The 57,671-nt window shown below is 41.0% G+C and carries 55 protein-coding genes (2 of these 55 cut by a window edge); 29 read left to right on the top strand and 26 right to left on the bottom strand.

Features of this window, described 5'->3' with window-relative positions:
* A protein-coding gene (locus BM739_RS04320) for an efflux RND transporter permease subunit (protein WP_076537630.1) crosses the window boundary here: on the top strand, positions 1 to 2,327 show its 3' portion. The gene continues 781 nt to the left of window position 1, outside the view; the window shows 2,327 of its 3,108 coding nt (coding positions 782-3,108); the start codon falls outside the window, past its left edge; the stop codon is at positions 2,325 to 2,327.
* A gap of 290 nt (positions 2,328 to 2,617) precedes the next feature.
* Here the strand turns inward: BM739_RS04320 and BM739_RS04315 are convergent, their stop codons facing one another.
* From BM739_RS04315 to ppsA, 4 genes are all read right to left on the bottom strand, one after another.
* Complete coding sequence (locus BM739_RS04315; RefSeq protein WP_076537628.1) at positions 2,618 to 3,034, bottom strand: MarR family winged helix-turn-helix transcriptional regulator; 417 nt, start codon at positions 3,032 to 3,034, stop codon at positions 2,618 to 2,620.
* Positions 3,035 to 3,517: 483 nt separating this feature from the next.
* Positions 3,518 to 3,958 carry a DUF1285 domain-containing protein gene (locus BM739_RS04310; RefSeq protein WP_083698061.1) on the bottom strand — a complete coding sequence of 147 codons (441 nt, stop codon included), beginning with the start codon at positions 3,956 to 3,958 and terminating at the stop codon, positions 3,518 to 3,520.
* Positions 3,951 to 7,028 carry an FAD-binding and (Fe-S)-binding domain-containing protein gene (locus BM739_RS04305; RefSeq protein ID WP_076537928.1) on the bottom strand — a complete coding sequence of 1,026 codons (3,078 nt, stop codon included), beginning with the start codon at positions 7,026 to 7,028 and terminating at the stop codon, positions 3,951 to 3,953. The genes BM739_RS04310 and BM739_RS04305 overlap by 8 nt, the downstream gene beginning before the upstream one ends.
* 115 nt (positions 7,029 to 7,143) lie before the next feature.
* Positions 7,144 to 9,513, bottom strand: coding sequence for a phosphoenolpyruvate synthase (gene ppsA, locus BM739_RS04300; protein WP_076537623.1), 2,370 nt, complete (start codon positions 9,511 to 9,513; stop codon positions 7,144 to 7,146).
* 124 nt (positions 9,514 to 9,637) lie between these two features.
* Here ppsA and BM739_RS04295 point away from each other — a divergent pair, with 124 nt between their 5' ends.
* Both BM739_RS04295 and BM739_RS04290 read left to right on the top strand, forming a co-directional pair.
* On the top strand, positions 9,638 to 10,456 hold the full coding sequence (locus tag BM739_RS04295) for a pyruvate, water dikinase regulatory protein (protein WP_076537621.1): 819 nt from the start codon (positions 9,638 to 9,640) through the stop codon (positions 10,454 to 10,456).
* 192 nt (positions 10,457 to 10,648) lie between these two features.
* On the top strand, positions 10,649 to 11,713 hold the full coding sequence (locus tag BM739_RS04290; RefSeq protein ID WP_076537619.1) for a 3-deoxy-7-phosphoheptulonate synthase: 1,065 nt from the start codon (positions 10,649 to 10,651) through the stop codon (positions 11,711 to 11,713).
* 97 nt (positions 11,714 to 11,810) lie between these two features.
* Here the strand turns inward: BM739_RS04290 and BM739_RS04285 are convergent, their stop codons facing one another.
* Positions 11,811 to 13,091 (bottom strand): HD-GYP domain-containing protein, encoded by a 1,281-nt coding sequence (locus BM739_RS04285; RefSeq protein WP_076537617.1) that lies wholly within the window; start codon positions 13,089 to 13,091, stop codon positions 11,811 to 11,813.
* A 285-nt stretch (positions 13,092 to 13,376) separates the two neighbouring features.
* Between BM739_RS04285 and BM739_RS04280 the strand changes: the two genes are divergently transcribed.
* The 10 genes from BM739_RS04280 (at position 13,377) to BM739_RS04240 (ending at position 22,606) form a co-directional block, all read left to right on the top strand.
* Positions 13,377 to 14,180 carry a hypothetical protein gene (locus BM739_RS04280; RefSeq protein WP_083698060.1) on the top strand — a complete coding sequence of 268 codons (804 nt, stop codon included), beginning with the start codon at positions 13,377 to 13,379 and terminating at the stop codon, positions 14,178 to 14,180.
* Between the two features lie 24 nt (positions 14,181 to 14,204).
* A complete protein-coding gene (locus tag BM739_RS19990) occupies positions 14,205 to 14,456 on the top strand; it encodes an energy transducer TonB (protein ID WP_083698059.1) in 252 nt (83 codons plus the stop codon).
* Positions 14,457 to 14,721: 265 nt separating this feature from the next.
* Positions 14,722 to 15,333 carry a histidine phosphatase family protein gene (locus tag BM739_RS04275; protein WP_217697826.1) on the top strand — a complete coding sequence of 204 codons (612 nt, stop codon included), beginning with the start codon at positions 14,722 to 14,724 and terminating at the stop codon, positions 15,331 to 15,333.
* 200 nt (positions 15,334 to 15,533) lie between these two features.
* Positions 15,534 to 15,968, top strand: a complete 435-nt coding sequence (locus BM739_RS04270; protein ID WP_076537616.1) for an acyl-CoA thioesterase — start codon at positions 15,534 to 15,536, stop codon at positions 15,966 to 15,968.
* A gap of 289 nt (positions 15,969 to 16,257) precedes the next feature.
* Entirely contained in the window at positions 16,258 to 16,920 is a 663-nt protein-coding gene (locus BM739_RS04265; protein ID WP_076537614.1) for a response regulator transcription factor, read from the top strand.
* A complete protein-coding gene (locus BM739_RS04260; RefSeq protein WP_076537612.1) occupies positions 16,890 to 17,531 on the top strand; it encodes a DUF938 domain-containing protein in 642 nt (213 codons plus the stop codon). Before BM739_RS04265 ends, BM739_RS04260 begins: the two co-directional genes overlap by 31 nt.
* A gap of 188 nt (positions 17,532 to 17,719) precedes the next feature.
* A complete protein-coding gene (locus BM739_RS04255) occupies positions 17,720 to 18,565 on the top strand; it encodes a D-hexose-6-phosphate mutarotase (RefSeq protein WP_076537610.1) in 846 nt (281 codons plus the stop codon).
* Between the two features lie 205 nt (positions 18,566 to 18,770).
* Positions 18,771 to 22,046, top strand: coding sequence for a YdbH domain-containing protein (locus BM739_RS04250; RefSeq protein WP_175609484.1), 3,276 nt, complete (start codon positions 18,771 to 18,773; stop codon positions 22,044 to 22,046).
* Between the two features lie 27 nt (positions 22,047 to 22,073).
* Entirely contained in the window at positions 22,074 to 22,256 is a 183-nt protein-coding gene (locus BM739_RS04245) for a YnbE family lipoprotein (protein ID WP_254843467.1), read from the top strand.
* A 17-nt stretch (positions 22,257 to 22,273) separates the two neighbouring features.
* The gene (locus BM739_RS04240) at positions 22,274 to 22,606 is read left to right on the top strand and encodes a YdbL family protein (protein ID WP_076537603.1); all 333 of its coding nucleotides are present in this window, start codon (positions 22,274 to 22,276) and stop codon (positions 22,604 to 22,606) included.
* A 156-nt stretch (positions 22,607 to 22,762) separates the two neighbouring features.
* Here the strand turns inward: BM739_RS04240 and BM739_RS04235 are convergent, their stop codons facing one another.
* The 3 genes from BM739_RS04235 to BM739_RS04225 form a co-directional block, all read right to left on the bottom strand.
* Complete coding sequence (locus tag BM739_RS04235; protein WP_076537602.1) at positions 22,763 to 23,170, bottom strand: hypothetical protein; 408 nt, start codon at positions 23,168 to 23,170, stop codon at positions 22,763 to 22,765.
* 13 nt (positions 23,171 to 23,183) lie between these two features.
* A complete protein-coding gene (locus tag BM739_RS04230; RefSeq protein WP_076537600.1) occupies positions 23,184 to 23,822 on the bottom strand; it encodes a GNAT family N-acetyltransferase in 639 nt (212 codons plus the stop codon).
* Positions 23,823 to 24,042: 220 nt separating this feature from the next.
* Positions 24,043 to 25,920 carry a choice-of-anchor I family protein gene (locus BM739_RS04225; RefSeq protein ID WP_076537597.1) on the bottom strand — a complete coding sequence of 626 codons (1,878 nt, stop codon included), beginning with the start codon at positions 25,918 to 25,920 and terminating at the stop codon, positions 24,043 to 24,045.
* 264 nt (positions 25,921 to 26,184) lie between these two features.
* On the opposite strand from BM739_RS04225, the gene BM739_RS04220 reads away from it, so the two are divergent.
* On the top strand, positions 26,185 to 27,402 hold the full coding sequence (locus BM739_RS04220; protein ID WP_076537595.1) for a multidrug effflux MFS transporter: 1,218 nt from the start codon (positions 26,185 to 26,187) through the stop codon (positions 27,400 to 27,402).
* Between the two features lie 64 nt (positions 27,403 to 27,466).
* On the opposite strand, the gene BM739_RS04215 is transcribed toward BM739_RS04220, so the two are convergent.
* Positions 27,467 to 28,072 carry a LysE family translocator gene (locus BM739_RS04215; protein ID WP_076537592.1) on the bottom strand — a complete coding sequence of 202 codons (606 nt, stop codon included), beginning with the start codon at positions 28,070 to 28,072 and terminating at the stop codon, positions 27,467 to 27,469.
* A gap of 410 nt (positions 28,073 to 28,482) precedes the next feature.
* Between BM739_RS04215 and BM739_RS04210 the strand changes: the two genes are divergently transcribed.
* From BM739_RS04210 to BM739_RS04200, 3 genes are all read left to right on the top strand, one after another.
* Complete coding sequence (locus tag BM739_RS04210; protein ID WP_076537589.1) at positions 28,483 to 30,201, top strand: acetolactate synthase 3 large subunit; 1,719 nt, start codon at positions 28,483 to 28,485, stop codon at positions 30,199 to 30,201.
* Positions 30,201 to 30,695, top strand: a complete 495-nt coding sequence (gene ilvN / locus BM739_RS04205) for an acetolactate synthase small subunit (RefSeq protein WP_076537586.1) — start codon at positions 30,201 to 30,203, stop codon at positions 30,693 to 30,695. Before BM739_RS04210 ends, ilvN begins: the two co-directional genes overlap by 1 nt.
* Positions 30,696 to 30,958: 263 nt before the next feature.
* Positions 30,959 to 32,380: a DEAD/DEAH box helicase gene (locus BM739_RS04200; protein ID WP_076537583.1), complete on the top strand. Its 1,422-nt coding sequence runs from the start codon at positions 30,959 to 30,961 to the stop codon at positions 32,378 to 32,380.
* Positions 32,381 to 32,548: 168 nt separating this feature from the next.
* On the opposite strand, the gene BM739_RS04195 is transcribed toward BM739_RS04200, so the two are convergent.
* From BM739_RS04195 to BM739_RS04185, 3 genes are all read right to left on the bottom strand, one after another.
* Entirely contained in the window at positions 32,549 to 32,941 is a 393-nt protein-coding gene (locus tag BM739_RS04195) for a VOC family protein (RefSeq protein ID WP_076537581.1), read from the bottom strand.
* A gap of 82 nt (positions 32,942 to 33,023) precedes the next feature.
* The gene (locus BM739_RS04190; protein ID WP_076537923.1) at positions 33,024 to 33,443 is read right to left on the bottom strand and encodes a VOC family protein; all 420 of its coding nucleotides are present in this window, start codon (positions 33,441 to 33,443) and stop codon (positions 33,024 to 33,026) included.
* A gap of 27 nt (positions 33,444 to 33,470) precedes the next feature.
* Positions 33,471 to 33,713 (bottom strand): hypothetical protein, encoded by a 243-nt coding sequence (locus BM739_RS04185; protein WP_076537578.1) that lies wholly within the window; start codon positions 33,711 to 33,713, stop codon positions 33,471 to 33,473.
* Positions 33,714 to 33,829: 116 nt separating this feature from the next.
* Between BM739_RS04185 and soxR the strand changes: the two genes are divergently transcribed.
* The gene (gene soxR, locus BM739_RS04180; RefSeq protein WP_076537575.1) at positions 33,830 to 34,279 is read left to right on the top strand and encodes a redox-sensitive transcriptional activator SoxR; all 450 of its coding nucleotides are present in this window, start codon (positions 33,830 to 33,832) and stop codon (positions 34,277 to 34,279) included.
* A 297-nt stretch (positions 34,280 to 34,576) separates the two neighbouring features.
* Here the strand turns inward: soxR and BM739_RS04175 are convergent, their stop codons facing one another.
* The 4 genes from BM739_RS04175 to ushA (BM739_RS04160) form a co-directional block, all read right to left on the bottom strand.
* Positions 34,577 to 35,044 carry an Hsp20 family protein gene (locus BM739_RS04175; RefSeq protein ID WP_076537573.1) on the bottom strand — a complete coding sequence of 156 codons (468 nt, stop codon included), beginning with the start codon at positions 35,042 to 35,044 and terminating at the stop codon, positions 34,577 to 34,579.
* Between the two features lie 305 nt (positions 35,045 to 35,349).
* Positions 35,350 to 37,026, bottom strand: coding sequence for a bifunctional UDP-sugar hydrolase/5'-nucleotidase UshA (ushA, locus tag BM739_RS04170; protein ID WP_076537570.1), 1,677 nt, complete (start codon positions 37,024 to 37,026; stop codon positions 35,350 to 35,352).
* Between the two features lie 336 nt (positions 37,027 to 37,362).
* Entirely contained in the window at positions 37,363 to 38,037 is a 675-nt protein-coding gene (locus BM739_RS04165) for an alpha/beta hydrolase (protein ID WP_076537920.1), read from the bottom strand.
* A gap of 147 nt (positions 38,038 to 38,184) precedes the next feature.
* Positions 38,185 to 39,918, bottom strand: coding sequence for a bifunctional UDP-sugar hydrolase/5'-nucleotidase UshA (ushA, locus tag BM739_RS04160; protein ID WP_076537568.1), 1,734 nt, complete (start codon positions 39,916 to 39,918; stop codon positions 38,185 to 38,187).
* 477 nt (positions 39,919 to 40,395) lie between these two features.
* Here ushA (BM739_RS04160) and BM739_RS04150 point away from each other — a divergent pair, with 477 nt between their 5' ends.
* On the top strand, positions 40,396 to 41,403 hold the full coding sequence (locus BM739_RS04150; RefSeq protein ID WP_076537564.1) for a glutathione S-transferase family protein: 1,008 nt from the start codon (positions 40,396 to 40,398) through the stop codon (positions 41,401 to 41,403).
* A gap of 11 nt (positions 41,404 to 41,414) precedes the next feature.
* Here BM739_RS04150 and BM739_RS04145 read toward each other — a convergent pair whose 3' ends face one another.
* From BM739_RS04145 to BM739_RS04135, 3 genes are all read right to left on the bottom strand, one after another.
* Positions 41,415 to 41,660: a DUF3389 family protein gene (locus BM739_RS04145; protein WP_076537562.1), complete on the bottom strand. Its 246-nt coding sequence runs from the start codon at positions 41,658 to 41,660 to the stop codon at positions 41,415 to 41,417.
* A gap of 83 nt (positions 41,661 to 41,743) precedes the next feature.
* Entirely contained in the window at positions 41,744 to 42,226 is a 483-nt protein-coding gene (locus BM739_RS04140; RefSeq protein WP_076537559.1) for a peptidylprolyl isomerase, read from the bottom strand.
* 208 nt (positions 42,227 to 42,434) lie between these two features.
* Positions 42,435 to 43,649 (bottom strand): lytic murein transglycosylase, encoded by a 1,215-nt coding sequence (locus tag BM739_RS04135; protein ID WP_076537557.1) that lies wholly within the window; start codon positions 43,647 to 43,649, stop codon positions 42,435 to 42,437.
* 196 nt (positions 43,650 to 43,845) lie between these two features.
* On the opposite strand from BM739_RS04135, the gene BM739_RS04130 reads away from it, so the two are divergent.
* Together BM739_RS04130 and BM739_RS04125 are read left to right on the top strand one after the other, a co-directional pair.
* Complete coding sequence (locus BM739_RS04130; protein ID WP_076537554.1) at positions 43,846 to 44,205, top strand: DUF2750 domain-containing protein; 360 nt, start codon at positions 43,846 to 43,848, stop codon at positions 44,203 to 44,205.
* A 101-nt stretch (positions 44,206 to 44,306) separates the two neighbouring features.
* Positions 44,307 to 44,945, top strand: coding sequence for a hypothetical protein (locus BM739_RS04125; RefSeq protein WP_076537552.1), 639 nt, complete (start codon positions 44,307 to 44,309; stop codon positions 44,943 to 44,945).
* A 66-nt stretch (positions 44,946 to 45,011) separates the two neighbouring features.
* On the opposite strand, the gene BM739_RS04120 is transcribed toward BM739_RS04125, so the two are convergent.
* Entirely contained in the window at positions 45,012 to 45,953 is a 942-nt protein-coding gene (locus tag BM739_RS04120; protein WP_076537550.1) for a chemotaxis protein CheV, read from the bottom strand.
* A gap of 217 nt (positions 45,954 to 46,170) precedes the next feature.
* Between BM739_RS04120 and BM739_RS04115 the strand changes: the two genes are divergently transcribed.
* The 5 genes from BM739_RS04115 (at position 46,171) to BM739_RS20090 (ending at position 49,687) form a co-directional block, all read left to right on the top strand.
* Positions 46,171 to 46,719, top strand: coding sequence for a lipocalin family protein (locus tag BM739_RS04115; RefSeq protein ID WP_175609483.1), 549 nt, complete (start codon positions 46,171 to 46,173; stop codon positions 46,717 to 46,719).
* Between the two features lie 85 nt (positions 46,720 to 46,804).
* Complete coding sequence (locus BM739_RS04110) at positions 46,805 to 47,353, top strand: LON peptidase substrate-binding domain-containing protein (RefSeq protein ID WP_076537548.1); 549 nt, start codon at positions 46,805 to 46,807, stop codon at positions 47,351 to 47,353.
* Positions 47,354 to 47,602: 249 nt separating this feature from the next.
* The gene (locus tag BM739_RS04105; protein WP_076537546.1) at positions 47,603 to 48,253 is read left to right on the top strand and encodes a sigma-70 family RNA polymerase sigma factor; all 651 of its coding nucleotides are present in this window, start codon (positions 47,603 to 47,605) and stop codon (positions 48,251 to 48,253) included.
* Positions 48,246 to 48,923 (top strand): ChrR family anti-sigma-E factor, encoded by a 678-nt coding sequence (locus tag BM739_RS04100; protein ID WP_076537544.1) that lies wholly within the window; start codon positions 48,246 to 48,248, stop codon positions 48,921 to 48,923. The genes BM739_RS04105 and BM739_RS04100 overlap by 8 nt, the downstream gene beginning before the upstream one ends.
* Positions 48,924 to 49,513: 590 nt before the next feature.
* Positions 49,514 to 49,687, top strand: a complete 174-nt coding sequence (locus BM739_RS20090) for a hypothetical protein (protein WP_102438235.1) — start codon at positions 49,514 to 49,516, stop codon at positions 49,685 to 49,687.
* Positions 49,688 to 49,916: 229 nt separating this feature from the next.
* On the opposite strand, the gene BM739_RS04090 is transcribed toward BM739_RS20090, so the two are convergent.
* Complete coding sequence (locus BM739_RS04090; protein WP_076537539.1) at positions 49,917 to 50,912, bottom strand: 1-aminocyclopropane-1-carboxylate deaminase; 996 nt, start codon at positions 50,910 to 50,912, stop codon at positions 49,917 to 49,919.
* 221 nt (positions 50,913 to 51,133) lie between these two features.
* Between BM739_RS04090 and BM739_RS04085 the strand changes: the two genes are divergently transcribed.
* The gene (locus tag BM739_RS04085) at positions 51,134 to 51,547 is read left to right on the top strand and encodes a YccF domain-containing protein (protein ID WP_076537536.1); all 414 of its coding nucleotides are present in this window, start codon (positions 51,134 to 51,136) and stop codon (positions 51,545 to 51,547) included.
* A gap of 87 nt (positions 51,548 to 51,634) precedes the next feature.
* On the opposite strand, the gene BM739_RS04080 is transcribed toward BM739_RS04085, so the two are convergent.
* On the bottom strand, positions 51,635 to 52,090 hold the full coding sequence (locus BM739_RS04080) for an EVE domain-containing protein (RefSeq protein ID WP_076537533.1): 456 nt from the start codon (positions 52,088 to 52,090) through the stop codon (positions 51,635 to 51,637).
* 44 nt (positions 52,091 to 52,134) lie between these two features.
* Positions 52,135 to 53,067, bottom strand: coding sequence for a LysR family transcriptional regulator (locus BM739_RS04075; protein WP_076537531.1), 933 nt, complete (start codon positions 53,065 to 53,067; stop codon positions 52,135 to 52,137).
* Between the two features lie 248 nt (positions 53,068 to 53,315).
* Here BM739_RS04075 and BM739_RS04070 point away from each other — a divergent pair, with 248 nt between their 5' ends.
* Both BM739_RS04070 and hppD read left to right on the top strand, forming a co-directional pair.
* A complete protein-coding gene (locus BM739_RS04070; RefSeq protein ID WP_076537528.1) occupies positions 53,316 to 54,476 on the top strand; it encodes a homogentisate 1,2-dioxygenase in 1,161 nt (386 codons plus the stop codon).
* Positions 54,477 to 54,550: 74 nt separating this feature from the next.
* A complete protein-coding gene (hppD, locus tag BM739_RS04065) occupies positions 54,551 to 55,591 on the top strand; it encodes a 4-hydroxyphenylpyruvate dioxygenase (protein WP_076537526.1) in 1,041 nt (346 codons plus the stop codon).
* A 77-nt stretch (positions 55,592 to 55,668) separates the two neighbouring features.
* Here hppD and BM739_RS04060 read toward each other — a convergent pair whose 3' ends face one another.
* The 3 genes from BM739_RS04060 to BM739_RS04050 all read right to left on the bottom strand — a co-directional run.
* A complete protein-coding gene (locus tag BM739_RS04060; RefSeq protein ID WP_083698058.1) occupies positions 55,669 to 56,385 on the bottom strand; it encodes a pseudouridine synthase in 717 nt (238 codons plus the stop codon).
* 161 nt (positions 56,386 to 56,546) lie between these two features.
* The gene (locus BM739_RS04055) at positions 56,547 to 57,425 is read right to left on the bottom strand and encodes a RimK/LysX family protein (protein ID WP_076537521.1); all 879 of its coding nucleotides are present in this window, start codon (positions 57,423 to 57,425) and stop codon (positions 56,547 to 56,549) included.
* 48 nt (positions 57,426 to 57,473) lie between these two features.
* Positions 57,474 to 57,671 carry the 3' portion of a DUF3802 family protein gene (locus tag BM739_RS04050; RefSeq protein WP_076537518.1) on the bottom strand. 153 nt of this gene lie beyond the right edge of the window, so only the last 198 of its 351 coding nucleotides appear in the window; the start codon falls outside the window, past its right edge — the gene reads right to left on this strand; its stop codon occupies positions 57,474 to 57,476.

Here is a 57,671-nt window from a genome sequence, read left to right as displayed (position 1 = left end):
AGCTTGAGGAAGAACATACCATCTTTAATGGCCAAGCAGCGGCCATGCTTAAAGTGCAAAAGAACAAAGCTGATGATGCCTTAAGAATTAAAGCCAGAGTGAGTGAGTTTATTGCCCAAGAGCAACTCATCGCCCCCGATGGCGTGACCCTAACCTTAACCAACGATTTATCTTCATTGCTGCAAGACCGATTGTCTATGCTGCTGCGAAATGGCTGGCAAGGGATCATCTTAGTGTTCTTTTCGATGTGGCTATTTTTCTCGTTACGCTATTCGTTTTGGGTTTCAGCGGGCTTACCTGTAGCCTTTATGGGCGGCTTGTTCTTAATGAGCATGTTTGGCGTATCAATCAACATTATGAGCCTAGTCGGCTTACTCATGGCCATTGGTATTATGATGGATGATGCCATTGTTATTGCCGAGTCCGTTGCTGCCCATGTTGAAAAAGGCTTGCCCACCAATGAGGCGGTGATCCAAGGGGTAAATAAAGTCGCCCCCGGGGTATTCTCATCATTTTTAACCACAGTGTTTATTTTTGGCAGCTTATTGTGGTTAGACGGGCAAATGGGCGCGGTATTGTCGGTGGTGCCACTGGTATTAATCATGGTATTGAGTGTGAGCTTAATTGAAGCCTTCTTGATTTTACCGAATCACTTAAGCCACTCGCTAAAATCTAATAAACAGCAGAAACCACCGCTAAAGTTTAAACGGGTCTTTTTAGAAAAGTTTGAATATTTCAAAAACAACACCTTAGTTAATGCCGTTACCTTTGTGGTGAAATGGCGCTATGCCAGCCTTGGGCTAACCTTAGGTGGATTAATGCTGTCTTTTGCCTTAGTGGCTGGCGGCGCAGTAAAGTTTGTTGGCTTTCCTGAACTTGATGGCGATATTGCTGAAGCAAGAATCATTTTGCCGCCTGGTTCCACTTTAGAGCAAACCAAAACCGTGGTTAGTCACTTGGTTGCCGCCGCCAATACCGTTGGCGATGAATTAACGCAACAAAATGGCGAACAGTCGAACCTCATCCGCTACGTTACCGAGCAATATAATGTCAATGCGGATGCGGGTGAACAAGGCCCCCATGTGGCAACGGTGAGATTAGATTTGTTATCGGCTGAAACTCGCGAAACCCTGATTGATAACTTCATTTCAGCATGGCGCAGCACCAGTGGCGATATTGCTGAGCCCATCTCCTTGGTTTTTAAACAACCGAGTATGGGCCCTGCTGGCCGTGATGTTGAAGTACGTTTGCAACATGATAATTTAGCCACGTTAAAACTGGCCTCCGTTGATTTGCAATCTTACTTAAGTCAGTTTTCTGGGGTTAATGGCATTTTAGATGACATGCGTCCAGGCAAAGAAGAAGTGCTGGTAAAATTAAAAGATGGCGCTGAAAATTATGGCGTTGATGGTGAAATGGTGGCGTCACAACTGCGGGCGGCATACTTTGGCCAAACCGCAGATGATGTGCAATCAGGCCCTGAAAACATCGAAATACAAGTCAGGTTGAATAAGCAGCAAGCAGGTGATCTGCAAGCGTTAGCTAACTTCCCTATCATGTTAAGTAACGGCAATCAGATCCCATTAAGTGCGGTAGCAACATTAGACTTTGAACGCTCTTACGTACGTATTCAGCGCATTGAAAGCCAGCGCACTGTCACCGTTATGGCTGACATAGATAATGCCAAAGCCAATGGCAGCGAAATTGTCGCTAAAGTGCAAAATGAATACGCCAATGAGTTACGCCAAAAATATCCGGGGCTAAAAGTTGATTATGAAGGCGCCGCCAAAGAAACTGCTAAGACTGGCGCTTCGTTCTTACAGGGTTTTATTATCGGTTTATTTGGACTATTTGCGATTTTAAGTTTTCAATTTAGAAGCTACTTAGAGCCTTTTGTGGTGATGTTAGCCATTCCTTTAGCACTCATAGGTGTGTTTTGGGGCCATTTACTTACAGGCCATAATCTATCAATGCCTTCAATACTTGGGTTTATTTCATTAGCAGGTATTGTGGTGAATGATTCCATCTTGCTGGTGCAATACATACGGCATCATGTGGATATCGGAGACAACATTCTACAAGCGGTTGTTAAAGCTAGTCGTGATAGATTTAGAGCGGTATTCTTAACATCATTGACGACTGCTGCAGGTTTATTGCCCTTGTTGCTTGAAACATCACTACAAGCGCAGGTTGTAAAACCCATTGTAATATCAATTGTATTTGGGATATTTACCTCAACCTTGTTAGTGCTGTTTATTATTCCTTGTGCGTATGCGGTGTTAGCAGACTTTAATTTAGTCCATAAACACGAGGATTTAGCGGCCTAAGCTTTTAACGTCATAGTTTTTAGAGAAAAGCTTTTAATGTCATAGCTTTTAAAGAAAAGCTTTTAACGTCATAGCTTTTAGAGAAAAGCTCGTAACGACATAACTTTAAACCTCCAAGCTAACAGGCAAAAGTTAATCACCAATAAATAACCCGCTAGCAGTGTTAACTGCTAGCGGGTTATCTTTGAATGAATGCATTGATTGAATAGTTGAATTAAATAAATTGTTGCGGCGATAGCAACTAAAAGATTATCTTGAAGCCAAACGGCTTCTCTGCAGCCCAAATGCGGTTAATCTGGCTTATTGATTTTATTTAATAATCCCATGAATATTTGTTGCTCTTCATAAGATAAACCACTTAGGCACTTTTCTTTAACCCACTCAGCTTCACCAATAAGATCTTGCTCTAAGGCCTTACCGGCATCAGTTAAAAAAATCTGAAAGGCACGGCGGTTATCAGACTCTTGATGGCGAGTAATATACCCCTGTACTTGCAGTTGATCTAATAGCCGAGTCATAGTGTAGTTAGCAACATCACACACTTTAGACAGTTCAGTTTGGCTAATGCCCTCTTCTTGCCACAGTGAAAACAGCACAGGCCAAAGCTTAACGTCAAGTTGGTAACGTTTTAAGCGTTCATCTAGCTCGTTTTGCAGCGTAAGATTAAGATGCGAGACTTGATAATATAGGCTTTCGTATCGTTTCATATAACCACTCCTACAGGCTCATCAATCCTTAGTTAAGCGCAAAAGTAAATCATCATCAACAGAAAATACTTGGTGGCTGGTGCGTAAAAGAACTAACCAAGTTAATTAATGTTGCCCTAAAATGTTACTGGTACTCATCATTAGTGCTGTTAATTGCTGCTGTTCATTGGTGCTGTTCATTGGTGAAATTAGTTATACCACCTACAGCATCCACTGTTAGCCGCTTTAATTGGATGTTTTGCAAATAGCTTTAGTGCTATCACTAAAGTGCTATCACTAACACTAAGCTATCACAAAACGATCATTAAGCGATGTGACGAACTTTATCAGGCTTAAGTACTGATATTATTTATCTTTATACTTTTTAAGCTTGTTAACGTGTAAGTCAGTAAACCCTTGCAGAGCTGCTTTGTTACACAACAGCTTGCATCACAGGCCAATTAGCACCTCAACCTGTTTGTACGTATAAGACCGCTTTTTTAGTCAATCTATTACAAACTGATTTATGTAACGGTAATAGCAAGCGCGCCCCAAACAAGCGATGATACCTCGCTCAATGGGCACTTCAATGGTGTTTTCTAATAGTTTCACAGCCTTAATATCCGCTATCTGATGCTCAGTGCCAATGCTACTTATTAAGGTTAGTCCATTATTTGCTAGCGGCTCGTAATCAACGATAAAAATTGCATGGGTTTCTACGCTGACTTTAACCTTTTCAACCGGGGTGATAAGAAAATATTCATTATCAATACAATGAAGCACACTGGCAAAAAGCTTAGCAAATTTTGTAGGTAAAGGACTGGCCAAATAGGACCAATCCCCATGTTGGTCAATATCAAACAATGGCTCAGTGCTACACAAATCAACTTCTGCGCCTAATTGACTGGCAATACTCAGTGGTTCTTCATTGTTATGTTTAGTCATTAACGACGTGCTCATCGGCAGCATTCAGTAACTGAAGTAAGGCTTCTACTGGGTGTTTTGGCTTAAAGCCCGCAAAGCGTTTCACTTGGCTACGGCAAGAATAGCCTGATACCAATATTTGGCTTTTCTCAGCGATGCTGTCTAAGGTTGGCTGCCAAGACATAGCAAACAGCTTAGATGAGCGGCCCATATTATCCAGTTCATGGCCATAGGTGCCTGCCATACCGCAGCAACCCACGTTGATCATTTCAAACTCAGCGCCGAAATGATGAAATACCGCTTTCCATTCATTGGCTGTGGCAGGCTTTGCGGTGGATTCAGTACAATGACTAAACCAACTAAATGACGCGCTAGTTTTGCCTAACGCTGGCATGAGTTGAATCGCATCCGTTAACCACTCATTGGCTAGCAGTACCTCAAAATTGCCTCGCTGCGCCCCTAGCACCTCTTGATATTCATCTCGATAACAAAGCACCAATGCTGGGTCTAAGCCAACCATCGGCATATCAAGTTGATAAACTTGATTTAAAAAGTCTGCACTTGATTTAGCCGTCGCGGCAAATTTATCTAAAAAGCCTTTAATGTGTGATGGTTTGCCATTGGGTTTAAACGGCAATAACACTGGTTTTAAACCCATTTTTTCTATTAATTGTATAAAACGATAAACCAGCTCTGCATCATAAAAACTGTTAAATGGATCTTGCACCACCAGTACATAATTACCACGCTCTGATGTTGGAATACTTTGCAGCGCCTCTAAATCATAGCCACGGCTTTGATGGCCATCCAGACGCTGTTTTAATGTGGGGACGGATAATGCCGGCGAATCGATATAACCAATAGATTTTTTGATAACCCACTGACTTAATTTATTTTGTGAGGCAAAATTGGTTACTTTTGGCATAGCAGCCATAAGCGGCAACATGTCTTCAATACCTGCCACTAAATAGTCTTTTGCTGGGCGCATATAACGTTTGTAATAGATATTGAAAAATTGCGCGCGAAATTTAGGCACATCTACTTTAACAGGGCACTGACCTGAACAGGCTTTACAGGCTAAACAGCCTTTTAACGAGTCCATGACTTCATGTGAATAATCATAATCTCTGCCAATGTGAAAGCTGTTTTGCGCTCGCTGCATAAAACTTAAAGGTTTAGATTGAGCCAGTGCTTCTACATCAACGCCCTCTGCCTCCAGCAGCCTTAACCATTCCCGCATCAAGCCACTTCGGCCTTTAGGTGAATGGATCCGATCGCCGGTCACTTTAAATGACGGACACATGAACGAATAGCTACTGTAGTTAAAACATAAGCCATTACCATTACAATTCATCACATCAGGAAATGCATCCCGGACTGTAACTGGAATTTGTCTATCAAAGGTGCCCCGCTTAACGCTATCAACATTAAACATCATGGGGCCACTGTCTTTGGGCGCGACCAGTTTGCCTGGATTTAAACGGTTGTCAGGGTCAAATAGGCCTTTTATTTCTTCAAGTTCGCCATAAAGCTCATCACCAAATACGGCTGGGCCATATTCACCACGTACGCCTTTACCATGTTCGCCCCACAACAAACCGCCATATTTAAGGGTTAACTCAGCAACTTGATCTGATAATACTTTTAACAGTTTTTCATCTGCTTCATCGCACATATCCAATGCGGGACGCACATGCAGCACACCGGCATCAACGTGACCAAACATGCCGTACTGCAATTTATGGCCATCTAATAAGTCCCTAAACTCCATGATAAAATCAGCTAAGTTTTCTGGCGGTACGGCAGTATCTTCGGCAAATGGCAGTGGTTTTCTGCGGCCTTTAGTTGCGCCTAACAAGCCCACGGCTTTTTTACGCATGGCGTAAATTTTATTAATACTGGGCTTATCTTCAGTAATTTGATAACCCACAACCCCTGCTTGTTCGCTAGCCAATTGTGCTGCCAGTGTTTTTTCAAGGACTGCAATGCCTTGCCTAATGTCAGCTTCATCCCCTGCAAATTCAACCATATTGAGGCCTTCAATGGTTTTATTGGGTACTGACTCAATGAGGTGAGACACTGAGTGCCAAATAATATCTTCACGGGCCAAATTAAGCACTTTTGAATCTATTGTTTCGACCACGGTGGCGTTGGCTTCAACCAATGATGGCGCATGACGCAATGCCGATTCAAACGAGTCATATTTGATATTTACCATCATCCGCGTATGCGGCAATGGGGTGATATTTAATTTAGCCTCAGTTAATACCGCCAGTGTGCCTTCAGAGCCTGCAAGTATGCGTGATAAATCAAACTGGCTTAAATCATCATTCCATACATGTTTTAAGTCGTATCCGGTTAAAAAACGATTTAATGGTGGAAACTGTTTTAGGATGAGCTCACGCTTGTCGCGGCAGCGTTTGGCAATCGTGCTAATAATATTGGCTGCAAAACTATTGGTGTTTAACGATTGGGACTTTGACTGATTTAACGCCTCATCTGCCGCTATTGGTGTGCTTGCTAGCACGCTACCATCAACCAATACGCTGGTAAGGCCAAGCACATGATCAGAGGTTTTACCGTAAACCAATGACCCCGCACCCGATGCATCAGTGCTGACCATTCCGCCAACTGTAGCGCGATTAGAGGTTGATAAATCTGGACTGAAAAAGAATCCATGTGGCCTAAGGGCATCATTAAGTGCATCTTTTACCACACCAGCTTGTACTCGAACCCAACCTTCTTCTGCATTAACTTCCAGTACTTGATTCATGTGCCTTGATACATCAAGTATTAAGCCATGGGTCAGTGATTGGCCGTTAGTGCCGGTACCGCCGCCACGAGCACTAAAAGTCACTTGTTTATATTCAGGTGCCGACGCCAAGGTCAGCACTAATTCAACATCCGCCTGAGTGAGAGGATAAATAACCGCTTGGGGTAAAAACTGGTAAACAGAATTGTCGGTCGCTTGAATTAAACGCGCACTATAACGTTTATCAATTTCGCCAGAAAACGAAGATGCTTCAAGGGCATCAAGAAAGCGTAAATAAATAGGTTCTAACGTCTGTTGATGTGATAGCAGCGGTAACATAGTCAATTTCTGTTTATAGTAATTTAAAGCCATTATAAACAAAAAAAAAGCCGCTAAAAGCGGCTTTTGTTCATGTTGATAAATTAGTTAACTAAAAACTAACTTTTTCAGCATATTAAGCATGTTCTTCTGCTAAATATAACCAAGTGTCGATGACTGTATCAGGGTTAAGTGACACAGTATCAATACCTTGCTCTACTAGCCATTGTGCGAAATCTGCATGGTCAGATGGGCCTTGGCCACAAATACCTACATAAGCACCTTTGGCTTTAGCCGCTTTAATCGCTAATGAAAGCAATGCTTTAACTGCATCATTACGTTCATCAAATAAGTGACTGATAATGCCAGAGTCGCGATCTAGACCCAAAGTGAGCTGAGTTAAATCGTTAGAACCGATAGAGAAACCATCGAAATGCTCAAGGAACTGGTCAGCGAGTAACGCATTAGACGGTAACTCACACATCATGATGACGCGTAAACCATCTTTACCACGCTCTAAACCTTGCTCTTTTAACAGCTCGATAACTTGCGCAGCTTCATCAACAGTACGAACGAATGGGATCATAATCTCAACGTTCTTAAGGCCCATATCATTACGTACACGTTTGATTGCTTCACATTCTAGTGCGAAACAGTCACGGAACGATTCAGAGATATAACGACTTGCACCACGGAAGCCCAACATTGGGTTTTCTTCTTCAGGCTCGTAACGGTCGCCACCAACAAGGTTAGCGTATTCGTTAGACTTAAAGTCTGACATACGTACGATAACTTTCTTCGGATAGAACGCACTACCGATGGTTGCGATACCTTCAACGAGACGAGCAATATAGTACTCAACTGGTGATTCGTATCCAGCAATCATTTCGTTGATTTCTTGCTGAAGCTCTGCTGTTTGTGAATTAAAATCAAGCAGTGCTTTAGGGTGAATACCAATCATGCGGTTGATGATGAACTCAAGACGAGCTAGACCAACACCTTCATTGGGTAAACGAGCGAAATCAAATGCACGATCAGGGTTACCGACGTTCATCATTATTTTCATTGGTAGCTCAGGCAAGGTGTCAACACGGTTAGTGATAACTTCAAACTCTTGCTTACCATCGTAGATGAAACCGGTATCGCCTTCTGAACAAGAAACGGTAACGATTTGGCCATTTTTGATGCGGTCAGTCACATCACCACAACCAACAACAGCTGGCACACCTAGTTCACGCGCAATAATTGCTGCGTGACAAGTACGGCCACCACGGTTAGTTACAATTGCGCTAGCGCGCTTCATGATAGGTTCCCAATCAGGGTCAGTCATATCAGTAACGAGTACATCACCAGGCTGGATTTGATCCATATCTTCGATAGAAGCAAGCACTTTAGCTACACCAGTACCGATTTTATGACCAATCGCGCGGCCTTCTGAAACAACAGCACCTTTGGTTTTTAAGTGGTAGCGTTCAATTAATTGCACATCTTCACGGCTACGAACAGTTTCAGGACGTGCTTGAACGATATATAACTTACCGTCGTTGCCATCTTTAGCCCATTCGATATCCATTGCACGGCCATAATGTTGTTCAATGATCACCGCTTGCTTTGCAAGCTCCATCACTTCTTCATCATTAATAGAGAAAGTGCCGCGCTCAGCTGCTGCAACATCTTCGATTTTAACTTGTTTACCGTGAGAAGCATCATCAGAGTAAACCATCTGAATCATCTTGCTACCGATATTACGGCGCACAACGGCTTTATGCCCTTGCGCTAAAATTGGTTTGTGCACATAGAATTCATCAGGATTAACAGCGCCTTGTACTACCATTTCACCTAAACCAAATGATGAAGTGATAAAGACAACGTCGTTGTTACCTGATTCAGTGTCCATGGTAAACATCACACCAGAAGACGCTTTATCTGAACGTACCATACGTTGTACGCCAGCAGATAATGCCACACCTTGATGCTCGTAACCTTGGTGAACACGATAGGAAATTGCGCGGTCGTTAAATAGCGAAGCGTATACATGCTTAATCGCAAGCAGTACAGCTTCAAAGCCTTTAACGTTTAGGAAAGTTTCTTGTTGACCCGCAAACGAAGCATCTGGCATATCTTCAGCGGTAGCTGATGAACGCACTGCAAATGAGGCTTCTTGAGTCTCGCTAGAAAGTTGCTCGTAAGCTTCACGAATCGCATCTTCTAGTTCTGGTTGAAATGGGGTGTCGATAACCCATTGTCTGATCTGCGCACCAACTTTTGCAAGTTCGTTTACATCATCAACATCAAGGGTCGCCAAGATGTCGAAAATTTTCTGGTTAACACCACTTTGCTCTAGAAACTCATTAAATGCATGAGATGTAGTCGCAAATCCGCCAGGTACTTGAACACCGGCATTAGCCAGGTTACTGATCATTTCACCAAGTGACGCGTTCTTGCCGCCAACCTTGTTTACATCACCCATGCCTAATTCTTGATACCAGAGTATGTATTGCTGCACAGTTATCTCTCCACAAGTTTATTTCAATGGCCCCTTCACACGAGGGCAGATGCATTCTACACTCCCCCTCAACAACCGTAAATGTATAATTTTATTTGTAATTTTATTACTACAAGAGGCTGAAATGACACCAAAAGTATTCTATATCTCAGATGGGACCGCGATCACAGCAGAAGTATTTGGCCATGCTGTCCTATCCCAATTTCCAGTTGATTTTGAAGCACTTACAATTCCATTCGTTGACAGTATTGCTAAAGCAGAAAGGGTAAAGCAACAAATCAATGATAGTTTTATTACAACAAGCTTAAGACCCGTTGTGTTCCATTCCATCGTAAATTCCGACATTCGCGATATTATTTTCTCAAGTGAAGGTTTAGATTACGATTTTTTGAACACCTTTGTTTCGCCATTAGAACAACAACTGGGTATAAAAGCAGCGCCGGTGATCAACCGTACACACGGCAAAAGCACAACTAACGAATCTTATGATAATCGTATTGATGCTATTAATTTCACTTTAGATAATGATGACGGTCAAACCATGAAACATATGGATAAGGCTGACATTATTTTATTAGGGGTTTCACGCTGCGGTAAAACGCCATCAAGTTTGTACCTTTCGATGCAATTTGGTATCAAAGCGGCTAACTACCCTTTTGTAGAAGACGACATGGATAACCTCAAGTTACCTGAGGCATTAAAACGTAATAAGTCCAAATTATTTGGTTTAACTATTGATCCCCAGCGTTTACATGAAATTCGCCAAGGCCGCATGGAGAACAGCCGCTATTCATCACTAAGACAGTGCCGAATTGAAGTGAAAGAAGTGGAAATGATGTATAAGAAAGAACGCATCCCGTTTGTAAACACCACTTACCATTCAGTAGAAGAAATTTCTGCCAAAATCCTCGATATTACCGGTTTAAAACGTCACATGTTTTAATTTTACTGCCTCAGACGTTATTTAACTGTTAAGCCGAAAATGTGAAATTCATAACATTTTCGGCTAACTTATGTGAATAAAATGATATCAGTTCAAAAACCTGCATGATTTGTCCGTGTCTAACGCCTGCTAATTAGTTATAATCCCGAGCAATATGATGTTAATTCATCGCAAACATGCTCGGTAAAGTGAATGACTATTAAAACAGACGAACTACGTACATCCCTTTTATGTAAGGTTATTTCTCCTGCGCAACTCGCATCTGAATACCCACTTACGCAAGATGCTGCTGATTATTTAGTTGAGCAACGTCATGAAGTTGAAGCCATTATTGCTGGCGAAGATCAACGTTTATTGGTCATCATTGGTCCTTGTTCAATACATGACACCGAAGCCGCTTTAGATTACGCCCAGCGTTTAGCTAAACTACATCATGAGTTAAAAGACGACTTATGTATTGTAATGCGAGTCTACTTTGAAAAACCTCGTACGATTGTTGGCTGGAAAGGGCTCATTTCAGACCCTGATCTTGATGGCAGCTTTAGCCCAAACAAAGGCTTACGCATGGCGCGTCATTTACTTCAGCAAATCACTGAACTAAAACTGCCGATTGCCACTGAGTTTTTAGATATGGTAAATGGTCAGTATATTGCCGATTTAATCACTTGGGGCGCAATTGGTGCTCGTACTACCGAAAGCCAAATTCACCGCGAAATGGCGTCGGCATTATCTTGCCCTGTCGGTTTTAAAAACGGCACTGACGGCAATATCAATATCGCGGTTGATGCGGTTCGCGCAGCCCAAGTACCGCATATTTTTTACTCACCAGATAAAGATGGTGCTATGGCTGTTTATCGTACCCACGGTAACCCATATGGTCATATCATTCTTCGTGGTGGTAAAACCCCGAACTATTCAGCTGAAGACGTTGAAATCGTTCGCGCCCAGCTTGAAACTGTTGGCGTGACTCAACGTATGGTGGTGGATTTTAGCCATGGTAATAGTGAGAAAAAACATAAAAACCAGCTAAAAGTTGCTGATAGCATAATGGCGCAAATGCGCGCTGGCAGCACTGCGGTTGCAGGGATTATGGCAGAAAGCTTTATGATTGAAGGCAATCAAAAAGTTGTTGAAGGCCAGCCATTAACATACGGTCAAAGTATCACCGATGCTTGTCTGCACTGGGAAGACTCAGAAAAATTACTACGTGACTTAGCCCAAGCCTCTAGAGAGCGTAAAGCACTTTTAGCCAAATAGCGCCGCAAGCATGTAATAACATACAAAGCCAGTTAGGGTAACCTAACTGGCTTTTTTATCGCTTTACCTTTTACTGACGATAACTTACTTACTCACATTAACTCACTTTTTGTGCTGGCGGCTCCACTGCTTGTAAACAAGGAACATTGGTATTAGCGGGCTCGTCATCTAATGAGCTTAATGATAATTGCTGAAATTGTTCATGTACGCTCATAAAGCTCTCAACCAATCTTGGGTCGAAATGTTTGCCCTTTCCTGCTGCTATCACTTTTATCGCTTCATCATGGCTAAAGGGCTTTTTGTAACACCGTGGTGAAGTCAGCGCATCGTACACATCCACTAGTGCGACGATTCTTGCCGACAATGGGATCTCCAAACCTTTTAGCCCTTTAGGGTAACCACTGCCATCCCACTTTTCATGATGCCCACCCGCAATATCACGGCCCATTTTTATAAAGCTGCATTGAGGCGCAAATTCAATTAAAGAATCTAATACTTCTGCGCCAATCACTGGGTGGGCTTTAATATTTTCAAACTCTTCAGGGGTTAATCGACCCGGTTTTAATAAAATGGCATCGGCAATCCCCACTTTACCAATATCATGTAATACCGCTGACAGAGTTATTTCTTCTACAAATGAGCCTGTTAACTCATTAGGCGCATCTTTGTCTAACCCTCTTTGGCTCGCCAATAACGCCGCATACTGCTGCATACGTAATAAATGAGCGCCCGTTTCATTGTCGCGATATTCAGCCAATTTGGCTAAACCAATTACCGTTGCTCTTCTTGAGGTTAATGTTGTCTGTAACGAACTGAATAATTTTTCTAATAAATAACTAACAGAAAGCGTAACAATGGCATTAGCTGCCACAAAATTAATGCATACAACCGCCCAAACAATACTGTTGTAGCCTTCAATACTCGGCCAAGGCAGCCAATTATAATGGCCGCAAATACCGATAATAACTAACGACATGGCATTGAGTATTTGCGCCCAATAACTGGCATTGCGACCTAATAACACCCCAGTTAATGGAGGAAAAAGAAATAACCAGAAAAAACCGGCACCACTTGGGCCTATCGCTAATAAGAAGCCTGTTCCAATACTATAGGCAAGTAAGCAACCAATGATGAATCGCAGTCTATTTGCTAAGTTGTTTTTATAAATAATCAGCAATAAGGTGGCATAAACCACAGTATTAAAGATTGCCATCGGCCATAAGCCTTGAACAATACACAAATAAACACTGGTAAAGTAAACGGGAATACAAAGGAAGGCTAACGTGGTAAATATCCGGTCAAATACCACTTTACGCCAAATGCATAATGATTCATTTGATGCGCAGAGTTCTCTTAACAAGCCTGCAAATGGTGACATACTTCATCCTTGAATCGTCCATTGGAACAACTAACCTTGCCTGTTTAAAACAAAAATATGGCGTCTGGAGCTTTAAGTATTGTAGAGATAGCGGGAATAGCAACATAAATTGCCGATAAAAACCTGTGACCAATAAATAGATTTGCCGCCATAGCCTTAAACAATGATTGCCCCATGAGCTGAATATTTTTGTCGCTAGCAGCTTGCAAGTTTGGCTCAGGTTAAATAAAGTGCCAGCTTAACGGAATATCAACCACAAAATATTGATTATTTAAAAGGATTTACATGAAATCAGCGTCATCACTTAAAACTATAGCTGTACTTGTTAGTAGCTTACTTTTGCCTGTGACATCTTTGGCTGCTAACAGCGATTTTAATACTGCATTTAAAGATTATAATTTAGCATTAGAAAATAATGATGCGGTGTTAGAGCTACAATATGCCCAGCTAGCGTTTGATTTAGGTAAGCTCAAATTTGGCGAGGATAATATTAATAGCGCTAATTTAGCCTTAAATTTAGCCACCGCGCTAACTAAAAACGCGCAAAAATCACAAGCAATGACTTTTTACCAATTGGCCTTAGATATATACCGTACCAATGATGACACCATTGACGATATAGAGTTAATTGATCCTCTCACCTTACTGGCCGATGCCACGACCAATAACAAACAAGCAAGATCTTTACTCAATGAAGCAATAAATATTAGTGAAGACTCTGACGATCCACTATTACATGCTAAAACCTTAATGCTGGCATTTAAACGCTTGGTGAATACTGAGTTTTATACTCCAAGAGTTAAGCAATTTTTAATTGATGCTGAAGCGATATACGTGCAGCATTTACCGACTAACTCTGCAGATAGAGTCTACGCTACCTATCTGCTCGGCTCAGTATTACTTGCGGAAAAACAATACTCTCAAGCTGAGACTAAACTTTTGCAAGCCATTAAAGAGTATAGCGTGCTCGATTATGACCATCCCTTCGAGTTAAGTGCTCACGCTAAATTGGTAGAAATTTACAGTTTGCAAGATGAGCCAAGCAAAGCCACTGAGCATTGCTTAGCAATTGGTAATATGAAGCCATGATCAGATAACCAAGAACAAACCCCAATATTCAGATCTAACCCTAATTATCCCAGATCAAAGCTATCTCAAAGAAAACAAGGCTTAGTGCAATTGTCCTTAACGATTGATAAAAATGGCTTTGTCACCAATCCTGAAGTAATAAAGTCCAAAGGTGGCAAGTCCTTTGAAATAGAAACGTTAAAAGCACTTAAGAAGTGGCGATATGCGCCCAAATTTATTGATGGTAAACCCGTTGAAGCAGAAACCACCGTGCAAATAGATTTTTCAGTCGGATAAATTATTGGACATTCTAATGTTCTTTAAAGTCATCCATCGCTAACCGCTTGACTCATTTATCGAGGCTAGGACAGTAATAATAGTCTCGTTAATTGCTGTCTTAGTCTAAAGTTAACTGACTCATATTACTTGACTAAGGTTACGTGACTAAAATTAAGTTACTAAAGTTAAGTTACCCATGTTAAGTGACTAATATTAAGTGACTAATATTAAGCGACTCATGTTAATTACTTAATCAACTACTCAGCCATAAAGCGATAATAAAATGATGAGCTACCGTTCAGTAAAAATTATATTTCAGTTAAGCATCATATCGATACTGTTCATTGGCTTAAGTTCGCCAACCCTTGCCACAGCCAATGACAAAAATTCCGCGGTAGATAGCCATAATACTCCTGCTATGTCTAACGCTAGCGCATCTACGCCCGCTAAAACCAGCACCATTTTTTTGGTTCGCCATGGTGAAAAACAAACCGGTGAGGATCCACAATTAACAGAACAAGGTAGAAATCGCGCCCTTGCTTTAGCGAATACCTTATCAGCAGTTAAACTTGATGCCGTTTATAGCACTCAATACCAGCGCACAGAGCAAACAGCGCTGCCAACAGCTAACTCACAATACCTAAAAATCAGTTACTATAATCCCAGAGAGTTAGCTGAGTTTGCCAGCCAATTACAGCTTAATAGTGGCGCCAAGGTATTAGTTGTTGGACACAGTAATACCACCCCTAAACTGGTGAGTTTACTGGGCGGCGAACCCGGCGCTGAGATTAATGAGAAATCTGAATTTGACCGTTTATATATAGTGACGATATTTGCCCCAAGCAGTACAGCAACCCCAGCAGCACAGGTGAGTACCACATTGCTAAAGTATTAGCCTATAGATATCTGTTTATTGCCTTGTTGAATTAAGCTAAAACAAGTTAGAGGCTCATAAAACTTGTACATATTATTAATTAAACTTTGCTAATCTCAGGCTGCGACTTTCTCGTACAACTACCCTTTGTCCCCGCTTAAACGTATAATCGCGCCACCTTGGCGAAGCCGCCACATAAAAGCATAATATTAGGTCGTTATATGCCCTCCACTAGTCAAACAGAAATCACATCACAGCTTAGTTTCCCTGAAGATGTCGCTAAGCGAATCGAACAATCAGAGTCGCGGGTGATTAAAGCAATTTTCCCTTCCAACACCAACCATCACAACACCCTTTTTGGTGGTGATGCATTGGCGTGGATGGATGAAACCGCCTTTATTTCGGCCACCCGTTTTTGCCGTAAGTCTTTAGTTACAGTCAGTTCTGATCGCATTGATTTTAAAAAAGCGATACCGGCGGGTAGCTTAGCGGAGTTAATTGCCCGCGTTATCCATGTCGGTAACACATCAATTAAAGTTGAAGTAAATATATTCCTTGAAGATATGTATCAAGACAAACGTGAGCACGCCATACGCGGTGTTTTTACATTCGTCGCCGTTGATGAGCAGCGCGCCCCGACTCAAGTGTGGCCATAAACTCAAATTGCTATAAAAAACCTGCCCTGCATAAATCGTGATTGACCCAATTCAATGGCGAGTTGTTTACCCAAAAGCAGATTTAAGTAACGGAATGACTCTTTCGCTCCGTTACTTTTTGTTTTTACGTACAATCATGCCTTTAACCCATAAGCTTATTAGACAAAAGTCTAAAATAATGACTTAAATTGTTCGTTTGCCGCTTTGTATTTGATAAACCCTAGAATTTTATCTTACTTATCTGTTACATTAAATCTTCTTCACGTGCAAACAAGACTATTAAAAAGCCATGAAGCTACATAACTTAAATATTATTATTGCCGATGACCATCCATTATTTCGAAATGCATTAAGACAAGCGTTAAGTAATGCCTTTCAAGGTACCAATTGGTTTGAAGCTGACAGTGCTGAAGCGCTGCAACATATACTTGATGATAAAGCCAGTGAGCTTGACCTCATTTTGCTTGATCTTCAAATGCCGGGATCCCATGGCTACTCTACGCTAATACATTTACGTGGCCATTACCCAGACATTCCTGTGGTGGTTATTTCAGCTCACGAAGATATCCAAACCATCAGTCGTGCTATTCATTACGGTAGCTCAGGCTTTATTCCTAAGTCGGCATCCATGGATACCCTTAAAGAAGCCCTTGATGGCGTGCTGCAAGGGGATATTTGGCTGCCTAAAGGGACTGAAGTACTCCCCGTTTCTGATGATCCTTCAAGCCAAATGGCCAGTAAGCTTTCAGACTTAACCCCGCAGCAATATCGGGTATTGCAAATGTTTGCCGAAGGCTTACTCAATAAGCAAATCGCCTATGACTTTGGCGTATCTGAAGCAACCATTAAGGCTCATGCCACGGCGATATTTCGTAAACTTGGGGTCAGAAACCGCACCCAAGCAGTTATCGCATTGCAGCAATTAGAAATGGAAAAGGTCGACCTATCTTAAGCGAACTCTCTCAACTGCCGTTTTCCCAAGCTTGTGAAAATAATAAAAAACCGATTTTAACTGAGTTAAAGTCGGTTTTTTCAAGTTCAACACAAGTATTAGAAATCGGCAGTGGTACTGGTCAGCATTGTGTTTATTTTGCTAAACATTTACCTCACTTAACTTGGCAAGCCAGCGATCAAAGTGATTATTTACCCCAGCTTAATAGCCGCATCCATATTGAAGGGCCTGAAAACTTACTCACCGCAGTCGAGCTTGATGTCAGTAAACCTTGGCCAAGTAAGCAACTCCCAAAAAATCTTGATGGACTCTATAGCGCCAATACCTTACACATTATGAGTGAGTCTATGGTGGTCGACTTTTTTGAAGGCTTAGGACAATATCTTAATTTACATGCTAATGTCGCAATTTATGGACCGTTTAATTATCAAGGTCAATTTAGCAGTGACAGTAATGCACAATTTGATTTGTGGCTAAAGCAAAACAACCCTCAAAGCGGTATTAGAGATATTGAGTGGATAACATCACTTGCAAGCATTCAAGGCCTAAGCTTACACACCGATACGCCAATGCCGGCCAATAATCGCTTATTACATTTCAGCCGCAGCTAAATTAAATGATTGTAGTGAAAGCGCATCACTTAATACTTAATCTCGGCAACATTAGCATTATTGCTTATCGCTTTTGCCGAACACTAAACCTAAAATCAAAGCCCAAATAGCTTAAGTTATGTCGCAAAACTTTGTAAGCTAGGGCTTAGTTATTTCTCAAACGATATCTACAACAAGGAACACGCATTATGGGTTCGGTTACCACTAAAAAACACCCAAACGGTTTGGAATTTGTCGAAGTTAATACCCCACTTTGTCAGGCACGTATATTTCATCAAGGGGCTCAAATAGATTTTTTTCAGCCTAAAGATAAAGCGCCTTTGTTATGGGTATCTGATGCTGATGATTATCAGCCGGGTAACGGTATTCGCGGCGGTATTCCGGTCTGTTGGCCATGGTTTGGTGCCAGTGACATTGAAGGTTTCCCGCAACACGGCTTTGCCCGCACGAGTTTATGGTCTTTAGCATCCGTTAAAATGCGCAATCAAATTGTTGATTTAGTGTTTACCTTGAAAATTTCAGCCGAGCAGCAACAGTATTGGCCCCATGATACTGAGGTAAGCGTATTATTTTCACTGTCTGAGACGTTAACTGTCAGCATAGTGAATAAAAACAATGCTGATTACCCAATTAACTTTACCCAAGCATTGCACAGTTATTTTCCTATTGAGGATATTCATCAACTTAAAGCCTCAGGCTTTAAAGATTCCAAATACATAGAATTTGCCAAAGGCCCTTTTGCCCAAGGCTCTGACGACGTATTATTTGACCGTGAAACTGACCGCGTTTATACAGATTTAGCTCAAACCCAGGTGCTGCATACTCCTGCAGGTGATATTGAAGTCAGCCGTGAAAACAGCCAATCTGCGGTGTTATGGAACCCGTGGATTGACAAGTCCCAGCGTTTATCTCGCTTTAATGATAATGACTATCTGACCATGGTTTGCCTTGAAGCGGCTAACGTATTAGAAGATGAAGTTAACTTGCAACCGGGTGAAAGTCACACCCTCACAACCCACATTCGCTGGCGATAAGCGCCATTTGCATCTGTTATGACCCCGTTAACAGCACAGCTTAACCTGCTGTTGTTAACAGGGTGATATCAGCGAGTAAACTGCTGTGATAAACTAGCTTACAATCAATATCTTAAAAGACTACTCAGCCCAAATGACAGTTCGCCTTTTTACTGTTAAACGATTCTTTATCCTATGCTTTTTTACCATTGCATTAGGCTTGCTTGTGCTGCAACAAAATTTTCGCCCTATCGCCTTAAAAGTACTTAACACCCTCACCTCGGCTTATGATATTCAGGTTAAAGATCTCGCAGTTAGCTTTGATACTATCAATAAACTCAATTTTAAATTTATCTCCCTTGAGTATGAAGATAGTGTAATTAGCTTACACAATGCCGAGCTAAGATTAGTCGATGGCTATAGCGCATTGAAAAACATGGCTTTGACAATAGAAGATTTTGAGGCTGTTACAGTAGAAAGAATTGATGTTAACTTAGGTTATTCATTTCTTAAGCGCCGTTTTGTGGATAAAGATAACCAAGCCACAACTGATGCTGATGTCGGCCTGAGTATCAATCATTTACCGCTCATTGAGCTGGCTAAGATAAATATTTACTGGGCTGATGATAAAGACTTAACTCAGCCGTTAATCGAGGCGCATAATTTAAGCCTTGCTGCTAGTGGTCAAAATCAAAACATCGCAGTTATTCAAGCAACTAATAAAACAAGCGCTGCTACATCTTTTGCTACTTCAACTTCAACTTCAGCTTCAGCTTCAGCTTCAACAATACTGACAGGTAAGCTGTTGCTTATGCAGCAAGAGTTTATTGATATTGCGCTAAGCCTAAATCCACGTGAGTGGCAGCTTAATACCGATGTCGATATCAATAAAGTGATCCAAAGCCTGCAATTACTGGATCAGTCAGTGACTCAAAGAATAACGGCCACATCGAATACCGATGAACAGCAAGGATTACAAATATTATCCCAAGCTTTAGCCCCTGTCATAACGCCTATTTCAGCTACAAATTATCAATTTAATGGTCACTGGTTGGGGCAAACGCGATTAGATTTACCAAGTGGCTCAATCAGCAGTCATCACGAAATTCGCAATATTGAAATCGCGCCAACTACTGAAAATAACTTCAATAGCAGTATCAGCTTTAAACCTGAGATGCCCATCCGCCTTGAGGTTAATTACCAGCCACAAGATCCACACAATGCGAATCAGCAGCTATCAGTCTCTTTAGCGCCGTTTAGGTGGCAGCAATCCACCAGCCCAAAGGCGCTTATAAAACTCAGCGGTGACTTAAATGATACTCAAGGTAATCCTGCAGATAGCGTTGCCAAAGTGAATCAAAAAGTTGAAGATAGCCAAACTCTCGACAAAAACCAAAGTGCGCACAATATACAGTCATTACTGACTCAAGTTGCGCAGCTTAGCGCCGAGACAAATACAAGCTTACCTGAGGCTGACGCCAATATTGACTGGTCTTTGGCGTTTGACTCACCGACTTACATCGATGTCACACTGGCAAACGATAGCCCAAACTCAAACAGCCACTATGATTTACATACAGCTTCAATTAATGCACAAATAGCCCATCCACTGCTGACTACTCAGCTCATGTTTACTGATAACAGCGCCGCAATTACTAATGAAAACTACCAAGTAAATAGCGCAATAAGTGTTGATATCAACCAAGTTAAAGCAATTGATTTAGGTCGCTTAGATACTGTCGACAGTGCTTTAATTATTGATGGCGCAAGCTTAACTGGCCAATTAGCAGTTGAGCATCAAGTGAGTCACAATCAAGCCACAACCACAGTGAGCCTCAAACAAAACGCTCAATTACAGCTTAGTGATTTAAGCTTAAAATCAGCCAATAAACTTATCGCCTTTGAGGGGCTTAACTGGCAACAACAAGGGGCTAGCGAGCTTAGTTCAACCATTGACGGCAGCCAAATAAAGTTCAATGACTTCTCATTCGGATTTGATAAGTTTCACCTTAAAGATGTAAGCACGGCAACTGATAGCATTAACGCCAAAGAATCGCTGGAAATACATTTAGGCCAATTTACTGTAGAGGCCAAACAAGCCATCGAGTTATTTGTACCTGCGACGTTACTCGCTGATGAGTTAACCCCAACGGGCCTAAGTTCAAATATAAAACAGCCTAAGAATAAAACGAGTGACAGTTCAGCGACTGACTATTTAGCGACTAACAATAAAAGCCAGCCAAGCTTACTGACATCATTATTAAATCAGCGCAATAGCAGTGATTTAATCTGGCAATTAAACGATATTCGCATCGATAAATTGATCCCGACTAAATCAAAACTGCGCCGCTATCCGCTATTGCGATTAGACAGCTTAATCCTTGAACAAAACCTGCAGTTACACAGCCAGCTGCTCACAGGTAAAGAGCTTTGGCAACTTGATGAGCTCGCACTATCAAGCTATCACCTACTGCAACTGCCTAAACATAATCGCCCTTTATCATTAGCCGGTCAGTGGCAAACGGATTCAGATTTAGCCCCGCTGCTTGAAGTGTTAGCGCAAACTCAAATGCTGCCTAGTGATTTATCCATTGCAGGCCATAATAAATTGGATGCTGGTTTTGCCCTCGTTGAAAGCCAAGGAGTATCCTTATTTGAAATGAAATTTACTCAGTCACTTTCTGATGTAGAGGCGCAGTATAACGAGATGTTCTTTGAAAGTGGCAGTATCAATGCCCAATGCCAATTTAACTGGCAACAAGCCCACAGCACGCAATTATTAACAAAAACCTACAGCCAAAGTCGATTATTGTGCCAAGACACTGAAGTCAATATTGCTAATGCCTATGTGGGCATAAACTTAGATGAGCTCAATCTCAACGCCGATATTTCATTAGGTAAAAATGAGCAAATAGCTGCCAAAAACTGGTTACAAGAGATCACAGGTTTAAGTGATACAGACGTCAACTTAACAGCGCGGGGCAATTTACTGGATGGCGAGTTTTTAATACCAGAGTTTTTTTTGAAATTACACGATAAGTCAGAAGGCTATTTGATGCTTAACGGCATTAGTTTACAAACCTTACTGGCAGCTCAGCCTCAAGTAGGGGTATATGCCGATGGGATCTTTGACGGTGTATTACCCGCAACGTTAGTTGATGGAAAAATTAATATTGCCGGAGGCCATTTAGCCGCCCGAGCCCCTGGCGGCTTAATCAAAGTCTCTAATAACCCTGCACTTGAGCAAGTAAAAGCAAGCCAACCCCATTTAGAGATAGTGGCGCAAGCATTAGAACACTTGCAGTATTCCGAGCTAATAAGCACACTTGATATGGAGCAAAATGGCGATGCTCAACTAGCCGTTCAAGTAAAAGGACAAAGCAAGGATATTGAACGACCTATTCATTTGAACTACTCTCATGAAGAGAACCTATTTCAATTATACAAAAGCACGCAGATTGGTAACCAACTGCAAAATGATATTGAACGTTCCGTGAAGTAAAAGGACACCTTTGTGAACACTCAGTCGATTTACCGAATAATTCTTATTGCCGCATCAGCACTGCTGATAGGCGCCTGTACCCCAACCGTTAAAATTGAGCCACCAGATAAGCCCATTGTCATTAATCTTAATGTAAAAATTGAGCATGAAATCATTATAAAAATCGATAAAGAGCTCGATATTCTTTTAGAAGATGATGAGTTGTTTTAATCAATAAGGAAGCAATAATGAACACAAAAATCATGGCTTTAGTTTTAACGTTACTTCTAGGGTTAACACTGAGTTCAAATGCAGCTGCGTTGACATTACAACAGGCTAAGGATCAGGGCTTAGTTGGTGAGCAAACCAATGGCTACCTTGGTTTAGTCGTTAATAATAACGATGCAAAAGCATTAATGACTGAGGTAAATGGTAAGCGAAAGCTACATTATCAAAAAATAGCCAAAAAGAATAAATTATCCACTGAAGATGTCGCTGCAAGAGCCGCACAAAAAGCCATTGCAGCGGCCCGAAAAAGTCATTTTATCCAAACACCGAAAGGCAAATGGACTCAAAAATAAATGGCTAAATAGCGATGAACATCGGCCGATTATGGCTTGGTGCTTGATACCAGACTTAACACCATGAGGGATAATTGCAGTGTATGTACTCGCTCAGACTTTGACAAAACTAACGCGCCTTTGTTTTAACGAGCTAGGCGCGCCGCCAACTGAGTGTTACATAGTGACCATTGCCCAGTAATCTAAACGCGCCTTAGGATCTAACACCGCTTTTTTACACACTTCTTTGTATTTATTCATTAACGGACCTAAGCCGCTTTTGCCTTGTAAACTAGCAAGCTGCTGGCTTTTCGCTTCTGCAACCGCTTTAGTCGCCTTTTCAGCACTTAAGTAGCCAGCGGCTAATTTTTCAGCTTCAACTGCTGATGTTTTCAATCTTTCACCAACAGGTTTCATCTGCGGCGCATTCATGCCCATAATCATGCTAGAGCTAATTTGATAATATGCTGCACATTGGACTAATTCATTAGTAAATGCGGCTTCTGCTTTATCTTGCGCCTGTACGCTTAAGCTAGTGGCAACTAACGTGATCGCAGCGGCGAACTGGTATCCTTTTTTAAACATACTGTATCCTTTCTTAGTAATTAATTTCTGAGTGCGTAATGCTATTGCTAAACTGTTGTTGGTAATGGGCTAATCTATGCTTTAAATGCTGCTTAACCGTTGGCCATTCCGTATCAATTATTGAGTAAACAACCGTGTCTCTCACTGTGCCATCTTTCAAAAGCTTATGGTTTCTTAACACCCCATCTTGCTTAGCTCCCAGACGCGTGATGGCTTGTCTTGATGCTTGATTATGCCAATGGGTGCGAAATTCCACCGCCATGACATCCAAGGTTGAAAAGGCATAATCGAGTAATAACAATTTGGTTTCGGTGTTAACACAGGTGCGCTGGGCACGTTTTGCATACCAAGTGTAACCAATTTCTAAACGACGATTAGGTTGATCCCATTGGCAGATACGGCTACTGCCGATCACCTCACCTGAGGTTTTATCCCGCACAGCAAAAGCCAATGCTTCACCAAGTTGTTCTTGGGCTATGGCTTTTTCAACATAGGCTTTCATATCATTGGCATGGGGAACCGAGGTATACCAAAGCTCCCATAAGTTGCCATCAGCAGCTGCAAGGCTTAACGCTGGCACATGCTCGAGGGTTAACGGCTCTAAAATGACATGTTCACCCATTAAAAAAGTATGACTGTCTGCGTATGCCATTGAGTGCTCCTAAATAGTTAACTTGATCAAACAATGACAGAATACATGATCTAGATCAGAATAAAATCACCTTTTTGCTATTAAAAACAACAATAATCTCTTGTCTCATACGGGCCATAAACTAAAAAAGACCAATATCAATTGATATTGGTCTTTGGGGTTAGTGTTCAGACTCAAGCTTGCTGCTTAAGTGTAGCGATGGCGTTAGCTTATTTTTGTGCTAATTAAAGCTTATCTGGTAAACACTGGTGCTGCCGCTCACTTCATTGCCAATAATTAATAATGGTAAACCTGTAGGGCTATCCTCAGCTAGAATAAATTTCATCCCTTCAGGGCCTAAATCACCCACAAGCTCAGGTTGACCACTAATGGTTTCGCCGTCTATTTCAAAGTCGATATCAAAATCACGGTTTACCACATAGTCGATAAAGCTTACCTCAAAAGGATTGGTAATATCGTAAATCATAATCCCCGATGTACGCTCTAAGCCGATGAAAGCATACTTTTTATCACCGATTTTGCCTATCGCTAGCGCTTCAGGCTCAGGACCTTTATCATCACTGCGACTATCCCCTTTGCTTTCTTCATTGTGATTATTGAAGTTTTCACCTAGCACCGCTGCGGTGATCCTCTCAAAGTCATTACCACTATCAAAGACTAATTGACCAGCATGACTCCAGATAGAAAATGAGCGGCCACCATAAGAGACGATTTTATCCATATCGCCGTCATTGTCATCATCCCCCATGCTGGTGGTAACCTTTAATCGCCCTAATTGGCTTTTATCTTGGGCGGCTAATATTTGCGGGTGGCTTGGGTCTAAAATCAAATCATCGGCGCGGGCTTCTTCAGAAAAACCATCATAATCACGAGCATCACCTTCATTAGCTGTGACAATAAAGTCTTGTCCATGCCATTGATAACTGGCGATAGTGTCTGGCTGATACATACCGTAAACACCGGCATAGCTCGCGATATTAATGGCATCATCTTTGTCGCTGGCATCAAGCTCATTGCCCGCTTTACCGTAATCTTTAAGTCCTAAAGCATTAATGGCCTTGACTGTATTATCTGCTAAGTTAATCACTGCAATAGCATTGTTTTCTTGTAAGCTCACATAAGCAAACTGATTATCTTGCGACACTGCAATATACTCAGGCTCAAGATCTTGGGAAACTGAAGCGTTTGGTCCATTAATCTTAATCATATGACTAAGCTCATTATGACGAGCTTCGCCTAGATTAAATTCATTAAAATCAATCAAAGTCGCACTATCTGCTGGCAGACCATCGCTGATCTCTATCAGCGCAATAGTCCCTTCAGGGTCAACGCTATAATCAGAGTTTGGCTCACCTTCATTTGCTATAATCAGTTTGGTACCATCATGGCTAAAAACCACATTATCAGGTAATGCACCTACCTCTACAGCCTTAATAAACGCAGGCTCGACAGTTGCTGATAATTGATAAAATGCAACGATACCATTGCCTTGGGTCGCATTGCCTGCTCTATCAGCTCTCTCAACGGCTGCGGCTAATAAGTCGCCATAAATACTGACACTGTTGACGCTGCCTAAATTGTCAATTTCAGCATCTTCAGCAACGTTTACACTTAAGGTTTTAGTGAGGTTGTTTAATGTAATCGCCGTTATGTCATCTGACTTAACCGTTGCTAACGAAGATAAATCAAGGACATCTAACATGCCACTTTGTGCATTAACCACATATACGCTGTTACTAGCCTGATGAAAGTCAACAATCTCAGCAGCACTTTGGCCATAAATTCCAGACTCATAACGACCGATTAGCCCTAACTGCAATTGACCTTGAGCTTCAGCACATAGTATTTGAGTTTGGCCAGTAAGCACTTCATCGGCGTCTAAAACACCATTTATGTTTACATCAATCCCCGTGGCGATCTGTTGACCACCAAATGGACATTGGCTATTACCAGCAGTTAATTCTGTGACTGAAATTAACGAGTTTAAACCATTTGTACCATCAACACCTTGGGCGCCATTAAGACCATCATCACCATTACAGCCAATTAGTAGCATCATTGACATTAGTGTAGTTAACGGAAAAATTTTCGTTTTCATGCTTAAGTCTCTGTTAAGTAGTTGTTGCAAAGTTTGGCGCTAAGCTACTCAAGTTCGATGACACTAAAACGACAACAATGTTACTTTAATGTTACATCTCAACTGCGTGATTTAGTAAAGATTAAAATTCACTTAAATGCAGATGTTTTTTGATGCAGATCACCTTTTTCATGGTAAAATTTTGCCAGAATTTCTTACTCTCTTTCCTATAAAATTCTTCGATGTGATTCTATTTGATGTCTATCTAATGAGGTTTTTGTCAGCATGTCTTCTAACTCTCCTTCTGTGACCTCGGCGCAGAACTCCCCAAACCTTGCCATGTTGATCCCGATGCTGGCTGCGATTGTGGCGATAACCCCATTAGCCATCGATATGTATTTACCAGCAATGTCTGCCATTGCTGACAGCTATTCAACCCATGTCACCACAGTGCAGCAATCGTTAAGTATTTACCTTGCGGGCTACGCGCTAGGGATGCTCACTTTTGGCCCGCTTGCTGATCGCTTTGGCCGTAGACCCTTGGTCATTTTTGGCTTAAGTGGGTTTACCTTAATCAGTTTCTTTATTTCTATAACCGCTAATATTGAGTTATTTTTAGCGCTGCGATTTGCTCAAGCATTTATTGGCGCAGCTGCCACGGTTGTGGTGCCCGGTTATATTAAGGAAGTTTATGGCGACAATACTGCCAAAGGGATGTCTTACGTCAGCTTAATCATGATGTTAGCGCCATTACTTGCGCCCAGTGTTGGCAGTTTAATTTTAGAAGTCGGTGAATGGCCGTTAATCTTTTTAAGCCAGAGTTGTTATGCCATCTTTTTGCTGTTATTGGTTATTTTTAAATTAAAAATGCCCAGCGACATAGCAAAGGATGCCCGCAGTAATAAATCTTTTTTCAACGCCTATAAAACCGTGCTGAGCCGCCAAGGTGTGAAACTCAATATTAGTTGTGGAGTACTGACTTCCTTTGCGTTTTTCTGTTATTTAACCGCTTCGCCTTTTATTTATATGGAAGTCTTTGATTTAGATAAAACCTTATTTTCAATATTATTCAGCACCAATGTCGGCGCTCTGATGTTGGCTAACATTTTAAACTCTAGAATTGTCGGCCGTTTTGGCTCAAACAGAATGCTGTTTGCAGCTACGGTTTTTGGCACGTTGGCTGCCGCAGGCTTATTAGTAGTGAACCTTTTAGGCTTAAGCTACCACTTTACTGTCGCTATGCTAATCCCCTTAATGGGCTGTTTAGGGGTAATGTCAGTTAATGCTGATGCCATTGTATTGATGAAATTTAAACAAGAAACCGGTACTGCAACAGCGGTTATTGGCACCCTGAGATTTGGCTTTGGCTCATTAGCGGGCCCTTTATTGGCTTTCTTTTATACTGGCACCGCAGTGCCATTCTCGGCGATGATGTTGTTATCAGTTATGTTGGTAATGGGCTGTTTATTATTTCAACGTACCTTACCAAAGTATCCTGTTTAGCTGCAATTTTGTGCAGTTTTTAACTGTTGTATTTAAAAAACGGCTCATAAAGAGCCGTTTAAATTCACACTAACACCATAGGTAATGTGCTCAGCAATAATGCTGCCATTAACCAATTAAAATTGCGCTGACGAATAGGTGTGTTTAACTTCTGACGGATAGAAGAACCAATCAACACCCACAGCAATGACATTGGCAAACCGACAATATTAAATACCAGTACCCCAGCCATTGCCGTTATCCAATATAAATCACCACTAATAGTAAAAGCGCTTAATAAACTTATTGTCGCCATCCATGTTTTCGGATTTATCCATTGAAACAACGCCGCCTCAATTAACGATATTGGCTTATCGCGTTCACTGGCTTTAGCGCGCCCATGCTGCGTGGCGATCTTTACTGCCAGATAAACCAAATAGCCGATGGAAGCATATTTTAACAGCTGATGCAGTAACGGCCATGACTCAAATAAAGACCCTAAACCTAATAACATGGCCACATGTAAACTGGTTTGGCCGACACGGATCCCAATCATATGCGGCACGGTTTGTTTAACACCAAAATTAGCACCGGAGTTTGCCAATAGCACATTATTAGGCCCTGGCGTGCCCGTCATGGTGGCGCAAAATAATGCGGCCGATAACATCAGCATGACAACCGAAGTGTCCATAAATTTCCTCTTTAAAGCTTTGCCAATAAAATCGGCATAATTTCACCACCGCTCTGTTCGCAAATAAAGACGATACCAGCAAGCTGAATATACAGGGTTTAATTCAAGTTTCTGCAATTTTTAGGCTGTCGATTCTATTTATAAGCTCAAATTGTTATTTCTATTAAACAATCATGAAATTCTTTCAACTAAATTACTTTATTTCAACAAGACACTTGTATCATATTAAAAAGTAAATATGATGAAGGTATCTTGTGAATCAACAAGATATTTAGTCAAAATTATCTGAGGCGGTTTTCTACTGCGTAGATAAGCGAGTTCGAATTACCATTCGGGCTTATTTTTAGAACGATTACCGTCGTTGTAGCAAGATACTGTTTACCATAACGGTAACTTAAGAGGATTTAGCAATGGAAAAATTATCCGGCGCCAGCATGATAGTGCGCTCGTTAATCGATGAAGGCGTAAAACACATTTTTGGCTACCCTGGTGGCTCTGTACTCGACATCTACGATGCGCTGCACAAAGATTCTGGCGTAGAACATATCCTAGTAAGACACGAGCAAGCAGCTGTGCACATGGCTGATGGTTATGCCCGCGCCACCGGTGATGTGGGTGTGGTACTCGTCACCTCTGGCCCTGGTGCCACAAATGCCATTACTGGTATTGCTACCGCCTACATGGACTCTATTCCTTTAGTGGTTTTATCAGGCCAAGTACCGAGTAATTTGATTGGTAATGATGCTTTCCAAGAATGTGACATGATTGGGATCTCGCGCCCTATTGTTAAACATAGCTTTTTAGTTAAAGATCCCCGTGAAATCCCCGAAATTATCAAAAAAGCGTTTTATATTGCTGCAACCGGTAGACCTGGCCCTGTAGTGGTCGATTTACCAAAAGATTGCTTAAACCCTGAAGTTCTGCACGAATACATTTACCCTGAAAGCGTTAATATGCGCTCTTACAATCCGACAACCGCAGGCCATAAAGGTCAGATACGCCGAGGATTACAAGCGCTTTTAGCCGCTAAAAAACCAGTGTTGTATGTGGGCGGCGGCGCTATTATTTCAGGTTGCGACCAACAAATTATTCGCCTCGCTGAAAAGCTCAATATTCCAGTGATTAATACCTTAATGGGCTTAGGCGCATTCCCCGGCACTCACCCTCAATGCTTAGGTATGTTAGGCATGCACGGTCTGTATGAAGCCAATATGGCGATGCACAACTGTGACTTAATTTTCGGTATTGGGGTGCGTTTTGATGATCGAACCACCAATAATGTAGAAAAGTATTGCCCTAACGCGACTATCTTACATATCGATATTGATCCAGCATCTATTTCTAAAACCATTCGAGTGGATATTCCTATTGTTGGCTCTGCTGAAAATATCCTCGATAGCATGTTAGCTTTACTTGATGACACCGAAAAAACCAACGACAGCGAAGCGCTTGATGCTTGGTGGGTTGAGATTAATCAATGGCGCAAAAAAGATTGCTTAGCCTATGACAAATCAAGCAATCGGATTAAGCCACAACAAGTGATAGAAACACTGCATAAATTAACCAATGGCGATGCCTACGTCACCTCTGATGTGGGTCAGCACCAAATGTTTGCTGCACTTTATTATCCATTTGATAAGCCACGCCGTTGGATTAACTCAGGTGGGCTTGGCACCATGGGCTTTGGGTTACCAGCAGCTATGGGCGTTAAAATGGCGATGCCTGATGAAACCGTAGTATGCGTGACTGGCGATGGTTCAATTCAAATGAACATTCAAGAGCTTTCAACTGCGCTGCAATATGACACGCCAGTGAAAATCATTAACTTGAATAACCGTTTCTTAGGCATGGTGAAGCAATGGCAAGACATGATTTATTCAGGTCGTCATTCACACTCTTATATGGATTCAGTGCCTAATTTTGCCAAAATCGCTGAAGCCTATGGCCATGTCGGTATGACCATTAGCGATCCCAATGAATTAGAGTCAAAGTTAGCTGAAGCGTTAGCGATGAAAGATAAATTAGTCTTTGTTGACATTAGTGTTGATGAAACTGAGCACGTTTATCCAATGCTGATCCGTGGTGAAGCAATGAAAGATATGTGGTTAAGTAAAACGGAGAGAAGCTAATGCGTCGTATTATTTCTGTATTATTAGAAAACCAACCAGGGGCATTATCTCGTGTGGTTGGACTGTTTTCTCAACGTGGTTACAACATTGAAAGCTTAACCGTTGCGCCAACAGAAGACACCACCCTGTCACGCCTTAATATTACCGTTAATGCTGAAGCTGATGTTCACGAACAAATTGAAAAGCAACTTCATAAGTTAATTGATATTTTAAAAGTCTCTAACATAACTGAAAATGCCCATATTGAGCGTGAACTGGCATTGGTCAAAGTTAAAGCCCAAGGAGAGATGCGTGAAGAAGTCAAACGCACTGCTGATATCTTCCGTGGTCAAATAGTGGATGTCACCGCCAGTTTGTATACCATTCAAATGGCGGGTACCAGTGAAAAAATAGATGCCTTCATCAGCGCGCTTGCCGAAGTCACAAAGGTGATTGAAGTTTCTCGCTCAGGTGTGGTCGGTCTTGCCCGTGGCGAGAAAGTCATGAAAGCATAATAGCAATCTGACTAAGTCACAAATGACTTAGCCCCAAAGCCATTTCAAAAAATCCAAACAAGGGAGCTCATTTGCTCCCTTGTTTGTGCCTGAGCGTTTTAGCTTTATGTTTAAAGCACAAATCAGCCCTACCCTATATTTTGCTCACTCTGTTATACTAGCTAGCTATTCTTTACCACTGCAACATGACACGATGCTAAACCAAGCATTGATCATCACTGACAGTGTTGTTAATTATCATTTTACTTTACCCGAGATTACACATGCCATTTTCGAAGCTGGGATTAAGCGATCCAATAATCAGTGCACTTAGTTCTTTAGGTTATACCAAGCCGACCCCCATTCAATCTAAGGCTATACCTGTTGCTTTATCGGGTAAAAACATCATTGCTGCGGCGCAAACCGGTACCGGTAAAACAGCCAGCTTTGTGCTGCCCATTATCGAACGTTTTAAAGCCCCCCATAAGGTACGTGGCAAACGCGTCAAAGCACTGGTATTAGCACCTACCCGTGAACTGGTGATTCAGGTTGAACAGAACATCAAAAAATACAGCCAGAACTTATCAATAAATTCAATGGTCATGTATGGCGGCGTTGACAGTAATGCCCAAAAGCAAAAACTCATTGAAGGCATTGATATCCTTGTGGCAACGCCTGGCCGTTTGTTGGATATGTATACTCAGCGTGCAGTAAACTTTGACGAACTTGAAGTGTTAGTGCTTGATGAAGCCGATAGAATGCTGGATATGGGCTTTATTGAAGACATTAACCGCATCATCGAATTGTTGCCTGATGAACGTCAAAACATGTTGTTTTCAGCAACCTTATCTAACCAAGTACGCGCTTTGGCTAAATCAGCCATGCGTAACCCAGTGCAAATTTCAGTGGTTGAAGATGCTGACGCGGCGCCAAAAATTGACCAATGGTTAGTTACCGTTGATAAAGAAAAGAAGTCAGCATTACTGAGCCAGTTGATTAAAGACAACGATTGGAAACAAGCACTGATCTTTATCGAAACGAAACACGGTGCAGCCAAGCTAGTAACTCAATTAGAAAAGCGCGGCATTATTGCTGAGTCATTTCATAGTGGTCGCAGCCAGCCGATACGTGAGCAATTACTTAAAGATTTTAAAGATGGAAAAATCACCTATCTTATTGCCACTGGTGTTGCTTCTCGTGGTATTGATATTGATGACTTACCTATCGTCATTAACTACGACTTACCATACCCTGCTGATGATTATGTGCATCGTATTGGTCGTACTGGCCGTGCTGGGGCGTCAGGTATTGCAGTGTCATTGGTGTCAAAAGATGACTTTAAAAACCTCTGCGCCATTGAGCGCCGTTTGGGTCACTTAATTGTCCGTAAAGAAGTTGAAGGCTTTACAACGCGTAAAGAAGTGCCGATTTCAATCTTAGATTTTGTCCCTAAGAATGCCAAAATGCCAAAGGCTAAAATAGACGATAAACCTACGCTTTCTCGTGGCAAGTCAGATAAGCCAAAGAATAATCATTACGATAAAAATAAAGCCAAACGCTTTAACAAAGAAAGCGCAGCTAAAAGCCCATACAAAACTAGTGACCGCGGCGAGAATAGAAGCTCAGACTCTCGCAAGCCTAGTAAAAATAACAGCGGCAGTTCAGTACCCAATGGGACTGGCGCTGTAAACCCTTGGGGTAAATAGGCTGATATTTTTATAACCGTTAGGTTAAAAAGCCACACAGAGTAAATATTGATTAAAGCGCCGCTAATTTAATAGCGGCGCTTTTTTAATGCTGATTACCTCAGTTTGATTATCTGTGGTTGATGGTTAAAGGTCTATAGTTAAAGGTCTATGGTTAAAGGTTTATGGTTATTTATCACGAATAGTCACTCGCCACGGCGGATTTAATCGATTCTCACCAGCCCAATACAGCTTTATCTTATTACCTGCAGGATCAAACAGCCTTGCTTCACGCCATAAATAGTCTTGATCGGTTGGCAAAGTTTCAAATTCGATGCCTTTTTTAATCAGCTGATTAACCCATTCATCGAGTTGTTCATGCTCAAAATAGATAACGGTTCGGTTATCACTTTTATTCGATTGCTGCTCAGCTAAGGTTAATGAAAAACTGGCCTCACCATCAGGACACATAAAACGGGCGTAATGGGCAGTATTAACAATTTGAGTAAAACCGAGAGTTAAATAAAACTCACAGGCTTTAGTCATATTATCAACCGTTAAGGTAACTTGATTAAGACGCATACTGACTCCTAGTTACGATAAATCTCCAGCTAATACAGGCTGTTTTACTGTTGCTTATACTATTTATAAGCGCCACCGAAACTTAAACATAACGATTTCGTTCACTGGGAATATCTGTTAAATACTGGACAAACTCTACCTCAATGCCATCAGGGTCAAGATAATAAACACTGTCAGAATAACTATCTTCTCGGCCTTTAATCGCGATTTCAAAACCAGCTTGCTCCATTCTTGCCATTAAACTTTTTAGATCTGACACCACATAAGCAAAATGGGCTAAGCCTAAATCATAACCTTCATTGGGACGCATTTTTCCTTTACCGCCATCGTTAAGCGATAAGTAATTATATTCATCACCAAAGTGTAGCCATTTACGCTGCACCCCATGCCACTCGCCTTCACCACCGCCGCGAACTTGCCAATGGGGAAAAGCTGCCCGATAAAACCTTAAGCTTACGTCTAAATCTTGTACTACTAAATTTAAATGCTCTAATCGCATAATCATATTCCTTGTTTTAAAAACCAGACATTACTTATTAATCATCACTTGATTGAATAGGGTTCGGCTTCGTTCAATAACCGCTGTGATTGCGTGTTCTGCTGACAAATCAAGCCTCTTAGCGCCACTTGGGCAGCGGCTTAGCTCATCTGAATCATCATAAGCTTGCTCAGTGACAACCCCCTTAGAGGGATTGATTACAGTGGTAACCGGAGTCGATGTTCGATAACTAAATGTATTAACTTGTTCAGCTTTAAAAATTAAATTGCTCATTTTGCCTCCTGCATTGCGACGATTTTTAAATCAACTTGTTGTGATATAGTGTCACTATAAAACCTCAACCTTGGTTGAGGTAAAGTGTTATTTTAACTGTTAGAGGAACAATGTTGATGCTTGATGAAATGGATTTAACAGTCGGGCAAGTGGCCAAGCGCTGCGGCATAAAAGTTTCAAGCCTGCATTTTTATGAATCAAAAGGCTTGATCAGTAGTTTGCGCAATCAAGGCAATCAGCGCCGCTACCGCCGAGATGTGATCAGGCGGATATCAGTGATAAAAGCCGCCCAAACCATGGGAATAAGCTTACAGGATATCAAGCAGGCATTTAGCCACCTTCCCAATGAACGCACCCCAACCCCAGAAGACTGGGCATTGTTATCAACCAAGTGGCAAAATGAGTTAACTAAAAAAATCAATTATTTGACAAATTTACGTGACTCACTAGATGGCTGTATTGGTTGTGGATGTTTATCAATGAAAAACTGCCCTTTATACAATCCTAATGATGAACTGGGTGACAATGATGCTGGTGCCGTCATTTTAGATAGAGCGCTTAAATAGCGAGTTGTGACTTTTATCAGCGGTGCTTTTGTTGAGCAGTGCTTTAGTCGATCAGTGCTTTGTTGAAAGCGACTTTATCGCAAAGTGCTTGTATTTAAAGTGCTTTTATTTAAAGTGCTTTTATTGAAAGTGACATTATTAAAAGTGACATACTTGAGGGATTAATTTGTTGTGAGGGGCTTTATAAGCAGTCATAAAGCAAAAAGCCCAACTAGGAAAATGAATCTAGTTGGGCAAAAAATCAGGGAAGAGATGAAACTAGTGCCCTTTATTATTTACATAAAGGGCGGTAACGCATTAACTTTCAATTGTGTTACTGGTTGCGCTGCGCGCCGAGTTAATTTGAATTTTACGCGCTTTTAACGCTTCAGGGATTTCTCTTACTAAATCAACATTTAATAAGCCATTTTCTAATTCAGCACCGACAACATTGACATGGTCTGCTAACTGGAAAGTGCGCTCAAAGCCACGCTCTGCGATACCTTGATGTAAGTATTTACGTTCATCGTTTACAGCAGCTACTTTACTGCCTTTGACGAGTAACTTGTCACCTTCGCTGGTGATATCAAGCTCTTCCATACTAAATCCAGCAACCGCCATAGTGATACGGTAGCGATTTTCGCCAAGTAATTCGATGTTATATGGAGGGTAACCGGTGTTACCGTTTTGTACTGCGGCGTGTTCAGCCATTTTTGCTAAACGATCAAAACCAATCGCACTACGGTAAAGAGGAGTTAAATCTGGAGTTAAATTAAATTTACGCATTGTCATATCCTTGTCTAAAGCAATATGTGAAAAATAAAATGCCATTATTGGCGGTTTGTCATTACCCTTGCGGCGTAATGCTAGTTAGTACCTCTATTGAGCGTGCCTAACTTACAACTAGATATGAGAACGATATTTTATTTTTCAAGTAAATCAGCAAAAATAATTTTCCCCTTAGGCAATAAATTTAAATATAACCACTAATAATCAATAACTTAAAAAGTTAAAAATTTCAAATAAAAAGGCAACCAAGTGGTTGCCTTTAGGTTTAAATGCTAACAGAAGCTAACATTAACTCATGGATTCTAATAAATACTGCAGCCTAATGAGCTTTTCGATTGGGTAAATTTCACTTCATTTTTCGGATTATAATCCTCAATTTGAATATTTTTCTTTTTCTTAATGTATTCATAAAGCTCAATGGCATCTACATAACCCGCTTCAAGAATATTAATCTTAGGGTAATTGTCACCACCGGCTGCGCTAAAACTTGGAATAGAGAACTGATAGGTTGCCGATATATCGAAAGGCTGACCATTAATACTATGAATTTCAACGTCTTGATCACGACATTTCACTGTCATATCAACACCGTAAAATTGCGCATAAGCCCCACTAGTTCGGGTATTAGTGGCCACTTTAGATAAATATTTAATCAGCTTTTCACCAGACATTTCTGCTAAGCCAATAGTATTTGAAAATGGTTGCACTGTGAGCACATCACGGTAGGCAACATCACCGGCTCTGATTGAAGCTCTAACGCCACCAGAATTCATGATGCCAAAATCAGCACGCACTTTCTCGCTGTGAACTTTAGCAATTAAGCGACCAAGGTTAGTTTGCTGTGAGCGAACAATTTTTCGGTCCCCTTCTAATAATCCATCAAGCTTACCAATTATCACATCAAGTTGTTCACTGCCTTTTTGCTGATAAGGTAATAACGCCTTTTCTACTTCAGCGTTACGCTCAACATGTTCACCTACTGGCCATGCTAATTTTTTACCAAAAGCCATTCGCTTTAAGTTAATCGGAATTAAGCGGTAGTCCACTAAATACAATTTACCGTTAATGTATTCAAAATCAGCGCGGCCAACATAACGCCCCCACTCATGGGCTTGCATAATCCAAGTGCCGTTTTGCTTATCTGGACGACATGAATCTCCCGCAGTGAAGGTTTTATCATACTCACTGTTGCGACCAGCCATACACACTGGGTTTTGCGAGTGCCCGCCGATAATGGCGTCTAGCTGCCCTTCCTCTAACGCTCTAGCCATAGTGACATCACCAGGGGCATTACTGCCAAATTCACCATTTTGATAATGGCCCATATGGGTTGCTGCAAAAACGAGGTCAACGCTTTCATTGGTGTTAATTTCTTTAAGCAACTTTTTCATTTCAGTCGTTGGATCAGTAAATATTAACGACTCTGTATGCAATGGATTCGTTAGCTTTGGTGTGTCGTTAGTGGTCAAGCCCACTACCGCAATGTCAATATCACCCACTTTGAACACTTTATAAGGTTCAAAATAACGTTCATTAGTTTCTCTATCATAGATATTGGCCGCTAACATTGGAAATGTGGCTAACTCTGCTTGTTCTGCCAATACTGACAATGGGTTATCAAATTCATGATTGCCCACCGCCATGGCATCATAACCAATCATATTCATGCCAATAAAATCGGGGATGGCGTTTTGTAAGTCTGATTCTGGTACACCTGTATTGATGTCACCACCTGATAACACTAAGGTATATCCACCATTGGCGGCGACCTCTTTACGAATACCATCAATGACAGTATAACGCGCCGCCATGCCATACTCACCCGCTTTGTTATGCCAAAAGCGACCATGATTATCATTGGTATGCACCACAGTAAATTTAGTGCAATTATTATCTTCGCAGTCAGGTTTTCGATCACACGCAGTTAAACTGGTTAATACACCGATGACGACCAGTAGACTCGGAATTTTTCTTATCATTATGTTATCCGTAAACCTTCAATTTAATACAAGTTGCCTGCAATTTGTTTGCAACTAGTTTCACTACATAAAACAAGGTGGATTTTAACAAAACTTCAGTAAACATTGTGATTTATTTTTAAGTTATCACTATAAATAACAATAGTTTAGTTTTTAATAATACAAGCAGATTGTCCAATATAATGAAAAGAGATTTAACCAAATGATTGAGTTGTACGAATATAAAAAAGGCTTAGCACCATAACAGCGCTAAGCCTCTTGTTTTTATAGTTTTTTATGACCACTAGCTAACAGTGGTATTGTGCTTAATTTAAAACAGTCACACTAAACTGCCAGTTATGCCTTACCGAGTTTATCGGTTAACCATTGACCAATGTGGGACAACTGCGCAGGAATAACACTATGAGCCATAGGGTAAGTAAGCCACTTGCTCGAATACCCTGCTTTGATTAAAGCATCATGGGCCATTTTTCCAGCAAACAATGGCACCACTTCATCTTGCTCACCATGGTTTTGTAATATAGGCGTATCACTGTTAGCTGCACTTAAGCCCTCAGGTAAGGCCTCTCCTGCGGGCAAGTAACATGATAATGCCATAATGCCTGCCAGTTTTTGCTCAAACCTTAGCCCAGTAAATAAGCTCATGACGCCGCCTTGACTAAAGCCTGCCAGCACGATATTTTCCGCGCTAATACCTGAGTCAATTTGTTCATTAATCAAGGCTTTTACTGCGACCTCAGAGGTTAATACACCATTGATATCCGCTCTGTCATGTAAATCCATGCTTTTAATATCATACCAAGAGCGCATGATATAGCCGCCATTAATGGTCACTGCTTGTTCTGGTGCATGGGGGAAAACAAATCGAATACTATGATCACTAGGTAAACCTAAAACAGGGACGACAGGCGCAAATCCTGCCCCTGAATCTCCTAAGCCATGCAACCAAATAACACATGATTTAGCAGGTGTGGCAGGTTCAACTGTTATACGTTCTAGTAGGGTTGTCACCGACGACATAATAAAATCCTTTATGATGAATTGCGGCTATCTTATACCAATCCTTAAGCACCGTTAAGCCTGAAACAAAAAAGGTAGCCGAAGCTACCTTTTTAAATTTACTCAATTTTTGTTTGGTTCATTGATGAATCAAAGCAATTATTGCGCACAGCTTTTCACTAAGGTGCCATTACGGTAGAAGTTTAATTGACCTTCTACAGGTGCATAATCGGCAGCGGATAATTCAGGGTTTGCCACAAAGTACTCACGGAAAACCGCAGCATCGGTTAACTGGGTATCAATGTAGTTTTTGTGTTGATTAATCACCGGATAATCGTCACCACCAGCCGCGCTGAAATGAATTAACGAGAAGGTATAATCATCTTCTAAATCAAAACTACGGCCACCAAGAGATGCAATTTCAACAATGTCAGAGGATTTGGCATCAGCTGCGGCATCACAATTTACATCCATAGCAACATGGTTAAACTGCGGAAAACCACCACCAGTTTTAACTGCAACAGCAGCTAAATAATCTTCAACTTCTGCACCTGTCATAGTGACATAAGACACAAAGTTACCAAATGGCTGCACAGTTAACACATCACGGTATGAAATATCCCCTTCAGCAATAGAGTCACGGACACCACCTGAGTTCATTACGCCAAAGTCTGCAGTGACATTGAAGTTAGTGGTAACAAATTCAGAATAAGCTGTCGTGAGCAGGTTACCTAGGTTTGTTTGCTCAGCGCGCACCACTTCACGGTCGCCTTCAAACTTAGCATCAGTATAAGAAATCACTACATCTAATAATTCTTGGCCGCGTTCTTGGTATGGCAATAAAGTGTTATATACCGTTGGGTCTTTTTCAATTTCTTCAGTAATGAAAACTAGCTCACCACTTTCATCTTCTTGCTTTAAATTGATTGGAATTAACGAGTAATTGGCTAGAGTTAATTCACCATCCATGTATTCAAAATCTGCACGGCCAACATACTTGCCCCATTCATGGGCTTGCATGATGTAAGTGCCGTTTTGTTGATCTGGTTTACAGTCATCACCAGGGGTAAAGTCTGCGTACTCATCACCTTCCATACACACTGGGTTTTGTGAATGACCACCTATAATAGCGTGCAGTTGACCTTGTTCAACTGAGCGCGCTAGCATCACATCGCCCGCAGCTTCAGTGCCGTGATATCCGTCAGCATAATGGCCCATATGAGTCACAGCAAACACCATATCAACATCTTCATTTGCTTCAATTTCAGCAAGCACAATAGGTAGTTCATCTTGCGGATCGGTAAATGTCAGTCTATCGACATTTTCAGGGTTAACTATTTTTGGGGTATCGACAGTGGTAAAGCCGATAATCGCGATTTTTACGCCATTTATTTCAAACACGCGGTAAGGTTCAAAATAACGCGTGTCTGCATTTTTGTCATATATGTTAGCTGCAAGCATTGGGAAATTAGCCAATGTCGCTTGCATATCAAGAGTACTAAGCGGGTTATCAAACTCATGGTTACCCACTGCCATAGCGTCATAACCCAATAAGTTCATGCCCATGAAATCAGGAATGGCTTGTTGCATGTCTGACTCAGGTACACCAGTGTTAATATCACCACCGGATAACAAAATGGTTTCGCCACCAGCACGCTCTACTTCGTGCCTAATTTGATCGATAACGGTTTTACGCGCCGCCATTCCATATTCACCATTGCTGTTTTCCCAAAAACGGCCATGATTATCATTGGTATGAATAACAGTAAAACTGGTACAAGCATCGCCTGCGGCTTCACAAGCCGTTAGGTTGTTATCATCGTCATTATTACAACCAGATAAAGCAGCGAGTACCGCAGAGGCCACTAAGCCTTTGTACAACATGTTTTTCATGATCTAACCCTTAATCAATTTAATTTTTATAATGTACGAGCGATCCAGCCCATTGCTGAATGCTAGCAAACAATGCATAAATCTCATGTCAGTTTGATTACAAAAAACCACACTTTACCCAGTCGCAACAACAAGATGCGTAAGCGGCTACATTTAAACCTAAAGCCAAACACCTGCATAAAAAAAACAGAACAAACCTGCTCATTTAAGCTTCAACAACTCAAACTTTATCTGGCTGATATTTGGGCTCAAACAGCCAAAAATCTAAATATAGGTGACGTATTTGTTAAATCAGTCTTGAGTGAATGAAGCAAGTGATTTTCAGTCTGGCAATTTAATATTTTAATTAACAGTTAAGCCATTTAGGATGAATCAACTTCGAATAAATCGAACGTTAGAGCCCATTTAATCCGCTTTTTTTGCAAAAGCTCATCACTTAAACTCAGTCATATAAGTTGAAATTATTAGGTGACAATTATGGGGTTATTACAAAATGGACACTGGGTCAATAAATGGTACCCAACCAAGGAGAATGGCGGCAATTTTCAACGAGAAGATGCACAACTTAGGCATTGGGTAACCCCAGATGGCAGTGCTGGAATAAGCGGTGATGCGGGCTTTAAAGCTGCAGCCGGACGTTACCATTTATACGTATCATTGGCTTGTCCTTGGGCGCATCGAACCTTAATTTTTCTACAACTTAAACAGTTAACCCAATTGATTGATGTCACAGTGGTAGAGCCGCACATGCTCAGTAACGGCTGGGAGTTTGCCGGCCCTAATCAGTCTGCAGCTGCTAATGCCATTGAAGGCGCTAATAGCGATCCTTTGTTTAATAAAGATTACCTGTATCAAATTTACCAAATGGCCAAGCCTGATTATAACGGCCGTGTCACTGTGCCCGTATTATGGGATAAACACACGCACACCATAGTCAGTAATGAATCATCTGAAATTATTCGTATGTTTAATCAGGCGTTTAATCATCTTACGGCTAACCATGATGACTATTATCCAGCGTCACTGCGTCAAGATATTGATGAGCTTAATGCCATGATTTACGGCAATATTAATAATGGCGTATATCGCTGTGGTTTTGCTACCAGTCAACAAGCTTATGAAGCGGCGATAACGCCACTGTTTGCCAGTTTAGACCAATTAGAGCAGCGCTTAGCAACAAAACGTTACTTAATGGGTGATGTGATAACTGAAGCAGATTGGCGTTTATTTACCACTTTAATTCGCTTTGATTGTGTTTATGTGGGCCACTTTAAAACCAATATTAGAACCATTGAGTCCTACCCTCACCTTAGTGGTTACCTCAGGGACTTATACCAACAGCCAGGTATTGCTGACACGGTAAACTTTGAGCACATTAAGCAGCATTACTACTTTAGCCACCAACAGATTAATCCAACCCAAATAGTGCCCGTTGGCCCAGAGATTGACTATAACAGCCCCCATAACCGAGCTTCACTAGCCTAGGTATTAATAGCTTATCGCAGCCGAATCACATTATTCGGCTGCAATCCCATTATTTCGATGGCTTCATAAAATTGCTGGGCATTATCCAATTTTAAACTCCAGCGCACAGCCCCAGCATCTGCAATTAACATTAAACTGTCACTAAGACATTTCATGTCATCGACCATTGCGGTCAAGACGATGTTATTGGCATTTAATCGACACTGGATTTCAAATGGCGTGACCACTAACTTACCTTGGGAAAATTCAATTATCATTCGGGTACTTCTTTTATTTCAAACAAAAATCCCAAGTATATTAACTACACTTGGGATTACATTTTGAGTAATGCAGCAATAAATTAGTGCTGATGACCGCCTTCACCGTGTGAATGACCGTGAGCAATTTCTTCATCAGTTGCTTCACGAAAATCAACCACTTCGATATCAAAGGTTAACTCACGACCAGCTAATGGGTGGTTAGTATCGATGGTCGCCATGAACTTACCCATTTTAACGATAGTCACTTGGCGTTGACCTTCTTCAGTATTGACGATAGCAGACATGCCCACTGTCCATACTTTAGCGCCTTGTAGGTGTTTTACTGAAACACGTTGCTCAGCACCTTCCATACGCTCACCATAGGTCTCAGCAGCTGGTAATGTAACGGTGAACTTTTCACCAGCATCTTTGCCAGCAATGGCATTTTCTACACCTGGCATCATGTTGTCATGGCCATGTAAATAGGCGATTGGAGAACCACCTTCGTTAGTTTCAATCACTTCACCTTGTTCGTCACGAAGGGTGTAGTTGAATCGAACTACCATATTGTCTTGAGCGCTCATCGAATGTCCTTAGTTTACTTCGATATCAATAGTTGCCGAAGCTTAACAAATACCCGATTAAGCTGCCAGTAAAAGCCGAGATAATCGATTGCTATGCTTTTAGCTTATGCTCTGAACTTATGCACTGAGTTTAAGCACTGAGCCTGCCGACTGGCAAAGAATAAACCCTTAGGGATGCTATCCCTGTTTGTGTAATTAAAACTACGGATTATAAACTGATATTAATACCTAACGCGGCAAAGGTTTTTTGATCGGGAAAGCCATCAGCAATCAAGTTTTTACTGCGCTGAAATGCCTGCACTCCTGCAATCGAGTTTCGCCCGAGTACACCATCTGGTTTACCAACATCAAAACCCAGTTCATTTAATTTTGCTTGCATAAGCTTAATGTCGCTGCGATTAAATAAACCATGATCGGGCGCACTTACTCTCAGCGGCGCCGCACCATTAACCCTATCAGCTAAATGACCCACGGCAATGGCGTAAAATTCAGAGCGATTCCAGCGCATAATGACATCAAAGTTATCGTAACCTAAAAATGCTGGCCCGGTATGACCAGATGGAACATACAATGAGGCTTCCATTTCTGGAGTCGTCAACGGCGCGCCATTGGCTTGCTTGAGGTTTAATGCTGCCCAATCGGTTAACGGTTTAGGATGCTTGCGACCAAGGTATTGGTAATCATAATTTTCAGGCAATAATACTTCACGGCCCCAGCGCTCATTCGCTTTCCAGCCCAGTTGCTGCAAAAAGTTTGCCGCAGACGTTAGCGCATCGGCAGTGCTATTCCACAAATCGACTTTGCCGTCACCATCACCATCAACGGCATATTTAGCGTAATTGGTTGGCATAAATTGAGTATGACCCATCGCGCCAGCCCAAGAGCCCACCATAGTCGCGTCATCAAATTGATACTTTTCTTTAAGCTTTAAAGCTTGCATCAATTCATTGGTAAAATAGGTACTACGACGAGGATCGCAGGCTAATGTGGCTAACGAATTTAACACTGACATTTTGCCTTTATAGCCACCAAAGTTGGTCTCCAGCCCCCAAAAAGCAATAATATATTGGCCTGGCACCCCATACTCTAGGGTGAGCTTATTTAATAATGTACGATGCTCGGCTAATAAACGCCGCCCCTCTTTAACACGCCAATCAGTCACACGCTTATTGAAGTAATTACCGAAGGTGGTACTAAACTCTGGCTGCTGATTATCAAGCTCAATCACTCTAGGAATGTACTTTAGATTAGCGACACTGGTATTTATCGTTTGCTCGGATATGCCTTCACTGCGGGCTTTAACTTTAAGCTTATTGACACACTGGGAAAAATCATCGGACGCTGCAATTGCTTGAAGACTAACAAAGCAGCTAGAAACCACTACAGCCGATTTTAGTAACGCCGGAAATTTGAAACTTACCATAAAAGAATACTTCGACTAATCAATGAATAGCCACATCCTGACTTATCAAGCAAAAGGAAACAAGACCAAAACCCGCTAAAACTGTGATAATTTGTATTTGTTTATTTCATTTTACGATAGAAGATTAATAGTGTTTTGTATTGTTTAGCGTTAACGTATAATGCACCAGTTAATTGAAATTTCTAAGAGACTAATCATGATTGAACTAACCCCTGCAGTTGTAAGCTTTATTGAAAATGTGAAAAAGCATCAAGTCCTTTGGGGCTTAGCGGATGAGACTGGTGAAGGTTGGGTTGTCTGTGACTCTTCTGAATTTGAGCAAACTGATGTGATGCCTTTATGGTCAACACAAGCTGCGGCGGCAAGCCATTGCACTGAAGAGTGGGCAGACTATGTCGCTGTTGAGATCAGTGTGAATGACTTTTTAGAATTTTGGGTTGGCGATTTAAATGAAGACGGTGTATTAATCGGTCTTGATTGGGTTGCAAACGAAGAATGTTTAGAAGTAGACCCTATTGAATTAGCTAAAGAGCTAGTTGATATTGAAGCCGAATAATTACCTTGTTGGCTAAATTAAGCTGCTGCAGTTCGTTAGGAACTAAAGCAGCTTTTTTATGAGAAAAATTTAGTTGCCAGTTATAAACTTAAAGGCCTGTTTTGAATCATTTACCTCCCCTAATTGATATCCCTTTTGATCTGCGCCATCAATGCTGGTTTTGCGCCGAACCCAGTAACGATGTGTTCAGTTATTATGCTAAAGCATCAACCCCACATCCATCATTAACACTGCCAGCATGCAGTGAGTGTTCACGGTTAGCTAAAAAGAATTTACTGACGTCTATCTGGGATTGCAGAGACGCAGTAAAAGATGACTTAATGCGGATTTATCATAAAGATCTCGCCATTGGTATTAATTGGACCGAAGAAGAGCTGGCGGAGTCTGGTTTTGATTGTCGAATATTATCTGGCTTTAAAGAAAGCGCATGGATGATGTACAACATTGCCAAAGGCCGGATTAATGCAAAAGGTTGGCCCTTGGTGCTCAATGGCATTGATATTGAACAAGGTTATAGCGCGGTATTTGAATTTGATGGTTTACAGTTTAATAGCCTAACTAAGGCAATTAATCACTATTGTGACACCTTAGCGCTCAACAAAACGCTGCTATGTGAAATACTCAATATTGTCGGCAAAGACAAGTTTTCTTATGCGGTAAGATTATGTCGGATGAACATTGGCATAACCAAAGAGCATCAAAAGCTGCTTATTGAACAGGTTCAAGAAGAGTTCTCATAAATATTGAGCGAGTAAAACAGTAAGCCAAGACAGAGCGATAACAACCGCGTCGCTCTGAAGAGACACTTAGTCAAGGAGCATTTTTAAGCGCTGCTGCACCGCATCAACCAATAAGTCTGGCTGGAATTTAGAAATAAACTTGTCACAGCCCACTTTTTCAACCATAGCATTGTTAAAGCTGCCACTTAACGAGGTATTAAGGGTGATATACAGTGACGCCATGCGCTCATCGGCGCGCACTTCAGCAGTGAGTTTATAGCCGTCCATTTCAGGCATTTCTGCATCGGTAATCATCATCAATAACTCATCGGCAACGCTTTTACCTTCTGCAGCCCAGCCTTTAAGCATATTCAATGCTTGCAAACCATCAGAGGCTTCTATGATTTTAATCCCCAGTTGATTGAGGGTGTCGCGTACTTGTTTTCTAGCCGTGGCGGAGTCATCAACAATTAATACTTTTCGGCCCGGCATATGCGCCACTAATTGTTGATCAAGTACGCCTTCGGATAAGGTTATGTCGTAATCAATGATTTCAGCTAGCACCTTTTCGACATCAATAATTGAGACCAATATTTGTACATCATTATCTTGCAGTTTAGTGATAGCCGTTAAATAGTTATTAGCCCCTGCAGACTTTGGTGGCGGCATAATATCGCCCCAGGTCATATTAACAATATGCTCTACCTTGCCAACTAAAAAACCCTGCACACTGCGGTTATACTCAGTAATAATCAAATTACAGTCATCTGATACTGGCATAGGGCTAAAGCCAATAGCGCCGCGCAGATTAATCACTGGAATAGACATGCCACGAATGTTGGCAACACCACTAATGTTTGGGTTACTGCCAGGTAATGCGCTTAACGGCGGAAGCTTAACGACCTCTTTGACTTTGAACACGTTAATAGCAAATAATTGGGTGGCACTAATTTTGAACAACAGTAATTCTAAACGGTTCTCACCGACTAATTTGGTACGTTGATCCACTGAATCCAGCATTTTTTTCATTATTATTTCTCGTTAACTCAAGCTTGGTTCTACTAGCCATTAAAAAATTTTAGCGGATACAACAGCGACATTGACTAAATCAGGTTGGCTGTAAAACACCATTTAGAACAGATATTAACCTAATAAATTTTAATATAGATCTTATCGGCAGCATCGTACGTAACATGAGTAATTAGTGCAAATTCAACTCAAGATAAAACTATAGGGATCACAACAAATGATATCGACCAAGGTTTATAACAACATAAAAAGCATCGCCTTGTGTGCCTTGCTAGTTAGCGGAGCAAGCGCTTGCACTATGCTGGATAAAAAAGTTGCAGTGGTTGAGGACTTTAAACTCAACAATTACCTTGGTAGCTGGTATGAAATCGCCCGACTTGACCATTCATTTGAAAGAGGCCTGTCAAAAGTCACTGCCAACTACTCTGTTGATGGCGATAAAGTGGTGGTCATCAATCGAGGTTATTCAGACGAAAAAGCAGGTTGGAGTGAAGCTGAAGGTAAAGCCTATTTTATTGAAACTGACAATATTGGCCGTTTAAAAGTCTCTTTTTTTTGGCCATTTTATGGTGCCTATCAAATCCATGATTTGATGGAAGATAAAAACGGAAACTATATAAGTTCGTTAGTGATAGGTCCAAACAATGATTATGCGTGGATTTTATCGCGCACACCTAACATCTCTGCCGAGCATAAGCTCAGGTTCACAGAAAAAATGACCGCATTAGGCATTGATACCCAGCAATTAATTTGGGTAAAACAATAGTGATCATTACCCTCAACATCACCGTATAAACTATTGAAAACATGAATACTACATTCATCATTAAGTTAGTCATATAGGTGCCGTTATGATATTGCCTCTGTTCCCATTGTCCATTTGCTTGTTACCTCAAGGCTTCACGCAATTGCGCATTTTTGAACCAAGATATAAACGTTTAGTGACTGAATCACTTAAGTCAGGCGAAGGTTTTGGCTTGTGTATGCTAACCAGTGACAACCAGCTCATGCCGTTAGGTACTTGGGTTCATATTATCGACTTTGAAACTTTAGACGATGGCCTATTAGGTATTAGTATCGAAGGTAAACAGCGATTTAAAATCAATCAATTCGACACTGAAGCGGATGGTTTAAAAAGAGGAGATGTCAGTTTAATCCCCGATTGGCCGCAAACGGATTTAAAGCCCAAACAACATTTTTTAAGGGAAACCTTACAAGATATTTTACAGCAGTATCCACAACAATTATCTCATTATAAAGATGACGACTTTAATAATTTGTCGTGGGTCTGTCAGCGCTGGTTAGAGATCATGCCCATTAGCCCAGAAGAAAAATACCAGTGCATTAATAGTCATAACCACGAAATGACCCAAGCCTTGATCACCAGCATTATTAAGTGATGGTAACGTATTAAAACTCAGGTTTTTTAGCACCTTTCACTCAAAGCAAACGACTCAAGTTTTTATCCTTAGTAATAAATGATAAGAAAGTTGCCCATTTTTAACCTTTTTTGAACCATCTTTCATTCTTTGGCGTATCTACAGGTAACTTTCGGATTTAGTCAGCTTTTAACCTGCTATATATAAAACAGATTAATGCAAAATATGTGACTAAAGCTTTCTTAACACTGACGATGCGAGTGAAAATAAATGCAAAATTTTCAATCACAAACAGTTCAAAGTCGTTATGATAAAGGTATGTTATCTAAAAATAATAATGCCATGAAATCAGCCGATAAAAATGATGACGAAGCCCAGATGCTGGCAGACTTAATGCTACGTGTTGCAAATCATAGAGATAAAGCTGCGTTTGCTAAGCTGTTTGCTCATTTTTCACCAAAAATACGCTCTTTTGGGATCCAACGTTTGAGCCAACAAGGCTTAGCCATGGACTTGGTTCAAGAAACCATGACCCGAGTATGGACTAAAGCCCACCTTTATAATGTTGATAAAGCTGCGGTAAGCACTTGGGTATTCACAGTGATGCGTAATCAGTGCTTTGACATGTTGCGTAAAGTGCAACATAACCGTGAAGATGCGTTTGGTGACGACATTTGGTCTTTATTTGATTCTGATGGCAGCGATGAAACTGACAATGACTTCAAATTGTCTGCCACCTTGCTTAAACATGTTGAGTCGCTACCGCCCCTGCAAAAACAAGTGGTGCAAGGCATATACATGCAAGAGCTCACTCAGCAAGAACTGGCAGATAAATTAAAAGTGCCCATTGGCACGGTTAAATCAAGACTCAGATTAGGATTAGAGAAGTTAAAAGGCTTCATGGAGAAACATTATGATTAATTATCACCCCGATGAGCAATTACTGTCTCTCCATGCTAAAGGCGAACTGCCTTTGTCTTTATCATTGGCCATGTCAGCCCATTGTGAATTGTGTCGTCATTGCGCCGATAAAATTGAGCAACTCACTTTGGCAGCTGCTGAAAATAGCTTAAATACGCAATCCACAGCATCACTAGATTCAGGCATAAATGAAGCTATGGATGAAGAGCTTGAAGCCATGCTTAACACTGTGATGCAAATGGATGATTCCATTGAGGTATCACCTAAGCAAAGCAAGACAACGATAAAAGTTAAAGGTCAGCAATACCAATTACCGACAGCATTTCGCCAACAGCTCGACAATCATTGGCAAGGCATAGGTAAAGTTAGTCGTTTGAGACTGGACACCGGCGAGAGTCAAGCAAGAGCGAGTTTACTGCATATTGATAAAAACGGTGAAATCCCACAGCACACCCATAAAGGGCAAGAGTTGACCTTGTTGTTAGCAGGCGAATTCAGCGATGAATACAATACCTACAGCGCAGGTGACTTTATGTTACTTAATAGTGACCATGAGCACAGCCCTAAAACTGTTGAGGGGTGTTTATGTTATACCGTTGTTGATGCGCCTTTATATTTTACTAAAGGGATCAGTAAGCTACTCAACCCAATAGGCGAACTGATTTATTAATCAGCGGCTTAACGCTGACTTTGATTTTAAAGATAAATGAGTGCTTTAATGACACAAAGCACTCTTTTTTGCGGTTTTTATGGCCGTTTATGCTTATCCTCGGCTTAGCTAGATTATTTACCCTAACCGAGAATAAGTCGCCCCAATGTACAGTGTGTTGCTGATTTTGTTGGTTAAACATTCAAATAAAGGGCGATTAAGTTCACCTTTTATCCATTAATTGTCCTGAATTGTAAAAAATGTATTGCTATATAAAAAATATATGACTAATATCGGCTCTGTACTTAAGTTTTCTTGTAATTATTTGTTTACCCTTCTGTTAGTCACTCACTACATGCAGTAAACCCACACTACAAGTCATTTGCTAAGTTGTTCTCTGTCATTTGTTTGTCATATGCCTATGTTCAACTATCTACAGCAAGTAAATTGGCGATTAAAAATAAAATTGATCAAACCAGCCTACTTGTAAGTGTAATAAGCACAGTGAACTTAAGCACATAAATCTAAACTTACGCAACACAACTGCTTAAGGATAAATATTGTTATTACTTACTCACCAAAAAGGTGAAAATTAAAAAGGAGTGTGGCACATGTCATACAACATAAATGGTCATGAAATTACAGTTAATTTCCCTGTTAATTCAATATCATCAAATAAAAACTCAATAGCTTTTACCGATAGCCAAGGTAAAACTAAAACAACTTTTTCTAAGCGCACTGAAGCGTTAACATTTATGAAATGGTTGCTTACGGCTAACAAGTAAGACTTTTAACGCTTGCGTTATTCATTTGCTCAGTTACTCAATAGACATCGCTTCTCGGTATTTCCTCTCACACCTTACCGGACGTTTATTAGAACTGAGCAACATGAAGTTACCCTCAGCCAATACCACGTTTAACAATCTCCCCTAAACACTTTTCCAAAGCCAAAATCTTAATAAATTTCCAATACTTCTCTAAAGAATGCTTATTTAACCTCGATAAAAACCGCTATCATTCTTGCTGTTGATATTTCCTTTTGTAGCGCGCTAGCATGCTTGGATTACCCAGCAAGCCCCCTTGATGTAAATACATCACAGGAACAGCAGCACCTTTGTTTAACTCATCGCTGCTTAGGTTTGCAGTATGCAGATAATGCTCCAGCATGATGAAGCCCACCGGGTCATACAACAATTCAAATTCAATACCTTGCTTATTAACCCGTTGCCACATGTCATAACACTGACGGTTCAACTTGCCAAAATGATACTTTTTACCATTAGAGATGATCCTTGGATGATAGTCAGTATTATCGGTTAATTGATAAAACTGCTTAGTAAGATATTCATCACCGCCAACACAGCTGCAGGTTAATACCGTCACATTCGGCAGCGAGAGTTCTAAACTGCTGGCTGTTTTATTGAATTCGATAAAAAATCGTTGTAAGTAAAGCGCCGTGGTACCTGTACCTGAAGGAAGAAAGAGCTGTAACTTTTTCATATTATTTTGTTTAAGCCATTCAATAATTTCTCGCCCTAGTTGATCAAGCCCTAGCTGAGCATATTCACAACGCCCTCCCTCGGGAACAAACACCACGCGCTTATCTATCGACTCTTGATTCGATTCAAACGGCGCTTGAATATGTTGTTGTACATAAGCCTCTAGGTTCAGCTCAATACCCGCTGGCTTTTCAATGATGTTGGCGCCATTGTCTAAGGCCGCTTTATAGTTTCCTTGGGGGTTTTGCTTAAGATAGCCAGCAATATGGTCAACATAATAATCAAGTTGCCAGCCGCGCATTTTGGCTAAGGCTGCTAAAGAGTGCAGTGAGTTTGCTTGCGCTGAGCCATAGCCAACCAGTTTTTTTACCTGAGGAAAATCTTGCTCGAGAAAATATTGAAATTTTCGCGCTTTGTTACCACTGAAATCCGGGTGGAGTAAATCATCGCGTTTTACAAATATGCTCTGATCTGCAAATCGAATGCTTTGTACTGGTGTCGTGGCAAACATGGTTATCTCAACATCAATGAGTAGAGTTATTATTTTAACTAAAAAATGTTGTTTTTAACTAACCTATTTAAGCTGAGAGTTTAAGGGACAATATACATTATAAAATTATCGTTTTAATTCAACAAGATAATAAATATAAAGAATGTGGCACAGATTTCGCTTTATTAGTGCATAGCACGATTAAAAATAGTAAGTTATTACAAATAATTAAGGGATTTTAGATGTCAGTATTAAGATTAGTTTTTAATATCGCTTGGTTCATCATGGGCGGCTTTATAATGGGCTTAGCTTGGTGGCTAGCTGGGCTCCTATGTTTTATTAGTATTATCGGTATCCCCTTTGGCCGAGCCTGTTTCGTCATTGGTGAAATGGCATTTTGGCCATTTGGCCAAGAAAATGTCAATCGTAAACACCTATCAGGCACAGAAGACTTTGGTACTGGTCCATTAGGGATGATAGGTAATGTTATCTGGTTTTTATTTTTTGGTATCTGGTTGGCCATCGGTCACCTGACCCATGCTCTAGCTTGTTTTATCACTATCATTGGTATTCCGTTTGCGATACAACATGTGAAGCTGGCTTTATTGAGCCTCACGCCAATTGGGCAAACCATAGTGGCAAAAGAAAGCTATTAATCTAAACCAATTTAAATTGCTGTTACTATTGAATGTAAAAAAAAGGAGCGCTAATTTATTAGCACTCCTTTTTTATGTTTAAGGCGTTTATAAGGCAAGGATATAGTTGAACTCTTCTTCTGTCACTGGTTGAACACTCAACCTAGCGCCTTTACTTACCAATACCATGTCAGCAAGTTTTGGATCAGCTTTTAACTGCGCCAAGGTAATAATGCGGGTTAACTTTTGCTTAAAACGAATATCTACTGCAACCCATCTCGGATTTTGTTTATCTGATTTAGGATCAAAATAAGGGCTTTGATTATCAAAGGCGCTTAAATCGTTATAAGCATCTGAGGTCACCTCGGCAATCCCCACAACTGCGGGTACTTTACAGCTGGAATGGTAAAACAGCACTAAATCCCCTGTTTTCAATTCATCCCGTAAAAAGTTTCGCGCCTGATAATTACGTATGCCTTGCCAGGGTTCTGACTGTGGTAAACATGCTGCTAAATCGTCAATGCTGAACTCATCAGGTTCCGATTTCATTAACCAATACTTCATTTAAACCCTTAATAGTAAAACGATAATACTTGTGCAATCCATAACTAACCAATGGCCGAATGGCTAATATTTTTATCATTAGTTGATTGATTAAAAGTTGCAAATTCTTCTGAAATTAACTCGGTAAATAATCGCCCTGCTCGCCCAAGTGGCCTTTCTAGGGTCGATACTAATTGCGGGGTAAATCTAAAACGATGGCCGCCAACAAAATCGACGATGACCAAGCTATTATCCGCAAGTTCATCTTTAACGAGAAACTCCGGCATCCAGCCAAACCCCAGCCCTTTTAGTAAGGCATTTTTCTTCATAATAAAACCAGACAAGTAAAACACTTTGTCGCCGCCAAACTGTAACTCGTCTCGATGTAGTTTTTGCGGCGATGAGTCTTCAATGGTTAATTCTACATGTTGCTGCAGATCGGTCAGAGTTACATCGGATAACTCAGCAAGAGCATGCTGCGATGAGCAAACCAATAAACTGGTCACTGGTGGCAGTTGTTGGGCAGAAAAATAAGGCCCAGCAAGGTAATCTTTAACCAGCATTAAATCGGCTTTATCGCGCTCAAAACGATGTTGAACGCCGCCTAAAAACTCCATGTTGAGTTGTATCTTGGTGGGAATATTATGCTCAGACATGCGCTTTAACGCTGCCATAATAGGCTCCATTGGCAGTGCGCCGTCAATCACCAGTTCAAGCTTTGGCTCCCAACCTTCGCTAAAGCGGCTGGCTAAATGTTCAATATTGGCTAAATGTTGCAGTAACCGCTGGCCTTCAGCCAAAATCACTTTGCCTTCTGGGGTTAATTCAGCCCGATATTGAGACCGATTAAATAAAGTCACCCCTAGGTGTTGTTCGAGTTTTTTAACTTGATAACTTACTGCCGATTGCGCTTTGTGTAGCCGCTCAGAAGCTTTAGCAAAACTTCCTTCTTCTACAAGTACTTGCAGCACATTAAATGCTTCTACATCGATTTTCATTTAAGCCTCCATGTCCCTATCCTGCCTTTAAGTGTTCTGCAGTCGTGACACTTATGTAAACTTTTATTAACCATCTAAAAATTAGATTGAGTTAAGTGGTTTATTATTCTTTTTTTTGTCCATCCTAGCAACTAAATTGTTAACTAGATCACAAATAGTTTGTTAACGCTGCGCTAGAAAAACATTAACAAAGCAGATTAATGAACCTCAATAACGACAACCAAACGAATAAGAGTTGAGGAGTCACGATGCCGGTTTATGTTCAACAAGGACAAATACCTTCTAAACGCCATATCGCTTTTAAAAAAGACTCTGGCGAGCTTTACCGTGAAGAACTGTTTTCTACTCACGGCTTTGCCAATATTTACTCCAATAAATATCACCATAATATGCCCACCAAGGCATTAGCGGTGGCTCCCTATGCTCTTGAGCACGGTGACGAGTGGCAAGACTCGTTAATCCAAAACTACAAACTCGATTCGCGCCAAGCTGATTGCAGTGGCAATTTTTTTAGCGCCAGAAATAAGATTTTTTATAACAGTGATGTGGCCATGTACACAGCCAAAGTCACTGAAGATACGGCTGAATTTTACCGTAATGCCTATGCTGATGAAGTGGTCTTTGTCCACCAAGGTGAAGGGACGCTGTTAAGTGAATATGGTCAACTTCAAGTTAAGCAATGGGACTACTTAATCATTCCTAGAGGCACCACTTACCAGCTCAAGTTTAATGATTACAGCAATGTGCGTTTATTCGTTATTGAATCAAATTCTATGGTTGAAGTACCAAAGCATTTCAGAAATGACTACGGGCAAATGCTGGAGTCAGCGCCATATTGTGAACGTGATATCCGCACCCCTGAACTTAATGACGCTATCGTTGAAAAAGGTGAGTTTCCTTTAGTCAGCAAGTTTGGCGATAAGTATCAACTCACCACCTTAGAGTGGCACCCATTTGATTTAGTGGGCTGGGATGGCTGCGTCTATCCTTGGGCATTTAATATCACCGAATATGCACCTAAAGTAGGCAAAATCCATTTACCACCTTCAGATCATATCGTGTTTACGGCTACCAATTTTGTGATATGCAACTTTGTACCCCGCCCCTATGATTTCCACCCACAATCAATTCCTGCGCCTTATTACCATAACAATATCGATAGCGACGAAGTGCTGTATTACGTTGACGGTGACTTTATGAGCCGCACAGGTATTGAAGCTGGTTACATGACCTTGCATCAAAAAGGCGTGCCACATGGGCCACAACCTGGGCGCACCGAAGCCTCTATCGGCAAAACCGAAACTTACGAATATGCCGTAATGGTTGATACCTTTGCGCCACTTAATTTAACCACCCATGTCAAAAACTGCATGAGTGATGATTACAACCGCTCTTGGATTGAAGATTAATCACCAACAGCATCCCTATTACACACATCACCACAGAGTGATGAAAAATAAAGATAATTATTAAGGAAAACACCATGGCTAGCGAAACAAACCCACTTGGACTATTAGGTATTGAATTTACTGAATTTGCCAGTCCTGATACTGATTTTATGCATCAAGTGTTTGTCGACTTTGGTTTTTCAATGCTTAAACAAGCTAAACATAGCGATATCGTTTACTACCAACAAAACGATATCAACTTCTTATTGAACAAATCTAAGCAAGGCTTCTCAGCTGAATTTGCTAAGTCTCATGGTCCTGCTATTTGTTCTATGGGCTGGCGTGTTGAAGATGCGCAATTTGCTTACACTGAAGCAGTAGCCCGCGGCGCAAAACCGGCTGATGATGCAGCTAAAGATATGCCTTATCCTGCTATTTACGGCATTGGTGATAGCTTAATTTACTTCATCGACGTATTTGGCGCTGACAACAATATTTATGCAAATGACTTTGAAGATTTAGCTGAGCCAATCATTGTTGAAGAAAAAGGCTTTATGGAAGTCGATCACCTGACCAACAATGTTTATAAAGGCACTATGGAAAAATGGGCCAATTTTTATAAAGATATTTTTGGTTTCACTGAAGTGCGTTATTTTGATATTAGTGGTTCTCAAACTGCGCTTGTATCTTACGCCCTGCGTTCACCGGATGGCAGCTTCTGTATTCCGATTAATGAAGGTAAAGGCAATGACAAGAACCAAATTGATGAATACTTAGGGGAATATAATGGCCCTGGTGTGCAGCATTTAGCCTTTAGAAGCCGTGATATTGTTGGCTCTTTAGATGCAATGGAAGGCACAGCAATTAAAACGCTGGATATTATTCCTGAGTATTACGACACTATTTTTGACAAGCTGCCACAAGTCACTGAAGATAGAGATCGCATCAAGCATCACCAAATTTTAGTTGATGGTGATGACGATGGTTACCTATTACAAATTTTCACCAAAAACCTGTTTGGGCCAATCTTCATCGAAATTATTCAACGTAAGAACAACCTAGGCTTTGGTGAAGGTAACTTTAAAGCGCTATTTGAATCAATTGAGCGCGATCAAGTGAAACGTGGTGTGCTTTAAGCCTGTTCAGCAGTTTTAATTTGTAAACAAAGCCAGCTTAACTGCTGGCTTTTTCATAGCTAAATTTTACTGAAATGCTAAAACGGTGCTTCACACACCATCTCAATCATTTCATCGGTCACTGGATGTCGAAAGCAAAGCTGCTGTGCATGTAATAATAGTCGTGGGCCAAAGACTTCTTCAGCAAGCGCCTCTGAGGTGGCATTTTTATATAAATCACAACCCAAAATAGGATGGTTAATAGAGTGACTATGCAGCCGTAACTGATGGGTTCTACCAGTAATAGGTACAAAGCTCACCTTGGTAATCGCTTGGGTTTGTTGTAATGCCTTTGAGAGGATTTCTGCGCGTTCAATGACCTGATACTCACTCTGTGATGGTTTGCCCTTTTCATGGCAAATCTTCATAAACGGAAAGTTATCGACATCTTTAGCAATTGGCGCATCAATATAACCAATTTCTTTATCTTGTTGCTGCTCACCAAAAACATGACCGAACAGAATTGCACTGTAGGTTTTAGTCACTGTTTTATTTTGAAATTGTTTGGTCAGTAAACCATTAATGGCTTTATTTAACGCCACCAGCATGATCCCTGAAGTGCCAAAATCCAGCCGATGGACTAATGTCGCAGTGGGAAAATCTTGCACTAAACGGTAATGCACTGAATCTTTATTCAATGGATTTTTACCAGAAAGACTCAGTAAGCCGCTAGGTTTATTGATTAATAATAAATGCTCATCTTGATACAAAATAGTAATGTGTTCTGAACACGGCGGTGCAATAAATTCAGACATGCGGGCCTTTTTTGGGGGGCAAGGGTTAAGTTTGAAGTTTATGATTAATGCAAACATTACCCTAAATGCAGATGCAAAAATAACAACTTAACGCTAACCATTTAAATAATGTCGACAAAAAAATACCGCTCAACTGAACGGTATTGAATCTTTAAACAGGTTTACATATCCACATCGACAATGTAGTAACCTTGCAGCCAATTACGTCCAATAAGCAGTTTATAGGTCATTTTACTGCGATCACGTAAATTCACATCAACTTTGAATTCTTGGCCAGGTTCACCTAGGGTCAAGGTCACCATATAACGGATCTCACTGCCTTGGGCATTACGAATTAACGAGGTGCTATGAATGCGAGCAGTGACCTGTGCTTGCTCGCCCTTCTCGTTCATGGTGGTAAAAGTGACATCTTTACCGACATTGCTTTCCATGTTGGTTTTGTCTTCACCAATAATATGCAGATTAGTAGCGTGTAATGAATTCTCAACGGCGCCAGTATCAATGCGGGTATCAAATATTAACCCAGACTCTACAATGCTAATGTCTGCAGTAGGGCCAATTAGTTTTTGTTCTGACACATCAACCACATATTTACCTTTTAGCCAATTTCGACCTATGAGTAATTTATAATCCATGGTGGCACGATTACGAAGATTAACCTTTACCGTACGGTTGCTGTCACCGAAGGTAATGGGCAATTTAACCGCGTAGCGGGTTTCAGTGCCTTGGGAGTTACTGACGGTCGAAGTACCAACAATTTTGGCACTCAGTTGCTGCTGCTGACCCTTTTCGTTTTCTGTGGTAAACGAAACGGTTTTACCCACATTATCCTTCATTTTCTTGGCACTGCCGCCTAACACCTTAATATTAAGCGCATGCAATGAAGAATTCACCGCTCCCGTATCCATACGAGCCTCAAACACAATACCGCCTTGGCTGACTGACATCATTTCAGTTTGCCCCAACACTTGTTTTTCAGCCGCCACTGATGAAAAAGACATACAAATGAATAGCATTGCACCAACAAGAGATTTAAACATGCAGGTTCCTAATAATGAATAATTGAAATAATGACGTTAAAAACAGGTTTATCTGAGAAGTTGCTCGATTTCTTTATCGAATAAATTCTTAATAAGTCCTGAGAACTCAGTGATAAAAATACTCTGCTGCGCCGTAGCATTATGCTTAGCGACACTTGCGAGAATTTCTTCAAGATCATAAACAATGGCATCAATTTCTCGAATGATGTCATTTCTTTGTTCAAATGAAAGCTTGGGGTTTTGGCC

It is taken from the genome of Shewanella sp. UCD-KL21 (assembly GCF_001957135.1).
Lineage (GTDB): Bacteria > Pseudomonadota > Gammaproteobacteria > Enterobacterales > Shewanellaceae > Shewanella.
This window is presented reverse-complemented; position numbering and strand designations above follow the sequence as displayed.

Excerpts from the sequence above, each read along its gene's own strand:
- BM739_RS04315 (WP_076537628.1), bottom strand. The coding sequence starts at position 3,034 with ATGAAACGATACGAAAGCCTATATTATCAAGTCTCGCATCTTAATCTT.
- BM739_RS04310 (WP_083698061.1), bottom strand. The coding sequence starts at position 3,958 with ATGACTAAACATAACAATGAAGAACCACTGAGTATTGCCAGTCAATTA.
- BM739_RS04305 (WP_076537928.1), bottom strand. The coding sequence starts at position 7,028 with ATGTTACCGCTGCTATCACATCAACAGACGTTAGAACCTATTTATTTA.
- BM739_RS04295 (WP_076537621.1), top strand. The coding sequence starts at position 9,638 with ATGACACCAAAAGTATTCTATATCTCAGATGGGACCGCGATCACAGCA.
- BM739_RS04290 (WP_076537619.1), top strand. The coding sequence starts at position 10,649 with ATGACTATTAAAACAGACGAACTACGTACATCCCTTTTATGTAAGGTT.
- BM739_RS04285 (WP_076537617.1), bottom strand. The coding sequence starts at position 13,091 with ATGTCACCATTTGCAGGCTTGTTAAGAGAACTCTGCGCATCAAATGAA.
- BM739_RS04280 (WP_083698060.1), top strand. The coding sequence starts at position 13,377 with ATGAAATCAGCGTCATCACTTAAAACTATAGCTGTACTTGTTAGTAGC.
- BM739_RS04275 (WP_217697826.1), top strand. The coding sequence starts at position 14,722 with ATGATGAGCTACCGTTCAGTAAAAATTATATTTCAGTTAAGCATCATA.
- BM739_RS04270 (WP_076537616.1), top strand. The coding sequence starts at position 15,534 with ATGCCCTCCACTAGTCAAACAGAAATCACATCACAGCTTAGTTTCCCT.
- BM739_RS04265 (WP_076537614.1), top strand. The coding sequence starts at position 16,258 with ATGAAGCTACATAACTTAAATATTATTATTGCCGATGACCATCCATTA.
- BM739_RS04255 (WP_076537610.1), top strand. The coding sequence starts at position 17,720 with ATGGGTTCGGTTACCACTAAAAAACACCCAAACGGTTTGGAATTTGTC.
- BM739_RS04240 (WP_076537603.1), top strand. The coding sequence starts at position 22,274 with ATGAACACAAAAATCATGGCTTTAGTTTTAACGTTACTTCTAGGGTTA.
- BM739_RS04235 (WP_076537602.1), bottom strand. The coding sequence starts at position 23,170 with ATGTTTAAAAAAGGATACCAGTTCGCCGCTGCGATCACGTTAGTTGCC.
- BM739_RS04230 (WP_076537600.1), bottom strand. The coding sequence starts at position 23,822 with ATGGCATACGCAGACAGTCATACTTTTTTAATGGGTGAACATGTCATT.
- BM739_RS04225 (WP_076537597.1), bottom strand. The coding sequence starts at position 25,920 with ATGAAAACGAAAATTTTTCCGTTAACTACACTAATGTCAATGATGCTA.
- BM739_RS04220 (WP_076537595.1), top strand. The coding sequence starts at position 26,185 with ATGTCTTCTAACTCTCCTTCTGTGACCTCGGCGCAGAACTCCCCAAAC.
- BM739_RS04215 (WP_076537592.1), bottom strand. The coding sequence starts at position 28,072 with ATGGACACTTCGGTTGTCATGCTGATGTTATCGGCCGCATTATTTTGC.
- BM739_RS04210 (WP_076537589.1), top strand. The coding sequence starts at position 28,483 with ATGGAAAAATTATCCGGCGCCAGCATGATAGTGCGCTCGTTAATCGAT.
- ilvN (WP_076537586.1), top strand. The coding sequence starts at position 30,201 with ATGCGTCGTATTATTTCTGTATTATTAGAAAACCAACCAGGGGCATTA.
- BM739_RS04200 (WP_076537583.1), top strand. The coding sequence starts at position 30,959 with ATGCCATTTTCGAAGCTGGGATTAAGCGATCCAATAATCAGTGCACTT.
- BM739_RS04195 (WP_076537581.1), bottom strand. The coding sequence starts at position 32,941 with ATGCGTCTTAATCAAGTTACCTTAACGGTTGATAATATGACTAAAGCC.
- BM739_RS04185 (WP_076537578.1), bottom strand. The coding sequence starts at position 33,713 with ATGAGCAATTTAATTTTTAAAGCTGAACAAGTTAATACATTTAGTTAT.
- soxR (WP_076537575.1), top strand. The coding sequence starts at position 33,830 with ATGCTTGATGAAATGGATTTAACAGTCGGGCAAGTGGCCAAGCGCTGC.
- BM739_RS04175 (WP_076537573.1), bottom strand. The coding sequence starts at position 35,044 with ATGCGTAAATTTAATTTAACTCCAGATTTAACTCCTCTTTACCGTAGT.
- ushA (WP_076537570.1), bottom strand. The coding sequence starts at position 37,026 with ATGATAAGAAAAATTCCGAGTCTACTGGTCGTCATCGGTGTATTAACC.
- ushA (WP_076537568.1), bottom strand. The coding sequence starts at position 39,918 with ATGAAAAACATGTTGTACAAAGGCTTAGTGGCCTCTGCGGTACTCGCT.
- BM739_RS04150 (WP_076537564.1), top strand. The coding sequence starts at position 40,396 with ATGGGGTTATTACAAAATGGACACTGGGTCAATAAATGGTACCCAACC.
- BM739_RS04145 (WP_076537562.1), bottom strand. The coding sequence starts at position 41,660 with ATGATAATTGAATTTTCCCAAGGTAAGTTAGTGGTCACGCCATTTGAA.
- BM739_RS04140 (WP_076537559.1), bottom strand. The coding sequence starts at position 42,226 with ATGAGCGCTCAAGACAATATGGTAGTTCGATTCAACTACACCCTTCGT.
- BM739_RS04135 (WP_076537557.1), bottom strand. The coding sequence starts at position 43,649 with ATGGTAAGTTTCAAATTTCCGGCGTTACTAAAATCGGCTGTAGTGGTT.
- BM739_RS04130 (WP_076537554.1), top strand. The coding sequence starts at position 43,846 with ATGATTGAACTAACCCCTGCAGTTGTAAGCTTTATTGAAAATGTGAAA.
- BM739_RS04120 (WP_076537550.1), bottom strand. The coding sequence starts at position 45,953 with ATGAAAAAAATGCTGGATTCAGTGGATCAACGTACCAAATTAGTCGGT.
- BM739_RS04115 (WP_175609483.1), top strand. The coding sequence starts at position 46,171 with ATGATATCGACCAAGGTTTATAACAACATAAAAAGCATCGCCTTGTGT.
- BM739_RS04110 (WP_076537548.1), top strand. The coding sequence starts at position 46,805 with ATGATATTGCCTCTGTTCCCATTGTCCATTTGCTTGTTACCTCAAGGC.
- BM739_RS04105 (WP_076537546.1), top strand. The coding sequence starts at position 47,603 with ATGCAAAATTTTCAATCACAAACAGTTCAAAGTCGTTATGATAAAGGT.
- BM739_RS04100 (WP_076537544.1), top strand. The coding sequence starts at position 48,246 with ATGATTAATTATCACCCCGATGAGCAATTACTGTCTCTCCATGCTAAA.
- BM739_RS20090 (WP_102438235.1), top strand. The coding sequence starts at position 49,514 with ATGTCATACAACATAAATGGTCATGAAATTACAGTTAATTTCCCTGTT.
- BM739_RS04090 (WP_076537539.1), bottom strand. The coding sequence starts at position 50,912 with ATGTTTGCCACGACACCAGTACAAAGCATTCGATTTGCAGATCAGAGC.
- BM739_RS04085 (WP_076537536.1), top strand. The coding sequence starts at position 51,134 with ATGTCAGTATTAAGATTAGTTTTTAATATCGCTTGGTTCATCATGGGC.
- BM739_RS04080 (WP_076537533.1), bottom strand. The coding sequence starts at position 52,090 with ATGAAGTATTGGTTAATGAAATCGGAACCTGATGAGTTCAGCATTGAC.
- BM739_RS04075 (WP_076537531.1), bottom strand. The coding sequence starts at position 53,067 with ATGAAAATCGATGTAGAAGCATTTAATGTGCTGCAAGTACTTGTAGAA.
- BM739_RS04070 (WP_076537528.1), top strand. The coding sequence starts at position 53,316 with ATGCCGGTTTATGTTCAACAAGGACAAATACCTTCTAAACGCCATATC.
- hppD (WP_076537526.1), top strand. The coding sequence starts at position 54,551 with ATGGCTAGCGAAACAAACCCACTTGGACTATTAGGTATTGAATTTACT.
- BM739_RS04060 (WP_083698058.1), bottom strand. The coding sequence starts at position 56,385 with ATGTCTGAATTTATTGCACCGCCGTGTTCAGAACACATTACTATTTTG.
- BM739_RS04055 (WP_076537521.1), bottom strand. The coding sequence starts at position 57,425 with ATGTTTAAATCTCTTGTTGGTGCAATGCTATTCATTTGTATGTCTTTT.